The organism is Neobacillus sp. NPDC093182 (assembly GCF_044754045.1).
Map to the genome: position 1 here is coordinate 516,134 of NZ_JBIVOI010000001.1, position 53,059 is coordinate 569,192.

The 53,059-nt window shown below is 38.8% G+C and carries 58 protein-coding genes, 1 pseudogene and 1 other annotated feature (1 of these 60 only partly in view); of the genes and pseudogenes, 8 read left to right on the forward strand and 51 right to left on the reverse strand.

Features of this window, described 5'->3' with window-relative positions:
- From lepA to gpr, 4 genes are all read right to left on the reverse strand, one after another.
- On the reverse strand, nucleotides 1-1,766 hold the 5' portion of the coding sequence (lepA, locus tag ACIQAA_RS02775) for a translation elongation factor 4 (RefSeq protein WP_402614655.1). Its footprint begins 70 nt before the window's first position; the window shows 1,766 of its 1,836 coding nt (coding positions 1-1,766); the start codon lies at nucleotides 1,764-1,766; its stop codon lies beyond the left edge, outside the window.
- A gap of 141 nt (nucleotides 1,767-1,907) precedes the next feature.
- Nucleotides 1,908-2,234 carry a DUF3679 domain-containing protein gene (locus ACIQAA_RS02780; RefSeq protein WP_402614658.1) on the reverse strand — a complete coding sequence of 109 codons (327 nt, stop codon included), beginning with the start codon at nucleotides 2,232-2,234 and terminating at the stop codon, nucleotides 1,908-1,910.
- Between the two features lie 19 nt (nucleotides 2,235-2,253).
- On the reverse strand, nucleotides 2,254-3,444 hold the full coding sequence (gene spoIIP, locus ACIQAA_RS02785; RefSeq protein ID WP_402614661.1) for a stage II sporulation protein P: 1,191 nt from the start codon (nucleotides 3,442-3,444) through the stop codon (nucleotides 2,254-2,256).
- A 94-nt stretch (nucleotides 3,445-3,538) separates the two neighbouring features.
- Nucleotides 3,539-4,675, reverse strand: a complete 1,137-nt coding sequence (gene gpr, locus ACIQAA_RS02790; RefSeq protein ID WP_402614664.1) for a GPR endopeptidase — start codon at nucleotides 4,673-4,675, stop codon at nucleotides 3,539-3,541.
- Nucleotides 4,676-4,889: 214 nt separating this feature from the next.
- On the opposite strand from gpr, the gene rpsT reads away from it, so the two are divergent.
- On the forward strand, nucleotides 4,890-5,150 hold the full coding sequence (rpsT, locus tag ACIQAA_RS02795) for a 30S ribosomal protein S20 (protein WP_402614667.1): 261 nt from the start codon (nucleotides 4,890-4,892) through the stop codon (nucleotides 5,148-5,150).
- A gap of 48 nt (nucleotides 5,151-5,198) precedes the next feature.
- Here rpsT and holA read toward each other — a convergent pair whose 3' ends face one another.
- Nucleotides 5,199-6,215 carry a DNA polymerase III subunit delta gene (holA, locus tag ACIQAA_RS02800; RefSeq protein ID WP_402614670.1) on the reverse strand — a complete coding sequence of 339 codons (1,017 nt, stop codon included), beginning with the start codon at nucleotides 6,213-6,215 and terminating at the stop codon, nucleotides 5,199-5,201.
- Between the two features lie 309 nt (nucleotides 6,216-6,524).
- On the opposite strand from holA, the gene ACIQAA_RS02805 reads away from it, so the two are divergent.
- On the forward strand, nucleotides 6,525-6,659 hold the full coding sequence (locus ACIQAA_RS02805) for a YqzM family protein (protein ID WP_045517769.1): 135 nt from the start codon (nucleotides 6,525-6,527) through the stop codon (nucleotides 6,657-6,659).
- Between the two features lie 65 nt (nucleotides 6,660-6,724).
- Here ACIQAA_RS02805 and ACIQAA_RS02810 read toward each other — a convergent pair whose 3' ends face one another.
- The 3 genes and pseudogenes from ACIQAA_RS02810 to ACIQAA_RS02820 all read right to left on the reverse strand — a co-directional run bounded on the left by ACIQAA_RS02810 (nucleotide 6,725) and on the right by ACIQAA_RS02820 (nucleotide 10,294).
- Nucleotides 6,725-9,058 (reverse strand): DNA internalization-related competence protein ComEC/Rec2, encoded by a 2,334-nt coding sequence (locus ACIQAA_RS02810; protein ID WP_402614674.1) that lies wholly within the window; start codon nucleotides 9,056-9,058, stop codon nucleotides 6,725-6,727.
- 76 nt (nucleotides 9,059-9,134) lie between these two features.
- A pseudogene (locus ACIQAA_RS02815) lies at nucleotides 9,135-9,581 on the reverse strand (ComE operon protein 2); the annotation flags it as partial.
- Between the two features lie 80 nt (nucleotides 9,582-9,661).
- Nucleotides 9,662-10,294: a helix-hairpin-helix domain-containing protein gene (locus ACIQAA_RS02820; RefSeq protein WP_402614677.1), complete on the reverse strand. Its 633-nt coding sequence runs from the start codon at nucleotides 10,292-10,294 to the stop codon at nucleotides 9,662-9,664.
- 87 nt (nucleotides 10,295-10,381) lie between these two features.
- Here ACIQAA_RS02820 and comER point away from each other — a divergent pair, with 87 nt between their 5' ends.
- A complete protein-coding gene (gene comER / locus ACIQAA_RS02825; protein WP_402614679.1) occupies nucleotides 10,382-11,206 on the forward strand; it encodes a late competence protein ComER in 825 nt (274 codons plus the stop codon).
- Between the two features lie 335 nt (nucleotides 11,207-11,541).
- Here comER and ACIQAA_RS02830 read toward each other — a convergent pair whose 3' ends face one another.
- The 8 genes from ACIQAA_RS02830 to ACIQAA_RS02865 are packed head-to-tail and all read right to left on the reverse strand — an operon-like array spanning nucleotide 11,542 to nucleotide 16,577.
- Nucleotides 11,542-12,297 carry a class I SAM-dependent DNA methyltransferase gene (locus ACIQAA_RS02830; RefSeq protein ID WP_402614681.1) on the reverse strand — a complete coding sequence of 252 codons (756 nt, stop codon included), beginning with the start codon at nucleotides 12,295-12,297 and terminating at the stop codon, nucleotides 11,542-11,544.
- Nucleotides 12,294-12,650 carry a ribosome silencing factor gene (rsfS, locus tag ACIQAA_RS02835; RefSeq protein WP_063251362.1) on the reverse strand — a complete coding sequence of 119 codons (357 nt, stop codon included), beginning with the start codon at nucleotides 12,648-12,650 and terminating at the stop codon, nucleotides 12,294-12,296. The genes ACIQAA_RS02830 and rsfS overlap by 4 nt, the downstream gene beginning before the upstream one ends.
- Before the next feature lie 3 nt (nucleotides 12,651-12,653).
- Entirely contained in the window at nucleotides 12,654-13,220 is a 567-nt protein-coding gene (gene yqeK / locus ACIQAA_RS02840) for a bis(5'-nucleosyl)-tetraphosphatase (symmetrical) YqeK (protein WP_402614685.1), read from the reverse strand.
- Nucleotides 13,210-13,779 (reverse strand): nicotinate-nucleotide adenylyltransferase, encoded by a 570-nt coding sequence (locus tag ACIQAA_RS02845; RefSeq protein ID WP_402614688.1) that lies wholly within the window; start codon nucleotides 13,777-13,779, stop codon nucleotides 13,210-13,212. The genes yqeK and ACIQAA_RS02845 overlap by 11 nt, the downstream gene beginning before the upstream one ends.
- Before the next feature lie 18 nt (nucleotides 13,780-13,797).
- The gene (gene yhbY / locus ACIQAA_RS02850; protein WP_402614691.1) at nucleotides 13,798-14,088 is read right to left on the reverse strand and encodes a ribosome assembly RNA-binding protein YhbY; all 291 of its coding nucleotides are present in this window, start codon (nucleotides 14,086-14,088) and stop codon (nucleotides 13,798-13,800) included.
- A 1-nt stretch (nucleotide 14,089) separates the two neighbouring features.
- Entirely contained in the window at nucleotides 14,090-14,920 is an 831-nt protein-coding gene (aroE, locus tag ACIQAA_RS02855; protein ID WP_402614694.1) for a shikimate dehydrogenase, read from the reverse strand.
- 28 nt (nucleotides 14,921-14,948) lie between these two features.
- Nucleotides 14,949-16,031: a ribosome biogenesis GTPase YqeH gene (gene yqeH / locus ACIQAA_RS02860; protein WP_402615598.1), complete on the reverse strand. Its 1,083-nt coding sequence runs from the start codon at nucleotides 16,029-16,031 to the stop codon at nucleotides 14,949-14,951.
- Between the two features lie 30 nt (nucleotides 16,032-16,061).
- Entirely contained in the window at nucleotides 16,062-16,577 is a 516-nt protein-coding gene (locus ACIQAA_RS02865) for a YqeG family HAD IIIA-type phosphatase (protein ID WP_402614697.1), read from the reverse strand.
- A 423-nt stretch (nucleotides 16,578-17,000) separates the two neighbouring features.
- On the opposite strand from ACIQAA_RS02865, the gene ACIQAA_RS02870 reads away from it, so the two are divergent.
- Nucleotides 17,001-17,141, forward strand: a complete 141-nt coding sequence (locus tag ACIQAA_RS02870) for a sporulation histidine kinase inhibitor Sda (protein WP_251634632.1) — start codon at nucleotides 17,001-17,003, stop codon at nucleotides 17,139-17,141.
- 61 nt (nucleotides 17,142-17,202) lie between these two features.
- On the opposite strand, the gene ACIQAA_RS02875 is transcribed toward ACIQAA_RS02870, so the two are convergent.
- Entirely contained in the window at nucleotides 17,203-18,000 is a 798-nt protein-coding gene (locus ACIQAA_RS02875) for a phosphatidylserine decarboxylase (protein ID WP_402614700.1), read from the reverse strand.
- Nucleotides 18,001-18,129: 129 nt separating this feature from the next.
- Here ACIQAA_RS02875 and pssA point away from each other — a divergent pair, with 129 nt between their 5' ends.
- A complete protein-coding gene (pssA, locus tag ACIQAA_RS02880; protein WP_402614703.1) occupies nucleotides 18,130-18,669 on the forward strand; it encodes a CDP-diacylglycerol--serine O-phosphatidyltransferase in 540 nt (179 codons plus the stop codon).
- 78 nt (nucleotides 18,670-18,747) lie between these two features.
- Here pssA and ACIQAA_RS02885 read toward each other — a convergent pair whose 3' ends face one another.
- From ACIQAA_RS02885 to ACIQAA_RS02930, 10 genes are all read right to left on the reverse strand, one after another.
- Complete coding sequence (locus tag ACIQAA_RS02885) at nucleotides 18,748-20,547, reverse strand: M3 family oligoendopeptidase (protein WP_402614706.1); 1,800 nt, start codon at nucleotides 20,545-20,547, stop codon at nucleotides 18,748-18,750.
- Between the two features lie 391 nt (nucleotides 20,548-20,938).
- Complete coding sequence (gene sigK, locus ACIQAA_RS02890) at nucleotides 20,939-21,655, reverse strand: RNA polymerase sporulation sigma factor SigK (protein ID WP_090758825.1); 717 nt, start codon at nucleotides 21,653-21,655, stop codon at nucleotides 20,939-20,941.
- A 558-nt stretch (nucleotides 21,656-22,213) separates the two neighbouring features.
- Nucleotides 22,214-22,357 carry a YrzI family small protein gene (locus ACIQAA_RS02895; RefSeq protein ID WP_402614708.1) on the reverse strand — a complete coding sequence of 48 codons (144 nt, stop codon included), beginning with the start codon at nucleotides 22,355-22,357 and terminating at the stop codon, nucleotides 22,214-22,216.
- Between the two features lie 26 nt (nucleotides 22,358-22,383).
- Entirely contained in the window at nucleotides 22,384-22,524 is a 141-nt protein-coding gene (locus tag ACIQAA_RS02900; RefSeq protein WP_402614711.1) for a YrzI family small protein, read from the reverse strand.
- 30 nt (nucleotides 22,525-22,554) lie between these two features.
- Nucleotides 22,555-22,695, reverse strand: coding sequence for a YrzI family small protein (locus ACIQAA_RS02905; protein WP_402614714.1), 141 nt, complete (start codon nucleotides 22,693-22,695; stop codon nucleotides 22,555-22,557).
- Nucleotides 22,696-23,115: 420 nt separating this feature from the next.
- Nucleotides 23,116-23,364 carry a YrhC family protein gene (locus ACIQAA_RS02910; protein ID WP_402614717.1) on the reverse strand — a complete coding sequence of 83 codons (249 nt, stop codon included), beginning with the start codon at nucleotides 23,362-23,364 and terminating at the stop codon, nucleotides 23,116-23,118.
- A 128-nt stretch (nucleotides 23,365-23,492) separates the two neighbouring features.
- On the reverse strand, nucleotides 23,493-24,626 hold the full coding sequence (locus ACIQAA_RS02915) for a bifunctional cystathionine gamma-lyase/homocysteine desulfhydrase (protein WP_402614720.1): 1,134 nt from the start codon (nucleotides 24,624-24,626) through the stop codon (nucleotides 23,493-23,495).
- Complete coding sequence (locus tag ACIQAA_RS02920) at nucleotides 24,627-25,550, reverse strand: PLP-dependent cysteine synthase family protein (RefSeq protein WP_402614723.1); 924 nt, start codon at nucleotides 25,548-25,550, stop codon at nucleotides 24,627-24,629. It abuts the gene before it with no gap.
- A 26-nt stretch (nucleotides 25,551-25,576) separates the two neighbouring features.
- On the reverse strand, nucleotides 25,577-26,272 hold the full coding sequence (mtnN, locus tag ACIQAA_RS02925; RefSeq protein ID WP_402614726.1) for a 5'-methylthioadenosine/S-adenosylhomocysteine nucleosidase: 696 nt from the start codon (nucleotides 26,270-26,272) through the stop codon (nucleotides 25,577-25,579).
- 15 nt (nucleotides 26,273-26,287) lie between these two features.
- The gene (locus ACIQAA_RS02930) at nucleotides 26,288-26,926 is read right to left on the reverse strand and encodes a class I SAM-dependent methyltransferase (protein ID WP_402614729.1); all 639 of its coding nucleotides are present in this window, start codon (nucleotides 26,924-26,926) and stop codon (nucleotides 26,288-26,290) included.
- 149 nt (nucleotides 26,927-27,075) lie between these two features.
- On the opposite strand from ACIQAA_RS02930, the gene ACIQAA_RS02935 reads away from it, so the two are divergent.
- Nucleotides 27,076-27,279: a DUF2536 family protein gene (locus ACIQAA_RS02935; RefSeq protein ID WP_402615600.1), complete on the forward strand. Its 204-nt coding sequence runs from the start codon at nucleotides 27,076-27,078 to the stop codon at nucleotides 27,277-27,279.
- Between the two features lie 274 nt (nucleotides 27,280-27,553).
- On the opposite strand, the gene ACIQAA_RS02940 is transcribed toward ACIQAA_RS02935, so the two are convergent.
- The 21 genes from ACIQAA_RS02940 to cymR all read right to left on the reverse strand — a co-directional run bounded on the left by ACIQAA_RS02940 (nucleotide 27,554) and on the right by cymR (nucleotide 48,319).
- A complete protein-coding gene (locus tag ACIQAA_RS02940; protein WP_402614732.1) occupies nucleotides 27,554-28,222 on the reverse strand; it encodes a YrrS family protein in 669 nt (222 codons plus the stop codon).
- Between the two features lie 105 nt (nucleotides 28,223-28,327).
- Nucleotides 28,328-30,094: a peptidoglycan D,D-transpeptidase FtsI family protein gene (locus ACIQAA_RS02945; protein ID WP_402614736.1), complete on the reverse strand. Its 1,767-nt coding sequence runs from the start codon at nucleotides 30,092-30,094 to the stop codon at nucleotides 28,328-28,330.
- A gap of 66 nt (nucleotides 30,095-30,160) precedes the next feature.
- Nucleotides 30,161-30,637 (reverse strand): transcription elongation factor GreA, encoded by a 477-nt coding sequence (gene greA, locus ACIQAA_RS02950; RefSeq protein ID WP_402614739.1) that lies wholly within the window; start codon nucleotides 30,635-30,637, stop codon nucleotides 30,161-30,163.
- 161 nt (nucleotides 30,638-30,798) lie between these two features.
- Nucleotides 30,799-31,434 (reverse strand): uridine kinase, encoded by a 636-nt coding sequence (udk, locus tag ACIQAA_RS02955; RefSeq protein ID WP_402614742.1) that lies wholly within the window; start codon nucleotides 31,432-31,434, stop codon nucleotides 30,799-30,801.
- 1 nt (nucleotide 31,435) lies between these two features.
- Nucleotides 31,436-32,707 (reverse strand): peptidase U32 family protein, encoded by a 1,272-nt coding sequence (locus ACIQAA_RS02960; RefSeq protein WP_402614745.1) that lies wholly within the window; start codon nucleotides 32,705-32,707, stop codon nucleotides 31,436-31,438.
- Nucleotides 32,708-32,723: 16 nt separating this feature from the next.
- Entirely contained in the window at nucleotides 32,724-33,653 is a 930-nt protein-coding gene (locus tag ACIQAA_RS02965) for a peptidase U32 family protein (RefSeq protein WP_402614748.1), read from the reverse strand.
- Between the two features lie 6 nt (nucleotides 33,654-33,659).
- Nucleotides 33,660-34,301 (reverse strand): O-methyltransferase, encoded by a 642-nt coding sequence (locus tag ACIQAA_RS02970; RefSeq protein WP_402614751.1) that lies wholly within the window; start codon nucleotides 34,299-34,301, stop codon nucleotides 33,660-33,662.
- 172 nt (nucleotides 34,302-34,473) lie between these two features.
- Entirely contained in the window at nucleotides 34,474-35,607 is a 1,134-nt protein-coding gene (gene mltG, locus ACIQAA_RS02975) for an endolytic transglycosylase MltG (RefSeq protein WP_402614754.1), read from the reverse strand.
- Nucleotides 35,608-35,788: 181 nt separating this feature from the next.
- Nucleotides 35,789-36,079, reverse strand: a complete 291-nt coding sequence (locus tag ACIQAA_RS02980; protein ID WP_063251383.1) for a DUF1292 domain-containing protein — start codon at nucleotides 36,077-36,079, stop codon at nucleotides 35,789-35,791.
- 12 nt (nucleotides 36,080-36,091) lie between these two features.
- Nucleotides 36,092-36,508, reverse strand: a complete 417-nt coding sequence (gene ruvX, locus ACIQAA_RS02985) for a Holliday junction resolvase RuvX (RefSeq protein WP_402614757.1) — start codon at nucleotides 36,506-36,508, stop codon at nucleotides 36,092-36,094.
- A 3-nt stretch (nucleotides 36,509-36,511) separates the two neighbouring features.
- A complete protein-coding gene (locus ACIQAA_RS02990) occupies nucleotides 36,512-36,778 on the reverse strand; it encodes an IreB family regulatory phosphoprotein (RefSeq protein WP_063251385.1) in 267 nt (88 codons plus the stop codon).
- Nucleotides 36,779-36,991: 213 nt separating this feature from the next.
- On the reverse strand, nucleotides 36,992-39,625 hold the full coding sequence (gene alaS, locus ACIQAA_RS02995) for an alanine--tRNA ligase (protein ID WP_402614760.1): 2,634 nt from the start codon (nucleotides 39,623-39,625) through the stop codon (nucleotides 36,992-36,994).
- 182 nt (nucleotides 39,626-39,807) lie between these two features.
- Nucleotides 39,808-40,023: a binding site (T-box leader), on the reverse strand.
- A 62-nt stretch (nucleotides 40,024-40,085) separates the two neighbouring features.
- Nucleotides 40,086-41,165 (reverse strand): AI-2E family transporter, encoded by a 1,080-nt coding sequence (locus ACIQAA_RS03000; protein ID WP_402614763.1) that lies wholly within the window; start codon nucleotides 41,163-41,165, stop codon nucleotides 40,086-40,088.
- A 92-nt stretch (nucleotides 41,166-41,257) separates the two neighbouring features.
- Nucleotides 41,258-41,392, reverse strand: a complete 135-nt coding sequence (locus ACIQAA_RS03005; RefSeq protein WP_402614766.1) for a YrzQ family protein — start codon at nucleotides 41,390-41,392, stop codon at nucleotides 41,258-41,260.
- Between the two features lie 75 nt (nucleotides 41,393-41,467).
- On the reverse strand, nucleotides 41,468-41,659 hold the full coding sequence (locus ACIQAA_RS03010; RefSeq protein WP_192649969.1) for a hypothetical protein: 192 nt from the start codon (nucleotides 41,657-41,659) through the stop codon (nucleotides 41,468-41,470).
- Between the two features lie 12 nt (nucleotides 41,660-41,671).
- The gene (locus ACIQAA_RS03015; protein WP_402614769.1) at nucleotides 41,672-42,187 is read right to left on the reverse strand and encodes a PRC-barrel domain-containing protein; all 516 of its coding nucleotides are present in this window, start codon (nucleotides 42,185-42,187) and stop codon (nucleotides 41,672-41,674) included.
- Entirely contained in the window at nucleotides 42,180-44,591 is a 2,412-nt protein-coding gene (gene recD2, locus ACIQAA_RS03020) for an SF1B family DNA helicase RecD2 (protein WP_402614772.1), read from the reverse strand. The genes ACIQAA_RS03015 and recD2 overlap by 8 nt, the downstream gene beginning before the upstream one ends.
- A 35-nt stretch (nucleotides 44,592-44,626) precedes the next feature.
- Complete coding sequence (locus tag ACIQAA_RS03025) at nucleotides 44,627-45,280, reverse strand: tetratricopeptide repeat protein (protein WP_402614775.1); 654 nt, start codon at nucleotides 45,278-45,280, stop codon at nucleotides 44,627-44,629.
- A 274-nt stretch (nucleotides 45,281-45,554) separates the two neighbouring features.
- The gene (mnmA, locus tag ACIQAA_RS03030) at nucleotides 45,555-46,673 is read right to left on the reverse strand and encodes a tRNA 2-thiouridine(34) synthase MnmA (protein WP_402614778.1); all 1,119 of its coding nucleotides are present in this window, start codon (nucleotides 46,671-46,673) and stop codon (nucleotides 45,555-45,557) included.
- Nucleotides 46,674-46,711: 38 nt separating this feature from the next.
- Nucleotides 46,712-47,854 carry a cysteine desulfurase family protein gene (locus ACIQAA_RS03035; RefSeq protein WP_402614781.1) on the reverse strand — a complete coding sequence of 381 codons (1,143 nt, stop codon included), beginning with the start codon at nucleotides 47,852-47,854 and terminating at the stop codon, nucleotides 46,712-46,714.
- 45 nt (nucleotides 47,855-47,899) lie between these two features.
- Nucleotides 47,900-48,319 carry a cysteine metabolism transcriptional regulator CymR gene (gene cymR / locus ACIQAA_RS03040; protein ID WP_402614784.1) on the reverse strand — a complete coding sequence of 140 codons (420 nt, stop codon included), beginning with the start codon at nucleotides 48,317-48,319 and terminating at the stop codon, nucleotides 47,900-47,902.
- 150 nt (nucleotides 48,320-48,469) lie between these two features.
- Between cymR and ACIQAA_RS03045 the strand changes: the two genes are divergently transcribed.
- Nucleotides 48,470-49,741 carry a replication-associated recombination protein A gene (locus ACIQAA_RS03045; protein ID WP_402614787.1) on the forward strand — a complete coding sequence of 424 codons (1,272 nt, stop codon included), beginning with the start codon at nucleotides 48,470-48,472 and terminating at the stop codon, nucleotides 49,739-49,741.
- Between the two features lie 26 nt (nucleotides 49,742-49,767).
- On the opposite strand, the gene ACIQAA_RS03050 is transcribed toward ACIQAA_RS03045, so the two are convergent.
- The 3 genes from ACIQAA_RS03050 to ACIQAA_RS03060 form a co-directional block, all read right to left on the reverse strand.
- On the reverse strand, nucleotides 49,768-50,718 hold the full coding sequence (locus tag ACIQAA_RS03050) for an ABC transporter permease (RefSeq protein WP_402614790.1): 951 nt from the start codon (nucleotides 50,716-50,718) through the stop codon (nucleotides 49,768-49,770).
- Nucleotides 50,711-51,637, reverse strand: coding sequence for an ABC transporter ATP-binding protein (locus ACIQAA_RS03055; RefSeq protein ID WP_402614792.1), 927 nt, complete (start codon nucleotides 51,635-51,637; stop codon nucleotides 50,711-50,713). The genes ACIQAA_RS03050 and ACIQAA_RS03055 overlap by 8 nt, the downstream gene beginning before the upstream one ends.
- Before the next feature lie 100 nt (nucleotides 51,638-51,737).
- Nucleotides 51,738-52,505: a tRNA threonylcarbamoyladenosine dehydratase gene (locus tag ACIQAA_RS03060; protein WP_402614795.1), complete on the reverse strand. Its 768-nt coding sequence runs from the start codon at nucleotides 52,503-52,505 to the stop codon at nucleotides 51,738-51,740.
- Nucleotides 52,506-52,665: 160 nt separating this feature from the next.
- Between ACIQAA_RS03060 and ACIQAA_RS03065 the strand changes: the two genes are divergently transcribed.
- Nucleotides 52,666-53,059: hypothetical protein (locus ACIQAA_RS03065; RefSeq protein ID WP_402614798.1), on the forward strand; the 394-nt coding region annotated here is incomplete at its 3' end.

Here is a 53,059-nt window from a genome sequence, read left to right on the forward strand (position 1 = left end):
CCAACCTGTTTCATCCGTTTTTTACCTTCTTTTTGTTTCTCGAGCAGCTTTCGTTTACGGGAAATATCTCCCCCATAACATTTAGCCAATACGTTTTTACCCATTGATTTAATGGTTGAACGAGCAACAATTTTTTGACCAATAGCGGCTTGGACAGGAACTTCAAATTGCTGCCTTGGGATTAATTCCTTTAGCTTCTCAACAATGACTTTGCCGCGTTCGTAGGCAAAATCTTTATGAACGATAAAGCTTAAGGCATCCACCTTTTCAGCGTTTAACAATATATCCATTTTAACCAAGCTAGACGGTTTGTAACCAATTAATTCATAATCAAATGATGCATAGCCTCTCGTGCTAGATTTAAGTTGATCAAAGAAATCATAAACAATTTCTGCTAACGGAACTTCATAGATGATGCTTACACGGTTTTCACCTTGGTATTCCATATTAATAAAAATACCACGCTTTTGCTGACACAACTCCATAATCGCACCGACATACTCATTTGGAGCCATCATCGTTGCTTTTACGTAAGGCTCTTCAACATGGTCAATTTTCTGTGGATCCGGAAGATTTGAAGGGTTATCCACTTTTATTTGATTGCCATCTGTCATGTGTACATCATAGATAACGCTTGGAGCCGTTGTAATCAAATCAATCTTAAATTCACGCTCAATCCGTTCCTGAATAATCTCCATATGAAGAAGTCCTAAGAACCCACAGCGGAAACCAAAGCCTAGTGCTTGGGAAGTTTCAGGCTCGAATTGAAGTGCAGAATCATTTAACTGAAGCTTCTCCAGCGCTTCACGCAGATCATTAAATTTCGCCGTATCAATTGGGTACAAGCCACAATACACCATAGGGTTTAATTTCCGATAACCCGGAAGCGGTTCGGTCGCACCATTTTTGGCATTTGTAATCGTATCACCAACACGAGTATCGCCAACATTTTTGATAGAAGCTGTAAGGAATCCAACGTCCCCAACAGTTAGTTCATCTAGCAGCAATGATTTTGGTGTAAATACTCCTACTTCATTCACTTCAAATTCAGCACCAGTTGCCATCATTTTAATTTTATCGCCCACTTTTACGCTGCCTTCGACAACTCGAATATAAGCCACAACACCTCGATAGGCGTCGTAAAGGGAATCAAAAATTAATGCTTTCAATGGAGCATCCGGATCACCAGTCGGAGCTGGAACCGTTTTTACTACCTGTTCAAGAATGTCTTCAATCCCGATCCCCGCTTTAGCTGATGCTAAAACTGCTTCTGAGGCATCAAGACCAATAACCTCTTCTATTTCATTACGGACTCTTTCAGGCTCTGCACTTGGTAAGTCGATTTTATTAATAACAGGTAAAATTTCGAGGTTATTATCTAATGCAAGATAAACGTTAGCCAGGGTTTGCGCTTCAATCCCCTGTGCCGCATCAACAACTAAAACAGCACCTTCACAAGCAGCAAGGCTTCGAGAAACCTCATACGTAAAATCGACATGTCCAGGCGTATCAATCAGATGGAAGGTATACTCTTCTCCATCTTTCGCTTTGTATTTTAATTGCACGGCATTCAACTTAATGGTAATACCGCGTTCTCTTTCTAAGTCCATCGAATCTAAAAGCTGATCCTTCATTTCACGGGATGTTAATGCATTCGTTTTTTCTAAAATACGGTCAGCTAATGTTGATTTCCCATGGTCAATATGGGCAATAATCGAGAAATTTCTAATCTTTGATTGTCTTTTTAATTTATCTTCTCTGTTCATGTATTTCACTCCTACTATAACTCGCACAAGTACACTATTTTTGATTATATCAGTACGGGAAATAAGATTCAATGAAAACTAAAAGAGGATGGTTTTACCATAAAAAATAGCGGTACCCTTTATAGGAACCGCCGGCAATTATCATTGAGTAATAAGATTAATAAGTTTTTCCGAAGCTGTGGAAACACCTTCTGAAATCTTCTTTCCCATCGATGAAAAAAGATTAAAGGCACTTATTTTCTCAAGCTTCTTTTTCTTTTCATCAATGTCATGGCTCGAGATGTCATTTCCCAAGAATGTGGCCTTAACATGGTCACCATTGTCATTTAAGGCAACAGCATTTTGAAAATTGGGATCATCATAGCCCTTCATTTTATGAATACCGTCATTCGCTAATTGCATACCGGCTAACACGGAAATAAACATTAGTGCCACTATACAAAAAAATTTCAGCATGAACATTTTCATCGGACATGCTCCTTTACTTCTATTGTTTATCCGTCGATTGTTCTACATCATAATTTACTTTCTCTGCCTGCCAGAAATATTCACTAAAGACATCTGCAAGTGCTTCTGCGGAACGGTTTAACTCTTCAAATGTATTATCAACACCGCCAAATTCTATTAACAAAGCATTTTCAGAAAGATTTTGATTGTACACGCCATTTGATCCTGCGTCTTTTTTCATCAAGACTCCCCAACTAATACCTTTATATTTTTCTTGCAGCAGTTTATGGAGGTCCGTCGCTAATTTTAGATTTTTTTCGTAATTAGGGTTTTTTCCGCCGACGACAAAAACTAACTGTGCATAGGGTTGTCCATTTACAATTGGGGTGGTTTTGTCTTTACGTCGTGCATCCCGATGGATATCAATTAAATAATGTATATCACTATTTGTTGCCATTGCTTCCCGTACCAATTCACCAGATTTCGAATAGGCGCCAGCCATTTTTACAGACCCCATAACATCTGATTTATCAATGGATGTTCCAATACCTCTCGCCTCTAAGCCAGCTTTTAATTGATCCCCTATCTTGGTGACATTTAACTGGGAATGATAAGCAAGGTCAGGATCAGTTACTCCCTGTAAATAAGGTAAATAAGACTCACGATTATGCGTGAAGTAGAGATGTACCACCTTCTTATCACCTGTTGTAAGGGACGGTGAAGGCTTATCACCACTGCTGCCTCCTTCATCGATACCCTCTAAATTTTGCAGGGAAGCCTCTCGCTCCGCCTTCATTATTTCAATTGGCGGAGCAGACTCCATTGGCATATTGGTATAATTGGAACCTTCACCTGCCACTACGATTTTTCCATCAAACTGAAAAAATCCTGGAAGTTCTCTGCCTAAAAGGCTCCTTGGGTCATTTAAATTAATATTGCTCGAAAGCTTAAAAATTAAGTTGGTTAACTTAGGGCTGGCTGTTAAATTATCCTCTATGGACAAGAAATGATGATTCTCCCAAGCCATTAGTTGATAGAGCATTTTCCCATTTACTTCATTCGCTGCCGTATTAACAGAATTAGACATAGGCCTAAACTGAGGCTTTAACGATGTTAATAGCCCGCTGATAGAAAACACCAATAGCAAAAACAAAAGGATAAAAGAGGTTACTTTTATTAGATTCGTCCCTTGCACCGTTAAAAACAATCCGGAATTCCTAGTAGATTTCATGGTTCCACCTCTCAATTTGATTCTAGTAAATACTTATGACATTACTAGAATTGCTAGAACCATATTTCGCAATTGTGAGGTGGTCACTCAAATATTATCTGGTATAGTAACCGGCATTTCCTTGGTCAATATTACTGTGGAGCGAAGCATTTAAACCGCTGGCAATCAGATTGGCCATATCTTCAATAAACACATCTACTTCCTTTGGAGTGACCATCAAATTGTGTCCCAAAGGGGAAAGCACTTCATAAATCAACTTACGCTTTTCCTCTTCCTCCAATGTCCCGATCATTCCAAGGAAGGTCTGACGGTGCTTTTCTTCAGGAAGGTCCTCTTCAGTAAGCTTTTTTCGTTTTCCAAAAGTCATACCCGCAGGTGCAAGTGCTCGAGAAGGTCGATTTCCTTCCTTAAGTTCCTTTCCAAAATGCTTAAGGATAAAATCTATCGTGTCACTTGTAATGGAAACAGCATCGACAACGGTAGGAACCCCAATTGCAATTACCGGAACTCCTAATGTTTCCTTACTTAATTCTTTTCTTTTATTGCCAACACCAGATCCTGGGTGAATACCTGTATCTGAAACTTGAATGGTAGAATTAACCCTTTCAATGGACCTCGCTGCTAATGCATCAATCGCGATGACAAAATCAGGCTTAGTTTTCTCAACTACACCGAAGATGATATCGCTCGTTTCGATTCCCGTTAATCCCATAACTCCAGGAACTAACGAACTAACGGGACGATACCCTTCCTCTACATGTTCAGGCTGCAACTCGAACAAGTGCCTGGTGATCAATAGGTTTTCACAGACCATCGGACCAAGTGCATCAGGAGTAACATTCCAATTTCCCAGCCCCACCACGAGGCAGGAGGCATCCTTTTTGATACCGGTTCCTTCTAGGAAGTGAGAAAATTCTTTTGCAAAAATTTCCTCGACCTTTTGTTGTAAAGGAGTGTCCTGCTGTCTAATCCCCTGTACTTCCACCGTTAAATAGCGTCCTGCCTTTTTTCCGAGCTGTTGTGCTCCTGCGTCTGTGATTTCAACTAATGATACCTTTATATCGTCAATATCTTTTTCTTTAATAATGACTCCTTCAATTTGGGAGATGTTCTCTCCTTGTTGAACCGAGCCTTCCCTATCAGCAATAACCATTTCTCGTGCTTCAATTGCTAAATCCGTTCGAATTGAGTACTGACTTAAGTCAATATTGCTGTTCTTGTTCTCCTGCATTATGCCTCGCTCCTATCTTTAAGTTCTAATCTAGAAACTATTTCCTTATTTTTGCCCCTTTTCGGCTAAAACATTCAGGTTATTCTTATATGTAAATAAATCTAGTATTGCAATATAAGGTTTGGTTTGATAAAATATCTCTTGTTCTGAATAATTGTGAATGAAGGTAAAGTCGAGTTCATATAGTCTCGATTCTTTGTAGGAGGTGAAAGTAATGCCTAACATTAAATCTGCTATTAAGCGTGTAAAAACAAGCGAAGCTCGTAATGCTCAAAATACAACTGCTAAGTCTGCAATGCGTACGGCTGTTAAGAAAGTAGAAGCTGCTGTTACTCTTAGCGATGCTCCTGCAGCTAAAGAAGCATTCTCTACTGCTGCTAGCAAATTAGACAAGGCTGCTGCTAAAGGACTTATCCATAAAAATGCTGCTGCCCGTAAAAAATCTCGTCTTGCTAAAAAAGCTAACTCTCTATAATTAGAGTGCACAAAAAAACGATTCCTACTTGGAATCGTTTTTTTGTCTTCATCGTTTTATTTTAAACAATAACATCTCAATTAGTAATGACTTATTCATCCCGCCCGTTTTCATCTGGTGGTCTGCATTTGCAAGCATCGCCATAAGATTGGTCAATTCTTCATCCTTAAACTGATTGGCTTGTCCTGCCGCCAGCTTTACTCGAAAGGGATGAGTTTTCAAAAAGCCAGCAATTTGCTGCTGCCCGTAACCTCTGCGCGAGAGCTCTTTTACCTGATAGATTAACCGGAACTGCCCTGCCAGCAAGGCTAAAACTTTTATCGGTTCCTCATTTTGTTTTAATAAATCATAATAAATTCTAAGGGCATCCTCTGGTTTTCGTTGTACCACCTTCTCGATCAAGGTGAAAATATTTTGTTCAAGTGACCTTGAAACTAACTTTTCTACCATTGCCGCATCAATTCGTTTTTCCTCTGCAGCGTATAAAGCTAATTTATCGACCTCGCTGGTAATCATAAACATATTCGTACCAGCCAAAGTTAGTAACAACTCGAGCGCGTCAGGGTCAAAGACGATGCCATTTATCTTTGCTCTCTCTTTCACCCAATTTTTTAAATCATGTTCATTTAATTTTTTCGCCTCTACTGAAACGGCAGATCTCTTTAATTCTTTGGTCACTTTTTTTCGTTCATCCAGCTTCTCATAAGGCGCTGAGATAACCAAAACCGTATACGGTGCTGGATCTTTAAGATATGCTTCAAACCGAGCAAGATTATGGTCGATTTTTTCTTTTGTCTTTTCTGCAGTTAAAAATTTAGGATTATGTAGAAATATCACTTTCTTCTCACCTAAAAAAGGGAACGTCTCTGCGTCTTCTAGTGCCGCTTCAATAGGAGTTTCATCTAAATCATAAGCAGTAAAATTAAAGTCCTTCTCTTCTTCATCTAAAACCTGATTAAGCAGCAATTGTTTTGTTTCATTGATTAAAAACGCTTCTGTACCATATAATAAATAAATGGGAGCAATTTCCCGTTTTTTTATTTGTTTCCAAATATCTAATACCATTATCCAAGCTCCCCTTCGATTCTCGTTCCATTATCTATCGTAATGAAGCTTGGACAATTTGACAAGTGTTAAAAGGGAATTGACGCTTTTCTGACAAGCGCCAATTCCCGATCTATAATGAACGCCTGCAATCAAAGCCCTAGGATCATTTGATTGCTTGGCGGAGTTCCTTGTGTAAATTTAGTGTCACCTTTTTGGAATAAAGTATTTGTGTTAACTCTTGTCAATATAGGAAGCAGATATTGAAAGCATGCTGGATTTTTTAGATAAAAAAGCTTATACTATTATGTGAAATAGGAGGGGTATACTGTGAATGAATTTGAAAAGAATGTGCAAAGTAAACGCAATGACGCAATTGATTCTGGGGTAGGCTTTATCGTTTCTTTTGGTTTTTTTGCTACAATGTTTATTATTGCAACAGTAATTAAAATTATCGGATCCTAATCTGCGCTACATAATGAATGTTTGGAGACTGCATATCTTGCGGTCTCTTTTATTTTTCTGATGAGCTATTGCTTTATACTATGTAAGAAGGAAGAAAAGGTTCCACCCTCAAGGTAAAACCGATAGGTAATTGCTCCATGCAGGTCAGTCCTATATATAGTTGTTTTCGATAGGTGTTCTAACACTTCATTATGAGGATGACCATAACGGTTCCTTTCACCAACAGATATCCAGGAAATGGATGGTGTACTCCTTTTGATAAATATCTCACTGCTTGATGTTTTACTGCCATGGTGACCAGTCTTTAAGACATCAATATTCAAATTAGGGTATTTCTTTATAATCCTTTCTTCCCCCTGTTGATCGAGATCACCGCCAAAAAACCACTTAAGCCCTCCAATGTTTGCGATAATCGCGATGGATCCACTATTCCGCTCACCTTGATAATTTTTTTCAGGACCTAAAACATAAAATAGGCTTTTTTTATTTTTCCATTGGCTTCCTTCAGAAACCTTCACCACCTGAATTCCCTTTTTATTCGCCTCCTGGATAATGGTTAATTCCGATTTTGAAGGTTCAGCAACAGAGGGCAGTATGATCTGTTTTACTTTGATTTCCTTTAATATTGCAGAAGCCCCGCCAATATGATCACTATCACCATGTGTAAGTATCAGTTTATCTAATTTCTTTATTCCCTTGCCCTTCAGGTACGGGACCACGACATCTCTCCCAACTTCAAATGGTTTTGCAGCTTTTTTCCATTCTTCCTCTTCAAATTGAACGGTTCCGCCAGTATCAATTAAATAGGTTCCCTGACCAAATGGGTAGTGGATTAATATACTATCTCCCTGTCCAACATCAATCATGGTAACTTCCCCAAATGGATTTGCCCAATTCCAAACGTTCTGAAATGTAAATAAGACAAAGGTTAAAAGAATAACCTTTTGTTTGCGTTTTCGCTTCAACCCTCCTTCCCATAGCAGAAAAATAATAAGGATGATCAGAATATAAACTATAAAGTTTAGCCAATTTGGTCTTCCAGTTATCAGTTGAGCAAAAGATAAGTCTGCAAGCAGTTCAATTAGACTATTTGCTAAAGTAATGATTTTCATAAATAAATTTATAAGAATTGATGGTGTATCTCCAAAAATAATCTGTATAAAAAACAAAAGATATAAACCAGGAAGAAAAACAAACGAAAAGAGTGGAATATAAAGAAGATTAGCTGCAATGCTAATAAAGGAAATTTCAAAAAAGTGGTACAGTAATATCGGCAGCGCTGCAAGTTGAGCGATGATGGATGTGACAACCATCGCTGAAATCGTTTGTTGATACCGAGGTAAAATACTGGAGTAGGATAAAATAATGGCAAAGCTGACGGAAAATGACAGCTGAAAGCCGGCGTCTAAAACAATCAGCGGAGCAAAAAATACATATATCATTAACGTGAGACTAATGGCATCAATCGGCGACAGTTTTAACTGTTTCTTCCATCGTAAAATAAATAAAACAAGGAAGATCATTAACACCGCCCGTATAACGGAAGGAGAAGCTCCGGTTAAAATCGCATAAATCGGTAATATAACGAGAAGAAAATTCATCATGAACTGTCTAGTAAACCCGATTCTAATTCCTAAATAAAAAACCATTCCGATTAATAAGGAAACGTGAAGTCCAGAAATGGCTAGTAAATGAACAATGCCCGTCCTTTGATAATCCATTAATATCTCTGGATCAAACATACTTCTATCTCCAAAAATTAAAGCTGCTGAAAGGGCAGCCATTTCAGGTGGAAAATTTTTTTCGAGGTAGTGGATACCATTAAAACGTAATTCTTTAATCATGGTTAATGGAGTTGATTCAACGAAAGAACATTTACTTAAAGGGTGATTTTTTAGTTCGACGATCTTATAAACCTGTTTACTGGTTAAATAGTTACGGTAGTTAAAGGCATTTGGATTTTTAGCAATAGACGGAGCTTTTAATTGTCCTGTTACTTGACAGAGCCGGCCATAAAAGTTGGTGTTTTTTAGTTGTTTTTTCTCTTCCTCTGATTTGATTTGATAGCGTATTAAAAGCTTTTCTTTATACTTTGTATCTAGTGCTGTAACCTGAAGCAAATCACCATCAACTTTTGTGTTCTCTGTATATTGCAGATGAAAGGCAGTTAGACTGTCTGACAGTTTAGATTTATTATTTGCTTCGGTATGTTCACTGGTCAGAAAAAAAATAGTGAACAGACAGATGACGAATAATAGCTGGGAGCTGCTATACCTCTTATATTTGTAAAGGAGAAAAAAGTAAATGATGGTTAATAGAAGGAATAAAAGAAAAGAGAATAGTGAGGTTAATACACCTAATAATGAAGCAATCGCAAAATAAAAATATTTACCATTCATAATGTTCTCCATTTTTCAGGGAAGGATTTAACGCCGGGGAGACCGGCGCTATTCTTTATGCCTATTGATTTAGTTGGCGTAAATCAATAACTGATTCTTTTAATTCCACCTTTTCAGTCTTTACGTTTGCCTGCTGAAATAACTCCACTGCGTGAGGGTGGTTCTTATAATCCTCTGCATAATAGACTGTTTTAATCCCAGCTTGGATAATGGCTTTGCAGCACTGCAGGCATGGATAATGTGTTACATATATTTCTGAGTCAGCCGTGGGCACACCAAATTTCGCACATTGCAGGAGAGCATTCATTTCTGCATGAATCGTCCTTACGCAATGATTATCTATGACATAACAGCCTTTATCGATACAATGGTCTCCGCCAGCAATTGAACCGTTATAACCACCCGCAATAATTCGTTTATCTCTGACAATCGTCGCTCCCACTGTAAGTCTTGTACAGGTACTTCTTAATGCCAGCAAATGGCTTTGTGCCATAAAATATTGATCCCAAGAAATGCGCTCCACTTTCTCCAACTCCTCCAAATTTCGATTTATTTCTGCCTTAAGTTTAATATTGGAGACTTTAAAAGGTCAATAAGTTTTCCTTATTGAACCGTAATTAAATCTTTTAGTTTATCAAATGTTTTGTCACCGATTCCACTTATATTTTTCAAATCTTCAACACTTTTAAATGGACCATTTGTTTCCCTGTATTCCATAATCGCAGCGGCCTTTGAAGGACCAATCCCAGGCAGGTTTTGCAATTCATTTTCATCTGCTTTATTCAGATTAATTTTCCCTTGTTTAGTACCTCCAGTCTCAGAAGGATTGCTTGTCAGCCCCTGCGGGATACTCCCTTCCTCGCCCTTTGCAGGAATATATATCACCATCGCATCCTGAACATGCTCAGCAAAATTCACCTTACTTTCATCGGCGTTTTCCGTTACCCCCCCAGCACGCTGAACCACATCAATTACTCTTTCATCCTGACTGGATGAATATACACCGGGCATTTTCACCTGCCCCTTTACATCTACAATGAAGCTTTCAGGTTCCTGTTTTTGGTTTTGTGGCGGCTCGGCGGCCTCCTCTTCTTTATTTACCTCTGCTGGGACAATATCCTCCATATAAATTTCTGAAGATGATTTTCTTTCCTCCACAAAATAATAAATGATCCCAAATGCAATGATGACAGCGATAATAAGATAAATTTTATGCTCATACATCCAATCCTTCATAATGAATCCATCCTTTCATTTGGTATATTTCACTATCAATTTTCATATTGTTATTAGAGAATCTGCATGCGAAGGAGGGTCGGAATAATGAAAATAGGTGTCATTGGTACCGGGAATATGGGGACAGTTTTGATCGAGGCTTTGATCGATGGAAAAGCAGTTTCCCCTTCTTCAATGGTTATAACAAATAGAACAAAAACAAAAGCGATGCTGCTTAAAGATAAATATAAGGCTATAAGGGTTGGGGAAAATGCAGCTGCAGTCGCATCTCAATCCGATTTGGTGTTCATCTGTGTTAAACCCTTGGATGTTTATAAAATTCTTGATGAGATTAATCCCCATTTGAATAATAGGAAATGCATTATATCGATCACTAGCCCTATCGATACAAACCAGCTTGCTGCTAAAACAATTAGTTCAGTAATTAGGGTTATTCCGAGCATTACAAATCGTGCATTAGCGGGAGTTTCTCTTATAACGTTTGGTAATCAGTGCAGTGATATTTGGAAAACAAAAGTGCAGAGTCTATTTTCGAAGATTTCGGTACCAGTAACGATTGATGAGAAAATAACAAGAGTGGCATCTGATATTGTTAGCTGTGGTCCAGCATTTTTCAGTTACCTGCTGCAACGGTTTATACTCGCAGCAGTAAAAGAAACTGAAATTGATCAAGAAACGGCGACAGTGATGGCGAGTGAAATGATTGTAGGTCTTGGGGAGTTAATCAAACAAGGGCATTATACGCTACCTTCCTTACAAGAAAAAGTTTGTGTTAAGGGTGGTATCACAGGTGAGGGCATTAAAGTAATGGAGGAGGAGCTTGGAGAGGTCTTTGAACATGTTTTCCAAGCAACACATTCAAAATTTAATGAAGACCTAGAAAAGGTTAATTTGCAGTTCTATAAGCATTAATTCGCTAAGAAATAACAAAATCCTTTATTTTTTTCAAAAAAGCCATCTTTTTTTACAAAGATGGCTATATTGTCGAGAAAGTTTTTTCTAGGCATTTTTGGTCTATAAAATTTTTATCAGCTCTGCTAACGGGCCTGTTGATTTCCACTCCAGGTGCTTCGCGGACCTTAGGGCGTGCCGGTGAGCCTCCTCGGCGCTATAGCGCCCTGCGGGGTCTCACCAACCCCGTACTCCCGCAGGAGTCTTCGCACCTTCCGCTCCAATCAACAGGGTGCCAAATACACCTAAATAATTGCACACACTCTTTTTCCGTTTGTCGCAACCCTGCCATCTTTTTATAAAGATGGCTTTTTTGCTGCAATAAAAAATATTCTTTCTGATTGTTCCTGCGGTTCTAGATTCTCGAAATCGGCAGTGATTTCCAGTAGTTCAAAACCTGCTTGTTTTAACCACTCAGAATACTGTTGAACAGGGTATGTTCTTTGATAATGAAGTTCATCAAAGCGATCATACTTGCCAGTTTGTTCATCTAAAACAAAAAAACTTAATTCATGCTCTACACTATTGGGTGAATCACCAGCAAAACTGTTCCAAATATAGGATAAGTGTTCCTCGGCTAACGTAAAGCTTTGGTTGATAAAAACGTGAGAAATTTTATAAAGAGAATGGACATCAAAAAAGAATAGGCCGCCATCCTTTAGGTGATTGTAAGCACTTGTAAACGTATGTATGACATCATTATCAGACTGCAAGTAATTTAATGAATCACAAAAAATACCGATAATATCAAATTCATCGTGTCCTTCTAGACTTGCCATATCTTGTTCAAAAAAAGGAATTTGCAAACCTTCCTCCTGTGCTTTTGCCTGTGCAACCGCGAGCATATCAGCAGATAAGTCTACACCTGTAACCGAAAAGCCCTCCTTTGCGAAACGAACGGAGAGCTCTCCCGTACCACAGGCAAGATCAAGCAGACTTTTACCACCTGCTTGATATTGATCCAATTTTTCTTTTACAAATCTCACCCATTCATCATATGGAGCATCTTGCATGAGCTCATCATATAAATAGGCAAACTGCTCATAACTCATGTTGTCAGCTCACTGCGAATATCCTCTAATGGTGCATCGCCCCATAAGCGTTCTAATTTATAGTAACTTCTTTCATCACGATGGAATACATGGGCAACCACATCTCCAAGGTCAATTAAGATCCACGTAGCTTCATCAAAGCCTTCCATTCTCCGCACATTATATCCGTTTTCTTCTGCTTTTTCTTTAATTTCTCTTGCAATCGCCTGAACTTGTTTGTCCGAGTTTCCGTGACAAATAATAAAATAATCGGCGATTAGCGAGATTCCCTGCATATTCAGTGCTAAAATGTCTTCAGCTCTTTTATCATCTGCAGCTTTTACAGCAATTTTTAATAACTCTTGATTAGACATTAATCAATCCTCCTGTCTCATTACGAGATCATTATATGTTTGAAAGCTATCCGGATAAACCGGTTGATTCTTTTTCATTAAGAATAGTATGGTATTTTTGACCGCTTGTATTAATGCGGTATCCAAATTTTCTTTGGCTAAAGCTCTAACTTCATCTACTCCGGGAAAATGTCGGCCTGGTTCAATATAATCTGCTAAATATATTACTTTTTCTAACAGAGTCATTCCTGGCCTTCCGGATGTATGATAACGGATTGCGTCCAATACTTCCTTATCCTTTATTCCTGCCTCTATTTCCACTAAATAAGCTCCAGCGGGTGCATGCCATAACTCCGCATGAAAGTGAAGTAAATCTTGAGGAAAATTTTGATTCAGGATAATTTGCCTCATTTCATCCTTAGCACGAAATTTAGCATAGTCATGAAAGATTGCAGCTATTTCTGCTTTTTTTTCATCAGCACCATATTGCCTTGCTAACGTAATGGCAGTTTCCATGACACCTAAAGTATGCTGATATCTATGGTCAGTCAACTGTTCTTTTACAATTTTTAATGCTTGTTCACGTTCCATATAAATGATTCTCCCTAATAAAATCGATGACGGGGTCGGGTAATAAATAACGAACTGTCATCCCTTGCTGTACTCTCTCTCTTATCATGCTTGATGAAACATCGAATGCAGGCACATCTACGTAAATGATAGGATAATCCGTTTTAATACTATACTCCGGTCTTTCAACACCAACAAATTTTACGAGCTTAATCAATTCATCTACTTTATGCCATTTAGGCAGGTATTCAATCATATCTGCACCAATGATAAAGAAAAATTGATGGTTTGGATATCGTTCATTCAATATCTTCATGGTATCGACAGTGAACGATGGACCTGATCTCTCCAACTCATTTTTTTCGATTCTAAATGATGGATTCCCTTTGATAGAAAGCTCAAGCATTTGCAGCCGGTCTATATTCTCAACGGATTCCGATTTCTTTTTATGAGGGGGCTCTTGGTTTGGCATAAACCAAATTTCATCAAGATTAAGTTTGGAGAGTACCTCATTAGCAATTAACAAATGTCCGTAATGAGGCGGGTCAAATGTCCCTCCCAATATCCCAACCTTCGTCATGATGAACCCTCTCCTTTACTATGGAAGTGAAATTTGTTTCTTTTCTGCCGATTCTTTGTAAAGTACGATCGTATTTCCTATAATTTGAACAATTTCAGCACCTGTTCCTTTAGCAAGTTGCTCTGCAACCACATCTTTATCTTCTTCACAATTTTGCAGCACACTTATTTTAAAAAGTTCTCTTGCCTCTAACGCATCGGCCACTTGCTTGATCATATTTTCATTTACTCCGCCTTTCCCTACTTGAAAAATCGGATCTAAATGATGGGCTTTCGACCTCAAAAATCTTTTCTGTTTACCTGTTAACATTTCACGCCTCCAACTGTCTTAATACATTCTCTCTCATTCTTTTTACATCAGGAAAAATTCCAGTCCATTTCTCAAATGCCAAAGCACCTTGATAAACGAACATTTCAACACCATTTTGAACGGCTGCACCCTTCTGCCTTGCTTCCTTCATGAATTGGGTTTCCAGCGGGTTGTAAACTATATCACATACTAAGGCTTCGGTATTTAAATTCCTTAGGCTAATCGGTGTTTCTAAAATTTTTGGGTACATGCCTATCATGGTTGTTTGAATAACTACGTCATATTCATTCAGATGAACCTCGGCCTCATCTAAAGATAAGGCTTTAGAGTTCGATTCAAACGGGCATGCCTCTATTAACTCTTTCGCTTTTATGACAGTTCGATTGGTAATATCAATTGCAAGAGGATTCATTTTCGCCATCGTAAAATAAATGGCCCTTGCAGCCCCTCCTGCCCCTATAACTAAGACTTTCTTGTCAGAAAAGGATGAGATATAAGGTTCTAAACCTTTTATAAATCCATATCCATCCGTATTATAGCCAATTAATTTCCCATTATCATTTACCACAGTATTAACCGCACCAATACTCAATGCTAAATCATCAACCCCATCTAGAAAAGGTATAATGGCGCTTTTATGCGGGATGGTTACATTAAAGCCTGTTATTCCAATTGCCTTCAACCCTCTAATAGCTGTTTCTAATTCCACTGGACTTACTTTAAAGGGATGATAATGGGCGTCGATTTCATAATAGGATAAAACATCATTAAGCATTATTGGTGACATTGAGTGACCAATTGGATCTCCCAAAACCGCAAAAAGTTTCTTCACCTGATTCCCCTCATTTCCCCGTTAAAAATTAAATTAAGGATTTTCGTGTCAAGGTTTGGACACCCTTTGGCACATATGCTGCCACTTTTACTCCCGGCTCGTTAATAGTGACCCAGCCAAGTCCAGAAAACACAACATCTGTTTTTGCATCCTTAATCGTAAATTCTTGTCTTACTAGCTCAGGAAATGAATCCAATTCATCCTTTCGAGGTGGAGCCAGCATTTCCCCAACATGGTTTCGATATAATTCATCGGCATTTTCTGTTTTGGTGCGATGAATATTAATTTCATTTGAAACATGACAGACAAATGAATTCCTGTCGCCACTTATAAAATCAAACCGAGCTAATCCCCCGAAAAACAAGGTCTGTCCTTCATTTAATTGAAACACCTTAGGTTTAATCTCTTTTTTAGGAGTAATAATTTTTAAATCCTTCTTATCAACATAGTGGGCCATCTGATGATGATTGATAATTCCAGGTGAATCAATCAGTGCTTTGCCATCCTCAAGCGGGATTTTAATGATGTCTAAAGTGGTACCAGGAAAGTGTGATGTAGTGATAATATCTCCTTCACCCGTAACCTCTTTAATGATTCTATTTATAAATGTAGATTTCCCTACATTTGTACATCCTACCACATAGACATCTTTTCCATTTCGCATTTCATCTATGGCGGCTGCCGTTTCTTTGATGAACTTGCCTTTCTCTGCACTGACTAAATAAACCTCCTCAGGTCTTAGCCCCAGCTCTTTTGATTCTTGTTTCATCCAATTAATCAATTTGTTATGTTTCACTGATTTAGGCAATAGGTCCACCTTATTACCGACTAGGACGATTTTGTTATTGCCAACAAATCGGTGTAATCCTGGAAGCCAGCTGCCATTAAAGTCAAAAATATCAACAATCATCACAATTAATGCATCCGTTTGACCAATGCCATTCAAAATTTTCAAGAAATCATCGTCGGTTAGACTGACATCCTGGACCTCATTGTAATGTTTAAGACGAAAACAGCGCTGACAAATAATACTATCCTTTTCGAGTGCTGATGATGGTGCAAATCCTAATTCCGCGGGGTTTTCGGTTTGGACTTTAACACCGCAGCCCATACATAAATATTGCTCTTGTTCACTCACACTTTAATCCTCCCATTGAATCATGCCTTTTTTCCTGAACCAATTCATAATTCTACGCTCCGCAAAGCGGTTAAATTTAGTAATAAATCCATCTGTTTGTGCTACAGGAACCACTAGAATCGTATGAAATCCGCTTCGGTTACCACCTAAGACATCCGTTAATAACTGATCACCGATGACAACTGTTTCCTCTTTCTTGATTCCCATTTGTGAAAGAGCCCTATTAAACGCACGCACCATTGGCTTACGTGCTTGAAATATAAATGGAATTTGTAATGGATCCGCGAATTCCTTCACCCGGATTTCATTATTATTAGAAACAATTGTAACGAGTATATGATGTTTTTTTATTTGTTCAAACCATTTAATGAGCTCAGGTGTGGCATTCGGCCGATCCCATTCCACAAGGGTATTATCCAAATCCGTAATAATGCCCTTAATCCCTCTTTGTTTCAGGTCTTCGGGTTTAATATCTAAAATGCTTTTTACATGCTCATCAGGTAAAAAATTCTTTAACACTAAGTTTACACCTCATTAATTCATCTGTTTATCTGTACCATCATAACCAATTTTACCCGTAGTATCAAAATAAAACTATTATAGATGTTTCGTTATATTATTTGTCAAAGTTCGACATTATTACAAAGATACGCTTCCTTTTTGCTGTAAATACGAATAATAAAAAATATTTTTCGACAAAATCACAGAATTCCCACACCTGTGGATAAAGTTATTAACATTATACCCATTGTTTCAGCCACTTTTTTATACTTTATAAACAAATTAATCACAAGTTATCCACTATAAATTGTGAATAATTGGAAAGGTTGTCCTATCGAATATTATTTGGTAGATTTAGGGTACACCAATTGAACCTACCATTTTATGCTTCATTTATACATTTTAGTACCATTTATTTTTATTATGGAGGTGTATTCTGGCTTGCGTAAACTGTCAGATGAATTATTAATCGAATCCTACTATAAAGCAAGAGAATTAAATCTGAGCCCTGAGTTTATACATCTAATTGAAACAGAAATTCATCGTCGATCCCTATTTAACAAATTGAAAATTTCTTCTTAACATGATTACCTATACGCCCCTAGAGGGCCTTTTCTTTTGTCTAAAAAATGAACGGCACTCATCAAGCACCGCCATTTGCCTTTCCCATAATTCCAATTACTTCACCAACCCGAATGTCCTTTGGTGTATGAATGGAAGAATCCAGGTGAAAAACTCCTTTTTCAAACAACAATACGACAGTGGAACCGAAACTAAAGTATGCCATTTCCTCACCTTTTTGAAGATTCATTCCTTTATGAGTTTTTTCAATGGAGTTTACAAACATGGCTCCTACTTTTACGATTGCAATATGCCCGCTTACAGCATTGACTTCTGTAATCATTCGATAGTTTTTCGCTAACGTTCGGACCCCATATTTTAAACCCATTTTATTGACAGGATAGGATTTTGAGCCAAGCGTCCACTGTTTTACGATTGTACCTTCTACAGGACTATGAATCCGATGGTAATGACTTGGGCTTAAATAGAGCACCATATATGTACCATTTAAATACTTGGTTACTGCCTGATGGTTTCCTAACATTTCTTGGATGGAATATGACTTACCCTTGACCAGCATCTCACTTGTTTCTTTAATAGACCCAATATCCTCAATTACTGCATCAACTGGACTTACTACCGAATTTTCATTTTTATCTACCCGTCTAGCTTCTCTTTTTAGAGTTCTGATAAATAAATCGTGCAGTGTGTCATATTCATGCAGGGCTTTTTCCATTTCATCCTGATTTAGTTTATAAATTTTTGCGAATGAAGGAACAACAAATCGGCTTATCCGCGAGCGTGAAAATCGCCGTAATATGACTGATGTCCATTTCCCATTCGTTAGCTCTATCAGTAAACGATATACATGCTTTAACATTACTTGACCCCCAAAAAGTGTAAAAATACTCTTTACGAAACTGCTTAAAAAGCTTAATATTAAATAAATAGAGTTAGGAAAATAAATAAAGTTCTCTTCCTGCTTGTTGAAAAGGAGTGGTGGAGCTAAATGTTTTTATTAGACGTTTTTGATTCTACAATTAAGAAACTAAAGTCTCAAACAGCGAATGTTATTACATTAACAAATTTATCTTTTGGTGGTTTTGCGATCATTTTTGCGATGGAAGGAAATTTACGACTAAGTTTGCTTCTTATCTTTATCGCTGCTTTAGCTGACAGGTTTGATGGTATGGCGGCAAGAAAATTTAATATCGAGTCAGAGTTAGGCAAGCAATTAGATTCCATGAGTGATATTATATCATTTGGAGTCGCGCCAGCACTATTACTATATCAAGGAATTTTAAATGAATTTGGCGGACCCGGATCGTTCTTCACCGTCTTCTATATCGGCTGTGGTGCTTTTAGATTGGCTCGCTTCAATATTACTGAAAGCAACGGGTATTTTACCGGTTTACCGATTACCGCTGCAGGTTGCTTAGCAACATTAAGCTTTTTAGCTATCCCTTATGTTCCAGCTCAAACCTTTTTATTCATTATCATCATTCTATCGTTCCTTATGGTTAGCCCATTTAAACTTAGGAAAATGTAAAATAGAAAAGCTCCAGCGCCTTGTTCAGGCGCTGGAGCTAGACAAGCAAAGCCCAGCAGAAACTGCTGGGCTCAATTTTTATTTATTTGCTGTTAATTGAAGGAATTCCTCTATATCATCAATACAGATTTTGACTGCCTTTTCCCAAAATTCTTTTTGGACTAAATCAACTTGTAAATGCTTAGCCGCCAAATCCTCAACCGTCATCGAAGCTGTATCTCTTAATAAAGATATATACTTTTCTTCGTATCCTGTACCTTCCTCAAGCGCCTGCGCATAGATTCCTAGTGAGAACAAATAGCCAAATGTATATGGGAAGTTATAAAACGGTACGCCTGTGATAAAGAAATGCAGCTTGGATGCCCAGAATAATGGGTGATATTCGTCTAAAGCTTCACAATAAGCTTCCTTTTGGGCATCTTCCATTAATTTGTTTAACGTTTCAACAGACACTGGACCACGCTTTCTTTCTTCATAAAAACGAGTCTCAAATAAAAAGCGGGCATGGATGTTCATTAGGAGTGCAACCGTTCTTTGAATTTTATCATCTAGCAAAGCGAGCTTTTCTTCCTCGTCCTTGGCATTTTTTACAGCTGCATCCGCAACAATCATTTCTGCAAAGGTAGATGCCGTTTCAGCTACATTCATGGCATACCCGCGGTTAAGATAATGTACACCCTTCATCGCATAGGAATGGAAACCATGACCTAGCTCATGAGCAAGTGTAGAAACATTGGAAGGAGTACCTGAATAAGTCATGAAAATCCGTGATTCCTCACTTTCAGGGAACCCCGTACAGAAACCGCCAGGTGCTTTCCCTGGACGATCCTCTGCTTCAATCCAATGATTTTCAAATGCCTTTTTAGCAAAAGCAGCCATTTTTTCACCGAAAAGAGCGAAGTTTTGCTCGATAAATTCCGCACCCTCTTGGTAAGAAACCTTGGACTCGGTTTTTCCATATGGAGCATCTAAATCAAACCAGCTTAACTTTTCGAGACCTAAAAGGATAGCTTTACGGTTTAAATATTCCACAAGCGGCTGTTTATTTTCAGAAATTACCGCCCACATGGTCTCTAATGTTTCTTTTTTCATTCGGTTAATACTCAATGGTTCTTTTAATACGTCTTCCCAGCCTCGTTTTTGATAAACATTTAACCGGAACCCTGATAAATGATTTAATGTTTTTGATAAATAATCTGCTTGTTCATTCCAAGACTTTTCCCAGCTTTTAAACACTTCTTTGCGTACTTCCCTATTTGAACTGGAAAATCTATTGGCTGCCTGCCCAACTGAGAGTTGTTTTACCTCACCATTTTCCTCAACTGGAACCTTTACTTTACTAACAATGAGATCATACAATTGCCCCCAGCTATGATAACCATCAACACCCAGTGCACTGATTAATGCCTCTTCCTCAATTGAAAGCTTTTCTTTTGCCCGCTCGCGTCTTTCTGTCAGCGAAAACGTCAACTCAGTTAGGTAGTCATCCTCTAGCACATGTTCCCATGCCTCATCATTGATGGATGATAAAAGATTATCAAATGCACTAAGAGCAGATTGAAAAGTGGCACTAAGCCCTGTTACAGTTGCTTCAAGAGCATACGCCTTTTTATCTTCAGTATTTTGAGCTTGCAGGCAGCCTACAAATGCCGCGGCCTGGCGAAGCTTTTTACCTGCTGTTTCAAAATCTGATAACAGCTCCTTTAAATAAACTTTATCTTCTGCTGTATTGAGTGGTGTCCAGTTATGTACTTTTGTTTTAAAGTGTTCAATCAATTCGTTTGTTACCTTTAAGTGGTCTGCCAGCTCAGCTGAATCGCTTCCACCTTTAAAAAATACTTCCAGATTCCAAACATCTGAATATGTAGCAGCGGTCATTATGTTCCCCCCTTATTTATGTACCACTATATTATAAATATATATTCTGAAAAACTCTATTATTTGCGATAACATAAAAAATAGCTTGCGCAAGGCTCGCACAAGCTTTTAAATCCTCTTAACAGTAAGTTGAGTAGTACCACCAGCCACCGAAGATGAGCACCAATATCAGTAAAACGATAAAGAGTGCGTACCATCCTCCTCCACCAGTTGTATAGGATACAGGATAAACTGGATAAGGGGCTGGACAGCAGCAAGAATTGTGATAACCATATGACACATGAATACCCCCTTTTCCTTTTATAATAGGTTATGTCCCGGTTTTGTGACATGTATAGGCACCAGCCGTTTAAACACGAAAAAAGAGCCGGAAAAATCTCCAGCTCTCATTTTAGTTCTTTTTCTTACGCTCTTTTTCAGCACGATAAAATTCATGAAACATCTTCATTAATGCTCTTTTTTCAATCCTCGAAACATAGCTTCTAGATATGCCCAATTCTTTCGCAATTTCTCGCTGTGTCTTTTCCTTTTGAAGGTCAAGACCGAATCGGCCAACGATTACTTCCTTCTCTCTGTCATCAAGGACATCGATATATTTACGAATTTTTTCGAGTTCCATGTTTAACTGGATGGTATCGATCACATCTTCTGATTCGGATTTTAACACATCAATAAGTGAAATTTCATTACCTTCTTTATCCTGTCCAATCGGGTCATGCAAGGAGACATCCTTTTTTGTCTTCTTTAGCGCTCGCAGATGCATGAGGATCTCGTTTTCAATACAACGTGCTGCATAGGTAGCAAGCTTTGTTCCTTTACCTTCTGAATAGCTCTCAATTGCTTTAATTAATCCAATCGTTCCGATGGAAATTAAATCCTCTGAATCTTCCCCTGTATTTTCAAACTTTTTGACAATATGAGCTACTAGCCGTAAATTATGTTCAATCAACATATTACGAGCATGCGCGTCCCCTTCCGCCATTAACCGTAAATATTTCCTCTCATCTGCAGCAGATAGGGGCTGCGGAAAAGCATTGTTTTTTACATAAGAGACAAGAAATAAAAATTCCTTAATGAGATAACCAAGTGCTGTGAAAATGCCTGCCATGCACATACACCCCCGTGCTTTTTTGGGCTTTGCCTATAACTAATTCCTATGTTAGAAACAGTCCGATTGTGTCTGTCCAAGACATTTTATTTGTAAATAAAGCCTTTTATCATACACATAAAAAAAGCATTGACCTCTTTAAAAGATCAATGCCTGCTCGTTATTCTACACTTAGTTCTGCTGATATTACACAGCTAATCGCCCCAGTTATGACCAAAGCCATTACGACCATGAACATATTCCCCACCCCTTTAGATAGACCCTTTTATCTACTTCGAATTTATCATATTTTCACAGTATCTAACTTAAGGGGATGTGAACATTCTGTTAACAAAACATTTAGTGCTATGTCATATATCAATAATTATGATGTCATTTTTGAATTTTCTTTTTTGTTTTTAAGAAAAGGAATAATAAAAAGTTGTGTACAGGCATTTTCAGCGGCCTCCTTAAATAGGCTGACTAGGTGGTATCTTTCATACTCCATAAGCTTGCTCCACGGTTTTGTATTAAATATATCATTGTAAAAACCACCTTTCTTTTTATTATTATTACGTCTTAGTACATAATGCGATGAACGGATATTTGACGGTCTTTCGTTGTTTCATATATTTTCTTGATTTGTTCTTGGTGTGCTGCTTCTTCGATACTCATCTCATGTTTTTTGATGGTAATCGATAAGAATAAAATATTTAAGGTCATGACTATCACCTCCCATAAAGGGTATATTACATTAAATGATACGCTGTTACTTGGCGGTCTTTGTGCTGTTCATACAGTTTTTCAACTGTTTCATTTCGAATTGCTTCTTCGAGACTTTCTTTATGTTTCTTAACTGTAATGGAAAAAAACAAAATATTAAGAGTCATTTAAATACACTTCCTTTTTTGAGGGTTAATTTATAGTAAATGATAAACTGACAGTTGACGTTCTTTGTTTTGCTCATAAAGTTTTTCAATCATTTCATTTCGTGCTGCTTCTTGTAGACTTTCTTTCCGTTTTTTGAACGTAACTGAGATAAAAAATATATTGAGGGTCATCACTATCACCTCTCTTCCTTTTATAACCAAATTTGTTAATAATATCCATTAAATAAGCGCAAAAAAGCCGCAAGAAATTACTCCCTTGCGGCCTATTTTTAGGCACAAAAATACCGCAGGGCGTCATCCTCCCAGCGGCATGGATATGTTAGGTAACTAAAAAAATTAGTTAAGCAATCCATTCCTGTCGGTCGAATGCAAATTATTTACATATGCAGTTGTCATCCAAATTACATTGCCAGTGGCAGCAGCCTTTAACTTCATCATCATTTTCTTCGACCTCCTTCGGAATTTTTTACTAACTACGGTAATTATATCCATCAACATATCCTTTGTAAACCACTTTTTTGAATTTTTTTTAAAAATAGTTAATTGCCCGGTTTAGAGTCAAAAAAAAAATAAACGTCCATTAAGGAACGTTTATCTCTGGTTACCATCTTCCATATCCATTAGTTTTATCTGACACTGTTTCGATTGAATAAAAAGTAAAATCGAAACCGCTAAAAAGGACATCGAAGCGATCATCATTATATTTACATCCATCTCACTCTTTGAGCCGGAAGGAATAATTACACCTAAAAAGAAAAATACACCGACAGCGAGTAATACGACAGCAAATTGTCTAAAATCAACCATTTTTTCATAAATCTTCTTTGTTTGTTTATCCACTGTTGGTCACCTGCTTTTCTTAAAATCTACTAAGCTACTTTAACATAAAAATGTGCCTATTTGTTGATGTAAATTTTAGAAAAACAGAACAAAAAATAATCCGGCATATTTTATGCCGGAGAGATTTATTATTCTAACGCTTGTTTTAAATCGTCAATTAAGTCTTCAACATCTTCAAGACCTACTGAAATTCTCACTAATCCATCGCTAATCCCTAATTCTGCACGGCGTTCTGCAGGAATGGAAGCATGTGTCATTCTTGCTGGTACAGAAATCAGACTTTCAACAGCACCTAGACTTTCCGCCAAAGTAAAATAATGAATTTTACTCAAAAGTTTATCTGCATTTTCTGCACTTCCTACATCAAATGAAACCATTCCTCCGAAACCTCTCACCTGTTTTTTGGCAATGGCATAATTTGGATGTGTTTCCAACCCAGGATAAAATACTTTCTTGACTTTAGAGTGTCCTTGTAGAAAATCTACTATAGCAGCCGTATTCTTCTCCGTTTCCTCCATGCGAATACCTAATGTCTTAATCCCCCGAATTAGAAGCCATGAATCTTGTGGTCCCAGTACGCCTCCAGTTGAGTTCTGAACAAAATGAAGGTCTTCTGCAAGCTTCTTACTATTTACTACGGCTAGACCTGCTACGACATCACTGTGCCCGCCTAAATACTTTGTAGCACTATGAAGAACAATATCAGCACCAAGCTCAATTGGATTTTGCCAATAAGGTGTTGAGAACGTATTATCAACAATTGTTAATAGACCATGTTCTTTTGCAAGTTTCGCCACTTGTTCAATATCCGTAATTTTTAATAGTGGATTTGTTGGTGTCTCCAAATGAATCGCCTTGGTATTTGGTTTTATTGCACTTACAATTGCGTCTAGATTACTTGTATCAACGAAAGTGGAATCAATTCCTAAACGGTTTAATACCTTTGTCATTACCCGAAACGAGCCGCCATACACATCATCTGTTAGAATCACATGATCTCCACTGTTAAAGAGCATCATAACGGCAGTCATGGCAGCCATTCCTGACCCAAAAGCAAAACCTGCTTGACCACCCTCAAGATCCTTAATCAGCTCTTCAAGAGCAAATCGAGTAGGATTACCTGTTCTTGAATACTCGTAACCTTTATGTCCTCCGACTCCCTCTTGTTTATAGGTGCTTACTTGGTATATGGGGAAAGAGACTGCACCGGTTGCTGGGTCGGTACTAATACCGCCATGAATTAGTTTTGTTTTTCTTTTCACCTAAATCCCCCCTTCAAAAATCCTCTTACTTAAATAGCGTTCACTTCCATCCGGAAAAACAACGACAATATTCGTCCCAGCTTTGGCACCTTCTGCTTCCAGCATGGCAGCCTTAAAGGCAGCTCCGGATGAACTGCCAACTAATAGACCTTCTTTTACTGCCAGTTCTTTCACCAACCGAAATGCGTCCTCGTCAGAAATTGTATGAATAGCATCAAAATAGTCCGGATCCATATAGCCAGGAAGAAATTCCATACCAATTCCCTCGGTTTTATGGGGACCTGATACTCCGCCATTTAATATTGAGCCTTCTGGTTCTACAATAACTGCCTTTATCGCTTTATTTTGGTCTTTTAAATAACGTGCCGTGCCCATAAAGGTTCCGCCTGTTCCTGCTCCTGCAACAAATGTACCTATTTTCCCATCCATTTGTTCCCACAGCTCAGGTCCTAATGTTTTATAATACGTTTCAGGATTTGCTGGATTGCCGAATTGCTGCGGACAATAAGACCCAGGGATTTCTTTAAGCAGTTCCTCTGCTTTCGCGATTGCTCCCTTCATCCCTTTTTCAGTTGGCGTATGAACAATTTTTGCTCCTAGGGCTTTCATTAATTCTTGTTTTTCAATACTGAACTTCTCGGGTACACATAAAATAACCTGTACCCCTTTATTTATTGCGGCCAGCGCTAATCCGATCCCTGTATTCCCGGCTGTCGGTTCAATAACCGTTCCTCCTTCTTGAAGCTTTCCACTTTCAAAAGCCTCCCTCAAAAGCTCTACTCCGAGACGATCCTTCACACTGCCGCCAGGATTCATGAATTCCAGCTTAGCAAAAATGCGCACCCCTTTTGGGAGTGCAAACTGAGTAATTTCCACCACAGGTGTATCACCAATCAATTCATGTACATTTTTGTAAACTTTCACTACAACGCCACCACTTTCTCAGCTGACTATCTTAAAGATGCCACAATTTTCATGACCAACGTAGCTGAATGGGTCGCCGCTTGGTCAATAAATTGATCAAAAGAAATTTCAGATTCCTTTCCAGCAATATCAGATAATGAACGAATAATCACGAAAGGAACTCCAAAACGATGTGCTACTTGTGCAATTGCAGCAGCTTCCATTTCAACTGCTTGTAATTCATCAAACTTTGATTGTACAAACTTAACACGTTCTGGGTCTTCCATGAATGAATCACCAGTAACAATTAACCCTTTAACAATTTGGAATTTATCCAGTTCTTTTGCTGCGTTTTCAGCAGCTTTAACTAATTTCTCATCTGCCAAAAAAGCTGCCGGAAGCTGTGGTACCTGCCCATATTCATATCCAAAGGCTGTGACATCCACATCATGATGACGAACCTCTGTTGAGATTACTGCATCACCCACATTTAAATCAGGATTGAAGCCCCCAGCAGAACCGGTATTGATGATGCAATCAGGCTTATATTTTTCAAGCAAAATGGTTGTCGACATTGCGGCATTTACTTTTCCAATTCCAGAGCGCAGCAAAATCACTTCTGCACCATTCATTTGTCCAAATGTAAACTCGCATCCCGCTATTGTTTCTTGTGTTTGCCCCTTAATATTATCTCTTAATAATTTTACTTCTTCTTCCATAGCTCCAATGATGGCAATTTTCATGTTTAAACCTCTCTCTTATTGTTTTTCTCCTTCCATTAACCAGACAAAATCATTACAGCGCTTAAAACTAACAGTAAAACCGCTTTTTTCTAAAATTCTTGTTAAAATTGGAATCGTTGTATAGTATTCTGTTTCCAAATCTTTTGCCAGGTTATGAAGGCCTTCTTCCCTTGCTTTTACGATTGCATTCTTATAATCTTCCACTGATTCAAACATCGTATCCGCAAACACTATTCTACCACCTTTTGAAAGCAGCTTACCATATTGGGCTATTGCTTCATCCTTTTCCTCATCGGTTAGATGATGGAAAGCATATGTGGAGACAATTGTATCAATATCTCTTATTTCAGGAAAATGAAGAAAATCACCATCGAGTATTTTTGCTTTTGTGCCGAGCTTTGCATTTGCTATTCCCCTCATTGGTATAGAAGGCTCAATACCAGTAACCTTTAAACCCGAATCAAGCAATTTTTTTGTCAAGTTCCCCGTCCCAACACCAAATTCGACCACAAACCCAGTTGAACGTTTAGTCACACCTTCTAATATTTGCTCATACCCTGCAAAAACCTCTTTATATTCTAGATTATGTCCTCCAACACTTTTATCATATGAATCTGCCCATTGTTCAAAAACATCTAAAAATTCCAGTCCCAAGTAATCAACCCCAAAAATTCTAATAATTCCTATTTGTATACTATGAATTAAACACAAAATTGCTATCATATTTTCCAATCTCATTGAAATATTCATTGCTTACAAGGTTAGGAATTACTAAAATATACAGAGAAGGGATGATACGCATGTTGAATTTTAAACTTGATTTTATTGAGGATAAAGTAGAATTTTTTGACGCAACAGATCTTAAAGTTTTGGAAAAGAAAATCGAGGCAAAAATTGAGGAAAACAAAGCAATTCTATTGGGCGTACATTCAGTCTCACATCAGATGTATGCTAACGAAAAGGGTCAGACATATTTTACAGCAGTCGTTCACTTTAAACGCAAATAGAAAAGCGGAAGCGCCTTGACCAGGGGCGACAGGCATAAGACGAGCCGGCGTGAAGGTTGTTTTTTAACCTTCATGACGGATTGTCGGAAATGTGGAGGCGACTGCCCTGGGACGAAGGCATAAGACGAACCCTGCAAGAAGGCGCTCTTTGCCTTCTTCAGGGGACGGCTTATGACTCGAGTCCCAAGGAGCCGAAACTAGACAAACTTATGACCCCGAGCTCCTAGGCGCTGGAGCTAGACAAAAAATAGGATGGGAGGCCCCATCCTATTTTTTATTGTTCAATAGCAGAAAGCTCTTCTACCTTAACTGGCTTCCATCCTTCGCCATCAACCCATTGAAGGTAGACATTGTATTTCTGCGTCTTATCTTTAGACGCAACAGTACTAAACGTCCCATTACCTGATGTTTTATCGCGGCCTAACCAATAGACAGTCATATTGCTTTCTTCTAAACCAGTGGCATAAGAAATCGCCTTTAGCATCTCCTGCCAATCCACTGACGAGCTATCATACACAGGTGCATGTTCACCCGTTTGTACTGTACCTACAGGCTTCCATGCAGGATTCTCGATGGTTCTAAGTACGTTAGAAGAACCATCTCCCTCAGTGATAACAGCCTGTGAATCATCCTCTTGTTCAGGTGCAGAGGCTTCTTCACTTTCTTCATCAGCACTTTCCTCTGACTTACTATCTTTCTCGGTTTCTTCTACTGGTGTTTTATCTTCAGTATTTTTATCCTCTTTTTCTGAGGCTTCGTTTGCTGCTGTTTTGGTTTGTTCCTCTTTAGGAGCCGCTTTATCGTCACCTGATAAGAAAATAGTGTAGGCTACAAAGAAAATGAGAGCTAGCACAATAACAATTAGACTATTCAAAATCAGGTTTGTTTTTTTTCTTTTAGCCCGATAAGTAGAACGTGAGCCGGATTCGAAATCGTTACTCATTAAAAAATCCCTCCAAATAGAAAAGCGGAAGCGCCGCTAAACAATTAATATGGCTGTGAACATTCTAACATGAATTGAAAATAACTTGAAGGATTTTCCCTAAAGTTAATCTTTTTGTCCTTCTTTGTCATGTTCATGTAACATTTTAACCATATCGGCAAAGAGTAAATTGACGCCTCCCTCTGTATCAAGGACATCCAAATTTACGGCAACAAGCGCATATTTAGGGTTTTGATAAGGGAAATAACCTGCGAACCATTTATTATGCAGTTGTTTATCAGCTTGGTATTTTCCCGTCTCCGCTGTACCAGATTTTCCAGCGACTTCATATGGGAGGTCTTTAAACCACTTCCCAGTCCCGTTCGGATTAACAACGACCTCTCTTAACAATTTCTGGAGCTTCATTACTGTGTAGGGTGATATAATGTCACCAGATAACTCTTGTTTGTCAAAGTTAACCATGGTCGTACCATTTTTATATTCAATTTTTGAAGCAGTTCGGACCATTTCTTTTCTACCGCCTCTTGCAATCGTGGCCATCATATTGGCCACTGCTAAAGGGGTGGCACGAACCTCATGCTGACCTATTCCTGACAAGGCAGCAAAGTTAGCGTCTTTTTTAGCCTCTTCCGTTAAAAATACTCTTCCTTTATCCTCATCAACCAGTTGTTTAAAATTATTGGTATGATAAACTTCACCCTTCCAGCCAACAGTACCTGTTAACGACAATTTAGAAGCATAGTCTTCCAACAGCTCTTTATCTTTCTTTTGAAGTTCTCTCGCCAGTTCACCGAAAGTTCTGTTACAGCTTCTCGCAAAACTATCTGTGAAAGAGAGCATACCATAATTATATTTTACTTCAGGCTCCCCATTAATTTTTATACTGCAATTAAATAACCTAGTCGGGTCATCCAGGCTTTGATCAATGGCCGCGGCTGCAACCACTGTTTTAAAAATAGAGCCCATTATTTCCTGCTTCAACATTCGATTTGTAATCCCCGATCCATTATAAGGGTCGTTTGGATTAATGACTGGCCGGGAAACAGACGCTAGGACACTATTGCTTTCGATATCTAGCAGCACTAAACCGCCCTTGTTAATTCCATGCTTGTCCACTAGCTCCTCAGACTTTTGTTGTATACTTTTATCGATGGTTGTTCTAACATTTACGGGATAAAAAGGATTCGCCGGATCAACATATTTTACATTAATCCCAAATAACGGCGCTCCATCCCCATCTACATGATAAACAAGTTTCGATTTTCCTTCAGGAAGCAAAAATTCATCAAAACTTTCTTCAAGACCTGAAACACCAATCAAGGTTTTCTCAGAGAGCTCCTTATTTGGGTAACGCTTTTTTAATTCTTTTACATTTTCTCCTGTTAAACCAATTAATTGCTCTGCAGGAATGTCACTACGTTCAAATTTCTTTTCAATCGCAAATACACCTGGAATCTCTAGTTTGTTGATTCTTTCCATTTGAGAAGAAGTTAATTCCAATGGCTGTGGTTCACCATAAGCAAACGGTTTTTTCGCGTCTTCTAAAGCCTTATTTAAGCTTTCTTCTGGTATTCCAGATATGGTTGATACAGCTTCAACATCCCAAGTCATATTTTTCAAAAAAGGAAAAAGAACTAGAACGGGTACTTTTTTATGGGTAAGTAAATCTCCATTTCGATCAAGAAAATTACCTCGACCATTATCGATCACTAATTCTTGTGTTCGTTGTTGGACGCTTTCTTCTAATAAATTCACATTGTGCTTTGAAAAGGTTTCTGTTTGGACTAGCTGGATTTGGATTAACCGAGCTATAAGAACCAGCAGCCCTGCAATGCACAAGATGAGTAAACCTTTAATCCGTTTACGTATCATAAAAAAACACCTCGTCAAAAGTTTTGACGAGGTGTCCCCATTTCAAACATATTCGTAAAAATTTGATTACTTGATAGAAGTAATTCTGACGCTCATTTCACCGCCTGGTGTTTGGACAGATACTTGATCGCCTACTTTTTTACCAATTAAGCTTCTTGCAATTGGAGAATCGTTAGAAATTTTCCCTTCAAACGGATCAGCCTCCGCACTACCAACGATTGTATAAGTTTCCTCGTCACCATCAGGAAGTTCTACAAATGTAACAGATCTTCCTAAAGTAACAGAATCACTAGCCATGTCGGCTTCTTCGATAATTTTAGCGTTGCGGATCATATTTTCTAACGTTGTAATACGACCTTCCACAAATGCTTGTTCTTCCTTCGCGGAATCATACTCAGAGTTCTCAGATAAATCCCCGAAACTTCTAGCAATTTTAATCCTTTCAACAACTTCCTTACGTTTAACAGATTTTAAATGTTCAAGCTCCTGAATCAGTTTGTCTTTACCTGCCTGTGTCATTGGAAATACTTTTTCTATTGCCAAAACTTCTCACTCCTTCTAGTCTTCACAATCCCCCATAGATTGTGCTTATTAATGATATGTAGGTATCACACAAATACATAGGAGCGCGTCCTCTTAAAAGGGCGCGCAACTTGTATTCATCCAATATGGATTCATTTTTAACTAATCTTTACGCTATTGTTTCATAAAAATGACTTTTGTTCAAGAATTGTTTGAATTTTTGTGACCATTAAATCAATCGCCACATGATTTTGCCCGCCTTCAGGGATAATTACATCTGCATATCTCTTAGTCGGCTCAATAAATTGGTTGTGCATCGGACGGACAACATTCGTATATTGTTCGATAACAGAGTCCAAGGTACGTCCACGCTCTTTAATATCACGTGACATCCTTCTGATAATACGAATATCTGCGTCTGTATCAACAAAAAGTTTGATGTCCATCAAATTTCGCAACCGCTCATCTTCAAGAACTAGTATACCTTCTAAAATAATAACATCTTTAGGTTCAACTGCAATAACTTCTTTTGACCGAGTATGAATTGAATAATCATACACTGGTTTTTCAATCGGCTCGTATCGTAACAGTTTTTCAATATGTTCGATGAGCAAATCATTGTCAAATGCCAGTGGGTGATCATAATTCGTCTTTAAGCGTTCCTCAAATGGCAAATCACTTTGGTCTTTATAATAATAATCTTGTTGAATCATCGTAATAGAGTGACCCTTAAAGCTTTCATATATAGCCTTGGTAACACTGGTTTTTCCAGAGCCGGAACCTCCGGCAACTCCAATAACAACCGGTTTGCGCATCAACCTAGTTCTCCTTTCGCATCATGTTGTTAGGGTAAACCGGTTTGTCCAATTTGAATTGTACAATCTGAAGTGGATGTCTAGCAGCATCCAGTTCGTTACCTTTTTCATCCCAGATTTTATCAATCACATGTGTAAAGTTTTGAATTTCCGGACCGAAGAACTCGACTTCCTGACCCGGTTTAAAGTGGTTTCGTTGCTGAAGGGTAACCATTTGGGTTTCTTCGTTGTAATCCAACACAAGACCAACAAATTCAAACTTTGTCTTGTTGCTATGATTACCAAACATTTGCTCTTTATACCCCGGAACTCCTTCAAAAAATGCCGGTGCCGTTTCACGGTTCGCACATTTGTCCAGCTCTTCTAACCACTCACGTTTAATAACGAAGTGATCAGGGTCTGCACAATAAGCGTCAATTACTTTTCGATATACACTTACAACGGTTGCGATATAGTGAATTGACTTCATACGGCCTTCAATTTTCAAGCTATCAATTCCAAGCTCGATCATTTGAGGAATGGCTTGGATAAGATTAAGATCTTTTGGACTCATTGCAAATGGGGCGTCATTTTCAACATAAAGAGGCACTTCTGTTGTACTGCCCTCTAGCTGATATAAATCATAATCCCAGCGGCACGACTGACAGCATCCGCCTCGGTTAGAATCTCTTGCAGTCATGTGATTACTTAATGTACAACGTCCAGAATAAGCGATACACATGGCACCATGAATAAAGATCTCAATTTCTACATCGACCTTTTCTTTCATTTCTCTAATTTCTTCTGCACTTGCCTCACGTGCTAAAACGACACGTTCCGCACCACTTTCTTTCCAAAACTGAGCTGTTTTCCAGTTTGTTATGGATTGCTGCGTACTAATGTGTATCTCGATTTCAGGAGCCAGCCTTCGGCAAGTTTCAATAATTAAAGGATCGGCAACGATAATTCCAGCAATACCGGTTTCTTTTAACCCAAGGATATAGTCTTCTAATCCATCAATATTTTCGTTGTGAGCAAAGATATTGGTTGTCACGTAGATTCTTGCCCCATATTTTTTGGCGAATTCGACGCCCTCTTTCATTTCTTCAAACGTAAAGTTATCAGCGTTTGAACGTAAACCATATTCCTGTCCGCCAATAAATACGGCATCTGCCCCATATTGAACCGCAATTTTTAATTTTTCAAGATTTCCTGCCGGCGCAAGGAGTTCTGGCTTTTTCACAATCACGCGTTTTCCGTCAATGATTTCAGAAATTTTATTTGTAACTGTATTCACGATTGAACTCCTCCTTTTAGTAAACTGTTTCCTTAAAAAAGAATCCTGTATCTAATTTGCGGTTAGCTGGCTGAATTTCTTCAATAGCTTCTAACAGCTCATCTTTTTTGTCCTCGTATAAATCTGGGTCCTCAAAGAACAAGTCTATTGCTTCACGATATGCCTTTGTAACTGCAATAAGATATTCTGAAGACTTTAAGATTCCATCGATTTTAAATGAATCCACACCCGCTTCAAGCATTTCCTGAAGTTCGTCGATTATACAAATATCATTTGGGCTCATAATATGGGTTCCATTCTCGTCTTCAAAGATTGGATATTTATTTTCTCTTTCTTTATCGTGAAGGAACATATTCTTGTCCATTTTACGATTTTCAATTTCCATTACTTTTCCTTGGTACTCATAATAGTTACCTAGCAGAGAACGTTTTGATTGGAACATACAGCTCATCCCATGAACCTGTACTTCGATTTCAACCTCAGCATTTTCTTTGATTTCGACTATTGCATCCATATTAATCTCTCGGGCAAGAACAGCTCTTTTCGCACCCTTTTTACCCCAATAGTTACATGAGAACCAATTTGTCCCAAGCGTTTCCGTACTCCAATGAAGTTTTATATTTGGTGCCACTTCACGAGCGGTCATTAAAACCGCAGGGTCACCAAAAATAATCGCATCTGCATTTGCTTCAGCAGCAAATTTAATATAATCACTTAATTCATCAATCTTCTCATTATGAAAAATAGCATTTACCGCAACATAGACTTTTTTGCCTTGTCCATGTGCTAGATCTATAGCTTGTTTTACTTGTTCCCGGTTAAACTCACCTGCTAAGCGCAATCCGTATCTCTGTTCACCGACCACAAATGCATCAGCACCCGCTTCAGCTAATGGTAAAATATCATCAACAGATAATGGGGTTACTAATAATTCCGTTTTTTTCAACTTAATTCACCTCTTCTTTTTACTAATTGCGATTCCATCTCCAACAGGAAGAATGGCAGTGTGATAATCAGGGTGGTTCATCAGCCATTGGTTGAAACCATCAATTTTTTTAACGAGATTACGAATCCGTTTTGATTCGATTTCTGCTTCTGTTACAAGACCTTTAAATAAAACATTATCCGTTATGATGACTCCATCATCACTTAGGTATTTCGAATATATTTCAAAGAATTTTTTATATTGACCTTTTGCAGCGTCTACAAAAATGGTATCGTATGGCGCTTGTCCCTTTACAAGTTCCTCCACTTCAAGGGCGTCACCTTTAATCAATAAAATCTGTCCGCCATGCTTCGAACGACTCATATATTCTTCAGCCGCCTGAATTCTTTCTAAATCTCTTTCTATCGTAACAATGGACGCACTTGGCAGTGCCTCAGCCATACGTAGTGCCGAATATCCAATTGCGGTACCTACCTCAAGAATCTTTTTCGAATCCTGGACTCTTAAAAGCTGGAGCAATGCTTCGATTCCCACGAGCTCCATAATCGGTACTTTATTTTCTTTAGCGTAGTTTTCCATTTCGATAAACAATGGTTCACGCCCTGGAATTAGTTCCTCAATATAAGAATGCAGTTTATCATTCAACAAACTGCCATCACCTGCCTCTATCCTTTAAAAAGCATTGTTTGCCACAATTTTGCTCTTTAGACATGAAAAAATAGCGTTCAATAGAAACGCTATTATCTGCTCATAAAACACTTGAACTATTTTATCATAAACAAGGAGGAAAGAAAACTATTCCCCCTCGTTATTTGGTTAATTATTGGTTGGTAATATGCTCCGCTTTTGCTGCGTTGTGTTCATCTAGAGTATTAGTAAAAATCACATCCCCTTCTGCTGTAGCCAGGAAATATAAATGTTTTGTATCTGCTGGATTCACTGCTGCATCAAGAGAATCTTTACCTGCATTTGCAATGGGGCCTGGAGGAAGCCCTTTATGTTTATAAGTATTATAAGGTGAATCTACTTCTAAGTCCTCGTATAATACTCTCTCTTTGTGTTTTCCTTGTGCATAAAGTACAGTTGGATCTGTTTGTAAAGGCATTCCTTGCTCGATTCGATTATAGAATACACTTGAGATTTTTTTGCGGTCAGCCTTTTTTGTTGCTTCTTCCTCAATCAATGAGGACATGGTTAGCAGCTGGTGAGCAGTGATCTCCTCCTCACTAGAATCTGCAAGATATGGTGTTAACACTTTTCGAGTCTGATCTAGCATTGTTACAACCATCTCTTCTATTGTTGGATTCTGTTTGTAGAAAGGATAGGTTGCTGGGAACAAATAACCCTCTAGAGGATATTTTATATTTGGATTCAAGATATCTGTTGTTAGTAAATCCGGATATTTCGCCATCAATGTTTGGATGAATGGTCTATCATTTAATTGATTAAAAACTTCATCTTCCGGTTTATTTACAGCCTTCGCCATAATTTGGGCGATTTCTCTTAATTGTTTACCTTCTGGAATCGTTAACTGGAACGCTGCCTGCTGGAGTACTTTACCTGTTTTTAAGCGATTAATAATTTCTGGAATCTCCATTGAGGGACTCAGTTCATACTCTCCAGCCATAAAACCTGCTTCATTTTTAAATTTCACATAGTATTTAAAGACTTTAGCATTTTTAATGATTCCACTTGCTTCCAATTTTTCAGATATTCCCGTTACGGATGAGCCAATCGGAATTTCAACCTTTTTTTGAACTTTACTATCCTTATCAACTGGTTCAAGTGCTGACTTGATGTAGAGGTAGCCCCCGCCGCCAATAAAAATAAGTATTAAAAGGGTTACAATCGTAATGGTTAAAACGATTCTGCGCACAATTCTTGCCTCGCTTTGGTGTTCAAGCATTTTTTTACGAATTATCTCTTTTTTCGAGTGTGTCTCTTCTGATGACATTTTATTGCCCCTCCCATATGCCCGTTAAACATGTATCTTTCAAACTCTTTTTTTACGTTTTTTAAAATAGCATATCAAATATTATTTCAGCATATATAGCGAAAAATGTCAATTTTTCTGCGAAAGCGTATTCATAAAACGACAAAAAAGCGACCCTTCGTCAGGATCGCTTTTCATCATATTATTCTTCGTCTTCTTGTTCGTCATAGAATGTATTTAGCATTTCTTCAACCATATCCCATTCTTCTTCGGTTTCGATAGGAATTAATTCCCCTTCGCCGTCTTCATCATTAGGATTGAAGGCATACGCATGAATCTCAGGGCCCTCTTCATCGTCTTCTACGCCGCCTACTTGTTGAAACAAAACATACGACTTTCCAAAATCCTCTGATTCAAATGTAAAAAGCACTTCACATAATTGTTCATTACCTTTTTCATCTACAATTGTAATTTGATTTTCTCCGTGTTCCATAACTTCACCTCATTAATTTTTGCTATCCAAATAGCCTTGTAGTATCATCGAAGCTGCCATTTTATCAATGACCTTTTTTCGCTTTTTACGGCTGACATCCGCTTCAAGCAGTACTCGCTCTGCTGCCATTGTCGTTAAACGCTCGTCCCATAAAATGGTTGAAACTGAAAACTGGTTTTCAATTTCCTCTGCGTATCGCTTACTGGCTTCAGCTCGAGGTCCAATCGTGCCATTCATATTCTTTGGCAAACCGATGACAACTAGACTAATTCCATACTCTTTTATTAATTGACCAATTTCGTCAAAACCAAACTTATTTTTTTCTTCATCAATTTTTAGGGTTTTGAGGCCCTGTGCAGTCCAGCCAAGTTCGTCACTTATGGCAATACCGACTGTCTTAGAGCCCACATCTAATCCCATAATTCGCATTTCTTAACCCTCACGTCGTTGTTTTAAATAGGATTTAACCAATTCCTCAATTATCTCATCCCGCTCGAGTTTACGAATGATATTCCTTGCGTCACGATGACGGGGAATATAAGCAGGGTCTCCGGAAAGTAAATATCCGACGATTTGATTAATTGGATTATATCCTTTTTCTTGCAGGGCTTCATGAACTTGAAAAAGAACATCATTTACGTCATGTTCAAAAGGCTCTTCAGGAAAATTAAATCTCATCGTTTTATCAAATGAGCTCATCATATGCACCTCGCATTTTTAGTAGAGGAGATAACTGCCTTGACTAGTTAGTTTAGTGTTTAGCTGCAGTGCCTAGGGGATCGGGGTCATTAGCCAATCCGACAAGAAGGTTAAAGAACAACCTTCTCGCCGGCTTGTCTTATGCCTGTCGCCCCTGGGCAAGGCACTTCCGCTTGTCTAGTTACCACCATTTTACACTACTTTGTCTCATTATCAAATTGATTTTACCCATTCGTCAACGAATTGCAGGGCAGAGTCGAGTTTTTCAGGATCTTTACCACCAGCCTGAGCCATATCCGGACGGCCTCCGCCTCCTCCGCCGCATCTTGCTGCCACTTCTTTGATTAATTTACCAGCATGGTATCCCTTGTCAATTAAATCTTTGGTTACTGCAGCGATTAAATTTACTTTCCCTTCATTTACACTACCTAGCAGGATTACAGCTGAACCAACTTTTTGTTTCAAATCATCGGCCATATTTCGTAAGTTATTCATATCAGAAGCTTGAACTTTTGCAGCTAATACGGTGACACCGTCAATTTGCTTTGCTTTTGATACAAGGTTCCCAGCCTCAATGTTTCCTAACTTAGCTGCAAGTGATTCATTTTCCCGCTGCAGTTGTTTGATTTCAGCCATTAAGACTTCTATCCGGTTTACAACCTCTTTTGGATTGGTTTTTAACTTGTCAGCTGCATCTTTTAATAACCCGACTTGGTCATTCATCAATTGATAAGCCGATTCACCCGTTACAGCTTCGATTCTCCTTGTCCCGGCACCGATTCCGCCTTCAGAAACAATTTTAAACAACCCAATTACAGATGTGTTTGGTACGTGACATCCGCCACATAGCTCTAAGCTATAATCCCCTACTTTAACGACACGAACAATATCGCCATATTTTTCACCGAAAAGCGCCATTGCACCCATTGATTTTGCCTCAGCAATTGGCTTTAAGCTAATATTCACTTCGATATTCTTCCAGATTTTTTCGTTAACGATCCTTTCAATTTCCTCTAATTCCTCTGGCTGTACTTGTCCAAAATGTGAAAAATCAAAACGCAGACGATCTGGTTCTACTAGTGAACCTGCCTGGTTTACATGCGTTCCTAATACATCTTTTAATGCCTGGTGAAGCAAGTGAGTAGCAGTATGATTTTTTATTATCTGAACTCGATTATCCTGATTAACAGTGGCTGTCACTTTTGCATTCGTCTTTAATATTCCTGACTCCACAACTGCTTTATGAAGGTTTTGACCATTTGGAGCCTTTTGTACATCTTTTACGCTAACGGTAACACCTTCTGCTTGAATGATTCCGCGGTCTGCAATTTGTCCGCCGCTCTCCGCATAAAAAGGCGTAACATCAAGAATAAGCTGTACCTCGTCTCCGCTGAATGCTTCGTCAATGATTTCACCATTTTTAACGATTGCCACAACTGTCGAACTCGTTTCAAGCTGGTCATAACCGACAAATTGACTTTCCACAACTATGTCACCTAGGACACCGCCTTGAACCTGCATACTGCCAACATCCTGACGCGCAGAACGAGCACGCTCACGCTGTAATTCCATTTCCGTTTCAAAACCAGCGTGATCAACCTTCATGCCCTCTTCCTCTGCATATTCTTCTGTTAGCTCAACAGGGAAACCATAGGTATCATAAAGACGGAAAACATCACTTCCGGAAATCGTATCGCTTCCTCTTTCCTTCTCTTTCTTAATAACATTACCTAGTATGGATAAACCTTCGTGTAATGTTTCGTGGAAACGTTCTTCTTCATTCTTTATTACTTTTTGAATAAATTCCGTCTTGTCTTTGACCTCTGGATAAAAATCATGCATGATTTCTCCTACCACAGGAACTAGTTCATACATAAATGGACGATTGATAGTAATTTGTTTAGCATAACGAACCGCACGGCGCAGTAATCGGCGTAAAACATACCCGCGTCCTTCATTAGAAGGCAGTGCACCATCACCAACAGCAAATGCCACCGTACGAATATGGTCTGCAATTACCTTAAATGCTGTATCCTTTTCTTTTTCCACACCATATTTCACACCCGAAATTTCTTCTGTAGCTCTGATAATCGGGATAAACAAATCTGTATCAAAGTTAGTTGGTACGTTTTGAACGACAGAAGCCATTCTTTCTAGTCCCATACCTGTATCAATGTTCTTCTTTGGCAGTGGTGTATAGGTATTATCCGGGTTATGATTAAACTGTGAAAATACAAGATTCCAAACTTCTAGATAACGCTCGTTTTCACCGCCTGGATATAATTCTGGATCGGTCGGGTCATCACCATACTCTGGACCGCGGTCGTAGAAGATTTCCGTATTCGGACCACTTGGACCTTCACCGATATCCCAGAAGTTCCCTTCAAGACGAATGATTCGCTCCTCTGGTATCCCAATTTTCTTGTTCCAAAGCTCAAATGCTTCATGGTCCTCAGGATGAATCGTAACGGACAGTAATTCAGGGTCCCAGCCAATCCATTTCTTATCCGTTAAAAATTCCCATGCCCACTCGATCGCTTCTTCTTTAAAATACTCACCAATAGAAAAGTTTCCGAGCATTTCGAAAAAAGTATGATGACGTGCTGTTTTTCCAACATTTTCAATATCGTTGGTGCGGATTGATTTTTGAGCATTCGTAATTCTTGGATTATCAGGAATTACACGTCCATCGAAGTATTTTTTTAATGTGGCAACACCACTATTAATCCACAATAATGATGGATCATCGTGAGGAACAAGCGACGCACTTGGTTCAACAGCATGCCCTTTCTCCTGAAAAAAATCTAAATACATTTTACGAATTTCTGAACCAGTCAAGTATTTCATATTATTTACGCCTCCCTTTAGTTTAAAAGCATAAGCGCCTTGGTCAGCCCCGACAAGCAAATGTTCTTCGGCAAGAAAAGTCGGATTTTTGACTTTTCTTGCTGAAGGTTATTTGACCACGAGGGGCTAGGCGCTGACGCTAGATATGAGTTAAAAAAGAACACAAAAAAGCCCTCATCCCTGACAGGGACGAGAGCTAACTCGCGGTACCACCCTGATTATGAACACAAAAAACACGTGTTCACCTCTCAAATAATGCCTTAACGCGACAATGACGGCAGTGGTTAGCTGCACTCCGGACTAGCTTCTGTTATCCTTCATCTAGAGCTTCTCGCAGCCAAGGAAGCTCCTCTCTTAAAGATGGACTACAACATACTAGGGTCCTTCAACATGTTAATCCAAAATATTCTATAACCGGATTATAGCCACACAAAAAACGTTTGTCAATCTTATACCTGTATTATGGTGCAGGCTGTTTCACTTTTCCACGAACAAAATGATTTTTAGCGTGCAGGATGCTGACTTTAAGGACAACAAGAACGGGAACTGCTACGATCATTCCAATGATTCCCCCTATTTCGCCTCCTGCCGTTAAAGCAACCATAATCATTAACGGGTGCATATGCAGGCTTTTTCCAACAATATAGGGAGAAAGGATATTTCCTTCTAAAAATTGCAATACAAAAACAATCGCGATTGTAATAATCACTAACTTACCCGAGCTTGTGGCTGCAATGAATACGGCTGGAACAGCACCTATAATTGGACCAAAATAGGGGATGACATTTGTGACTCCAATAATCATTCCTAAAAGCAAGGGATATTTTAAATGGAAAATCCAAAACAAAATTGCTGATAGACTGCCGATAATGAGACAGACGAGTAGCTGGCCTCTAATGTAGCTTCCAAGCGATTCATCGATATCTTTGAGAAATCGAGTTCCCTTTCTCCGCCATTGTTTAGGTGTGATATACCAAACGGCTCTTTTAATAATTGTGAAATCCTTTAACATATAAAAAGCAATAAAAGGAATGATCATCAACGCAACCGCAAAATTCAAAATGTTTAATAAGGAATCAACGATAACGGTCAGGAGAGCATCCAATTTCTTTTCAAAACCAACGATACCCTCATTAATTTGCTCTTGAAGACCATCTGGCCACTCACGCGTATGCGATTGGAGATCCTTTATCCAGCTTCGGTATTGCTCTGCTAAAATAGGAGCACTCTCTGCGAGGTCCCGTACTTGAGAAATAAAGGCGGGAATTCCTTTGTATATCGCTAAGCCAATACCGCCAAAAAAAAGAAAATAGATTAAAAAAATTGCTAATCCCCGGTGTAACCCTTTTTCATGAAGCTTTTCAACGATAGGATGGAGCAAATAAGTGATAAATCCACCTATGAAGAAAGGAAGGATAATAACAAAAACAACTCTGACGATAGGCAGCCAAAAAAAACGAATTTTTAAAAACACATAAATAGCGATGAGTAAAAGAAGCAAAAAACCGATTCGATAAAACCATTTCAAGCGAATATCCATCGTCACTGCCTCCTTAATAGCTTTAGTCTTAGAGACAAATACAGGATTTATACATAAGCAAAATCCCCCTCATAAATGAGGGGGATAAATTTTTAGAATAAAGCTCTCTTTACTTTTCTTTGAATTCGTTTCATTTGACGTCCTGACATCATGTTATTTCTCTGTGCAAAATTATATGCTGCCGCTCCAACGCCAAGTGCCACGACAGAAGTCATCACTTTATTCATACGTCTCACCTCTTCTATAATTTGACAGTCATTGGTACTTTTACTGCCAGCTTCCGCTCCAAAGGGCTTTTGCTATTATATGGTGTATCGACGCTCTTCTTCTTCAAACAAGTCATCTAAAGAACTGAGTGTACCATCTTCTTCGACTTGATGGGTATTGATGATGCCTTTGGCAAGAGACAATTCAATAAAACAATTCCAGCAATAATATTGGTTTATTCCGATTTTGCCGATATCCTTGCTCTGACAATTGGGACACTTGAACATGAAAAGAACACCTCACGTATGATTAACGTCTACGATGATGGCATCCTTTCCGATCGCAGGGGGCTTCTCGGATTGTATTATCTGTTTCCCTTCCGTTATATCCGAAAAGAAACCATCCGTAATTTCGTACCCTACGATTGTGCCCAATTCTTCATGAAAATATACATCCTCTAACAATCCTAGAGACTCTCCGCTTTTTGATAAAAGCATTTTTCCATTTAGAGAGTGTTGATGGTAAAGGGTATATTCAGGATTTGTTTTGAGTCTCTCCAGAGTATTATCCTCTTCAATCATGACCCCATCCCCGCCAAATGATAATACATCCTGAATGTCCAGTAAATAGGTTTGTTTGAAGAAAACGCCTTTCTTAACCATAAGGCCCTTAACTACCCCATCATTTGTGATACATAAGTCTGTAACCTCGCCAATTTTCGAACCAGTTTTCGATTCAAACACCGGCTGTCCTTTTAATAAAGCAAATGTTCGCAGAGTGTCCCACCTCCTGTGAACATTTATAGTTTCAGTCATTTACCATAAAATCATAAGGTGTAACGTTTTCCATGCCAATCATTGGGTTGACCTGCATTAATAGTTCCTCTGCAGATAATGTTGTTACTTCAACAATTAGTTCTTCATCACGTTCTTTGACTGCTATCATTTCTTGGAGTTTTTGAGATAATGTGGTTTGTCTGCTTTGTTCATCCGCTCTTTCGACACCCATCCTAAGTGCTTCCTCTTCTCCACACAAGATTAGCGATTGCTTACTCCTTGTAATGGCCGTATAAATGAGGTTCCTTCTCAGCATTCGAAAATAGCTTCTTGTAATGGGGAGGATGACGATTGGGAATTCACTTCCTTGCGATTTATGTACGGAGCAGCAATAGGCATGAGTAATTTGATTCAAATCCTGTCTCGTATATTCGACTTCATTTCCTTCGAAGGAAATGTATACCATATCCTGTTTTTCCGTATTTTCCTTTGCATAAATGATCGAAATGATTTCTCCAATATCCCCGTTAAAAACATTGCTTTCCGGTTGGTTTACAAGCTGGAGCACTTTATCCCCAATTCGATATTTCACATCACCAAATAACAGTTCCTTTCGAGTACCGGCTGGATTTGGATTAAATATTTCTTGTAATAATACATTCAACCGATCAATACCCGCTGGACCTCTGTACATCGGTGCTAACACTTGAATATCCTTAGCGGAATAACCTTTACTTTTCGCATTCAGCGCAACCTTTTCAATCACCTGAGGAATCTGAGCAGTTGAACATCTGATAAATGAACGATCAGGCTGTTTCATGGTCACATTAGCTGGCAAATAACCTTTTTTTATATCATGGGCCAGTTCAATAATCGAAGAACCTTCGGCCTGGCGATAAATATCCGTTAATCTTACCGTCGGGACAACCTCAGATCTTAATAAATCTTTTAACACCTGACCTGGCCCAACAGACGGCAGCTGATCTTCATCGCCGACAAGAATGACTTGAATATTCTCTGGCAGTGCTTTAAACAATTGATTGGCTAACCAAATATCAAGCATCGATGTCTCATCGACAATAAGAATTTTTCCTTCTAGAGGACTACTGTCATCATGATCAAATACTTCTGTTCCATTAAAGCCAAGTAAGCGATGTATCGTAACAGCCGGCAGTCCGGTTGATTCACTCATCCTTTTTGCTGCTCTCCCTGTTGGGGCAGCAAGCAAAAAAGGAAAGGGTTCTCCCTTTGCATGATAATCCTTAGGCTCCAATGAACAGCCATGCAATTCCGCATAAAGCTCAACAATCCCTTTTATTACCGTTGTTTTACCGGTTCCAGGCCCCCCTGTAAGAATTAGCATTGGGGACATTAATGCAGTTTGGATCGCTTCCCTTTGGGTTGGGGCATATTGTACGTTTAGTCTTTCCTCAAGATTTCCTAACGCCAGTAAAAATTCAGATTCAGGAAATTGATCCTTATATTCATTTTGTTCAAGTATTTTTTTAATACTTGTTACTAAGCCTTTTTCAGCAAAATACAAAGAAGGCAAATAGACGCGCTTTTCCTCACCAACTAGTTTTCCCTCTTCTTCAAGTTTCAAAATCTCTGTAGAAATATCGGTGAATTCAATTTGATCACGTTTATTTTCTTCTAACAGGTTTTTAACCTGTATCAGTAAATCCTCTACATGCACATATACATGTCCTGTCTGCATGCTATCGTTCTCCAGTGAATAGAGACAGGCTGCTTTTATTCTGTCTGGATGATTGCCTGAGATTCCAAGTTGATAGCCAAGCTCGTCAGCCCGGCCAAAACCAATCCCCTCAATATCCTCTACGAGTTTATAGGGATTCTTTTGAATAATATCCAGGGTTTCATCCTTATAGGTTTGATACATTCTCATTGAAAGCTGCGGTCCAAAACCATATTGATTTAAAGCGACCATGACCTGCTCGAGACCCTGGTGCTCCATTAACGTATCATAGAGCATTTTTGCTTTATCAGGAGGAAGCTTAGGGACAGAATCAAGTAAGGAGGGCTGATTTAGAATTTTTGAAATCGCATTTTCTCCCAATGTTTCAACAATGTTCTCAGCCGTTTTCTTCCCAATCCCTTTAAACATTTCGCTCGATAAATAAGCTGCTACACCTTGCTTTGTTTGAGGAATGTCTTTACGAAAATGCTTCGTTTGGAATTGCATGCCAAACTTCGGGTGGTCCTTAAACTCACCAAAGAAAATATAGGTTTCATGCTCATGAATCTTTGGAAAATAGCCGGTGATCACAGCTTCCTTGTCTTCATACTCATGATTCGTTTCTTCGACACGAATTCTTAATACCGTGTAAAGATTTTGCTCATTATGAAAAATCGTAACGAGGTGTTTTCCTTTTACGAACTTTCCCTGCTCAGCAAATAAATCAAGCGAGCTTTGCTTGTCCACGGGTGCTTCCTCCTTTCAATTTTTTGTAATGGGGTTTATTTCGTAGATTCAATCAATTTTTTTGCATGTCCTGCTAACAAATGATCTGGTTGAATCTCGAGTGCTTTATTAAACATCGCTAATGCTTTATCTGCTTTTTCTTGAAAGGCATAAGAAACACCTAAATTATAAAGGGCGTCTGTATGCTCCTGATCCAATTCGATACATTTTTCGAATTGGACAATCGCCTCATCTATTAATTCCAATTGAGCAAGACATAATCCATATTGAAAACGTGCTTCCGCGTCATCCTCATTGAGTTCGACACTTCTTTGTAAATATGGAAGTGCAAATTTACCTTGATCAAGCTGTACAAGGGTCAGACCTAGCATGAAATAATTATCACTTGTGTGAAGTCCTTTTTTCATTGCCGTTTCAAACATCTTTTTAGCCTGGTCAAATTCGTCGTTACTAAAATATATTGTACCAGCACTATAGTAAGCAGCTGCAGTATTTTCATCTAATTGAATAGCCTTTTCGTAAAATTTCAATGCTTTTTCATCATCGCCAACAGCTGAAAGCACGTTGCCAAAATTTATGTATGCTATCGGATCTTGTGGGTTTTCTTCGATGACCTCATTAAAGATCTTCGCAGCCTCTTCCCACTTGCCTTCTTGCATGTATTGAACACCTAGTTGGTTTTTATCCATGTTATCACTCCGTTCTACTTGAGAGTATATCATATTAGAAAAATTTTCGTGAATTTTGGTCGTGGATCCGCCCTACTATTTGGCGTGTTTTTGGTAATATTTGTCTAAATGTACAAAAGGTATTAAAAAGTGTACAAAACCCTTTGAAATTTGTACAAAACACACCAAAAAATGTACAAAACCCATCAAAAATTGTACAAAACCTAGCGAACAGTCAAAATAATATCATAAATTGAGAAAAAATCCCCGATTCCAGATGGAATCAGGGATTTTTTTAGCCAACATATGTTAAACGTTGTCCATCTTTGTAAACTTTATCGATAGTACCGCCGCCAAGACATTCGTCACCATTGTAAAATACAACTGCCTGGCCAGGGGTAACGGCACGGATCGGTTCATCAAAGATTACTTTTACTTTATTGTCGTCCATAAGCTGTACCGTTACTTTATTGTCATCCTGGCGATAACGGAATTTAGCTGTACATGTAAACTCAGAAGGCTTCTCCCGATTGGATACCCAGCTTACGTTATCAGCAATAATCGAGTCAGAATACAGTTTTTCATTATGGAAGCCTTGTCCGACGTAAAGGACATTTCTTTTTAAATCCTTGCCAATTGCAAACCATGGCTCACCTGAACCGCCAATTCCTAACCCATGACGCTGCCCAATGGTATGGTACATCAAACCTTCATGCTTACCCTTAACTTCTCCATCCATTGTTTCCATGTTTCCCGGCTGAGCTGGAAGGTATTGTCCAAGGAACTCTTTAAAGTTACGTTCACCGATAAAACAGATCCCGGTGCTGTCTTTTTTCGTTGCAGTTGCCAAGTTTGCTTCTTTGGCAATTTCACGCACTCTTGATTTTTCTAGATTACCAATTGGAAACATAACCTTACTCAACTGTTCTTGATTCAATTGATTTAAGAAATAAGTCTGGTCCTTATTTTCATCCTTACCGCGGAGCATTTTGTACTCGCCGTCCCGGTATTCCACTTGAGCATAATGACCGGTTGCTAAGTAATCTGCACCTAAGTTCACTGCATGCTCAAGAAAAGCTTTAAACTTAATTTCTTTATTACACATAACATCAGGGTTTGGCGTTCTACCCGCCTTATACTCTTCTAAGAAATAGGTGAAAACCTTGTCCCAATATTGTTTTTCAAAATTAACCGCATAATAAGGAATACCAATTTGATTACAAACACGTATTACATCGTTGTAATCCTCTGTTGCGGTACAAAATCCGGTATCGTCCGTATCATCCCAGTTTTTCATAAAGATTCCAATGACATCATAGCCTTGCTGTTTCAACAACAATGCGGCGACAGAGGAGTCGACGCCGCCTGACATCCCGACTACGACTCGGATATCTTTTGGTTCTCTCTTTTCCATTTATTCTCACCTCTCTTTACTTTTAAAACTGTCGTCATTTATTTTTTCAGACGAGAAACAATTCTAGCCGTTTCTTCAGCTGTCTTGATAATTTGGTCTCCTGTTGTGTTAAAACCAAAGCTGAAACGGATGGAATTGATCAACACATCTGAGTCTTTACCAAACATGGCAACCAGGACATGTGAAGGTTCAATCGAACCTGCAGTGCATGCAGAACCACTTGAAACAGCTATACCAGCTAAATCAAAATTCACCAGCATTGCTTCCACGTTCGTTCCTGGGAAGCTTAAGTTTAATACATGAGGCATTGAATGTTCAAGTAATCCGTTTATGGAAAAATCAATTTGGTGTTCGGTCAGCTTTTCAATAAATGTTTTCTTAAATCCTTGATACATTTCCCGTTTTGCTAATCGTTCTTCAGAGGCGATTTTCACAGCCTCTTGAAAACCGACAATAGCTGCCACATTTTCCGTACCGGCTCGTCTTTTTCGTTCCTGCTCGCCGCCATATGCTCGAGGCACCAATTTAACCTTGTCACGGACATAGAGGAATCCAGTCCCTTTTGGTCCGTTTATCTTATGTGCGGAAACAGATAATAAATCTACATTCAGTTCTTCCACATTGATTTCTTCGATTCCATAGGCTTGAACCGCATCTGTGTGAAACAATGCCTGATGAGATTGAAGAAGCTTGCCAATTTCCTTTATTGGCTGAATGGTTCCCACTTCATTATTTCCAAACATAACCGATACAAGGATGGTATCTTCCCTTAAGGCTGCTCGAAGGTGATCAAGTGAAATTACCCCTGTTTCATCCACTGGCAGGTAGGTTACGTCAAAGCCCATTTTTTCTAGTTTCTGACAGGCATGTAATACGGCATGGTGTTCTATCTGAGTGGTAATAATGTGCTTCCCTAAATGTTGACTACTTTCAGCGACACCAAATAATGCCATATTATCTGCTTCTGTACCACCGCTTGTAAAAATAATCTCATTTTCCTTAGCGCCAATACTCCTAGCCAACGTTTCTCGTGCCAAGTCAATATGGTGCCGTGCTTCCCGTCCAAAAGAATGAATGCTAGAGGGATTACCATAATTGTTATTCATTACTTCCATCATTTTTTCAATCACCCTTGGGTGCATGGGAGTTGTAGCAGCATGGTCAAGATAGATTCTTTCCATCGTTCCACCTTCAATCAAAATAAATTCTCTATTCTACTGTTAACATTAAATGTAAAACATATAACCATCTGTTTCTGTATCGTTACTATGACTAGCCAGATCTTCTAACGTTGTATTGTCGAGAACGGATTTTATCGCATCACGAATTCGAATCCAAAGCTCGCGCTGTGCAGGCTCCTCATCCTCAATTCCTTCCACAAGTGTAATCGGTCCCTCAAGTACGCGAATGACATCACCAGCGGTAATTTTGGTTGGAGTATCAGCTAGGATATAACCACCATAGGCACCGCGGATACTTTTCACTAAGCCAGCGTTTCTTAAAGGAGCGATGAGCTGTTCAAGATAATGTTCAGATAAGTTGTTTGCTTGGGCAATCGTTTTTAACGATGTTGGCCCTTCCCCTTGATTTTTAGCAAGTTCAATCATGATCGTTAATCCGTATCGGCCTTTTGTTGAAATTCTCATTTTTTACACCTCTATTATTTTAATTCATTATTAAATACAAAGTAATTTGATAGGCATTAGCAATTATATCATATTGTACTTTAATATGCTTTTCGCTGAGAAAATGGTAGAGTTAAATGGAACTCATTTATTTAGTTGGAGAGATGAAGTATGCAGCAAAAGCCGCTGGCATTTCGAATGCGCCCTAGAACAATTGAAGAGATCGTCGGACAGCAGCACCTGGTGGCAGATGATAAAATCATTGCCCGCATGGTAAAAGCAAAACAACTGACATCAATGATTTTATATGGACCGCCAGGCATAGGTAAAACCTCGATTGCAAGTGCCATCGCCGGCAGCACCAAATATGCCTTCCGTACACTGAACGCGGTCACTAACAATAAAAAAGACATGGAAATCGTTGCAGCGGAAGCAAAAATGTCCGGCAAAGTAATTCTGCTCTTGGATGAAGTCCATCGGCTTGATAAAGGAAAACAGGATTTCCTATTACCTTTTTTAGAAAATGGCATGATTACCCTAATTGGTGCCACAACAAGTAACCCCTATCATGCGATTAACCCTGCCATCCGCAGCCGCTGTCAAATTTTCGAGCTCAAACCACTAACACCTGATGAAATCAAACTTGCATTAATCCGTGCCATCGGAGACGAAGAGCGTGGTTTCGGAAAGCTGAAGATTGATATTACCGAAGAGGCATTGACTCATTTTGCGAACGGCTCGAATGGAGATGTCCGGAGCTCGTTAAATGCACTAGAACTTGCCGTCCTTTCGACCGACAAGGATGCAGAGGAAGTCATCCATATTGAGATTAAAACGGCCGAAGAATGCATGCAAAAGAAGAGTTATGGCTCGGATAAAGATGGTGATGGTCATTATGATGTGCTTTCTGCGTTTCAAAAATCAATTCGCGGAAGTGATGTGAATGCGGCCCTGCATTATCTTGGAAGATTAATTGAAGCAGGTGATCTTCAGAGTATTAGCAGAAGGTTACTCGTAATTGCCTACGAAGATGTTGGTCTGGCTAGTCCACAGGCAGGGGCACGTACATTAGCTGCGATTGAAACTTCGGAAAGAATTGGATTTCCTGAAGCTAGAATTCCCTTGGCAAATGCCGTAATCGAGTTATGTTTATCGCCGAAATCCAACTCCGCAGTAATAGCAATCAGCGAAGCTATTTCCGATATCCAAAGAGGAAATATTGGTGAAGTACCGGACCATTTACGTGACGCACACTATAAAGGGGCACAAGAGCTGGGACGAGGAATTGGATACTTATATCCACATGATTATGAATCCGGCTGGGTACCACAGCAATATCTGCCTAACAAATTAAAGAACAAGCAATATTATCAACCTAAGAAAACAGGTAAATTTGAACAGGCACTGGCGAGTGTGTATGAAAAATTAACTAGAAAAAAATAACCTCTGGGGCTCCCCAGTGGTTATTTTTAAGCTGCAACATCTCTCTTTTTAAAGACATAGAATGCCAGGAATTGAAAAATCACAAAGTAGATAATAAGCATGATGATAGAGAATGTCATCGTCATTCCCTCTAGGAGAGGCGTTCCCTCGATATACTGCATCAAATTTGTATTCGCAAATAAAATGTATTTTGCCCAATCAAACTTCATTGACAATAGTGCCGTGAATTGACCACCTGTGAACATCAAAAACAAAGATAACCCAATCGCCAAAGAGCTGTTTCGGAAGACAGATGAAATCATGAAAGCCATCGTTGTCAGCATAATCATTTCAATCGAACCTAAACCATAGTGAATAATTAAGTGAACAACGATATGCTGTTCGGTTACTTTGCCATTAAAATAATTCAAATAAGGAAGTGCTTGTTCCGGGAATCCAAAAAGGATGGCGCCAAGCAGGGCTGAAAAACCAAATAAGATTCCTATCATCATCAAAGCAAACAATAGTACAGTTAAATACTTTGATAATAGAATCTTACTTCGATTGATAGGACGAATTAATAATAGTTTAATCGTGCCCCAATTAAATTCACTTGCTACGATTCCTGCAGAAATCACAATCGTAAACAACCCTGCTAATAAAATAAGCTCTGAATTGTCTTTTACGAATGACCAGACATTATACTTTTCCCGAAAAGGAATATCATACTCAATCCTATATTCATTGATAGCAATTTGCTTTTTATAGTACTCTTGCTCCATTTTAATAGGGCTTGACTCTAATTGCTTTTTCAATGCCTCATTTTCCTGTTGTAATACCGGCTTCCATTCTTCCGTCACATTGGGTTCCTCTTCGACGAGGTTATATTTCATAAAGATTCCTGTGACCGAGATAATTACTAATAGAATACCAATCATGACATAGGTTCCAGGTCTTCTAAAAATCTTCATTAATTCATTACGAATTAGATTAATCATGGTCGGTAGCCCCCTTATCTGCGGTCACTTCAAGGAAGCGGTCTTCTAATGTTTTGGATACTTCTTTAATACCAAACACTTGAATTTCCTCTTCAACGAACTTTTTTACCATTGCTGGTACATTTTCTTTTGGCAGCTCCAGCGTTATACCGTTTCGTGAAGGAGTAACAGGGATAGTTGGAAAGTTTGATTTTACAAGAGTTACTGCCTTTTCACTTGGAATAACCTCAAACTCAAAACTTGCACTGTTGCCGTGCACAAACTCTTGTACCAATTGGACATCGATAAGCTGCCCATTTTGAATAATCCCAATCCGGTCACACATCATTTCCATTTCAGAAAGGATATGGCTTGAAACAATGACTGCCATATTTTTTTCCCTTGCTAGAAGACGGATATAATCACGAATCTCTCTTATCCCTGCAGGATCCAGTCCGTTTGTCGGTTCATCCAAGATCAATACTTTGGGATCGTGTAAAAGGCACTGTGCCAATCCCAGTCTTTGCCGCATACCAAGTGAGTACGTTTTTACTTTATCATGAATTCTGTCTGATAATCCGACAAGCTTAACTGTCTCATCGATTTTTTCCTTGGTAATTCCTTTTACCATTCGTGCATAATGAATGAGATTTTGATAGCCGCTAAGGAATTTATACATTTCAGGATTTTCTACAATGGCCCCGACATGTCTGACTGCATCTTCAAAATTCGTTTTTATACTTTTACCACCTATCAAGATATCTCCTGATGTAATGTCAATCAGACCAACAATCATTCGAATAGTGGTTGTTTTACCTGCTCCATTTGGTCCAAGAAATCCAAAAACTTCACCTTTATTGACCTCAAAGCTGATATGATCTATAATCGTTCTTCCTTTTATCACTTTGCTAACATCTTTTATAGCTACGATTGAATCCAAAAAACTTCCCCCTCTCTCCATCAAGTTTACCGTATTATAGATAAATTTCCCATTTTTATCAAAAAAATAAACCCCGGCCACTAGGGTTCGGGGCTTTGTATTATTTTTCGTCAGCTACACGTGTAATTTTAATATCTGCCAGCAACTGTCTTACTACATAGCTTGCCATGATTAATCCACATGCAGATGGGACGAAGGCATTTGAGGATGGCGGCATTTGTGCTTTACGAATTGGCGCATTCGCGTTTCCAACCTCTTTCTTGACATCTTCACGGATTACAATCGGACTTTCATCGGAAAAGACCACTGGAATGCCCTTATGGATTCGGTCTTTACGAAGCTTTGTGCGGATTACTTTAGCGATTGGATCTGTATGCGTTTTTGAAATATCGGCAATTTGGAAGCGGGTTGGGTCCATTTTGTTGGCTGCCCCCATGCTTGAGATAATCGGTATATTTCTTTTTAGACATTCCTTCATGAGATGAATTTTACAAATAATCGTATCAGAAGCGTCAACGACAAAGTCCAAACCATGGCTAAAGAATTCTTCATACGTCTCTTCTGTATAAAACATTTTTAAAGCAATAACTTCACATTCGGGATTTATGTCTTTAATCCGTTCTTTCATAAGTTCAGCCTTTGGTTGTCCAACTGTTGACAGGAGTGCGATCAGCTGACGGTTTACATTCGTGATATCAACTGTATCTTTATCAACTAGTATCAGACGGCCTACTCCAGAGCGTGCAAGTGCCTCAGCAGCAAAAGAGCCGACACCGCCAATTCCTAACACAGCGACGGTACTGTTTTTCATAATATCTAGGCCTTCTTTGCCAATGGCAAGTTCATTACGAGAAAATTGATGCAGCATGTGAATCCTCCAAAAATTAAAATTCGACTTATCTATATCTTTTACCCTAGAAAAATATAACATACTCCCCTATAAATTCAAGTATTTCTATAGGGATAAGAACATCTAAGGAGGATGATTTTTCCCCTATTTAATCTATTCCGTATTTACCGGCACAATCATGCCGGGATTGTTCCCCTATTTCATCAACTCACCATTTATCGGCACTATCATGCCAGTATTGTTCCCCTATTTCATCAACTCACCATTTATCGGCACTATCATGCCGGGATTGTTCCCCTATTTCATCAACTCACCATTTATCGGCACAATCATGCCAGTATTGTTCCCCTATTTCATCGACTCACCATTTATGGGCACAATCATGCCGGGATTGTTCCCCAATTTCATCGACTCACCATTTATGGGCACAATCATGCCGGGATTGTTCCCCTATTTCATCAACTCACCATTTATCGGCACTATCATGCCAGGATTGTTCCCCTATTTCATCGACTCACCATTTATGGGCACAATCATGCCGGGATTGTTCCCCTATTTCATCAACTCACCAT

Coding starts and splice junctions, on each gene's coding strand:
- ACIQAA_RS03015 (WP_402614769.1), bottom strand. CDS start 42,187: ATGACTGAAACTATAAATGTTCACAGGAGGTGGGACACTCTGCGAACA.
- yqeH (WP_402615598.1), bottom strand. CDS start 16,031: ATGGGCTGCGGTGTTAAAGTCCAAACCGAAAACCCCGCGGAATTAGGA.
- ACIQAA_RS03045 (WP_402614787.1), top strand. CDS start 48,470: ATGCAGCAAAAGCCGCTGGCATTTCGAATGCGCCCTAGAACAATTGAA.
- cymR (WP_402614784.1), bottom strand. CDS start 48,319: ATGAGAATTTCAACAAAAGGCCGATACGGATTAACGATCATGATTGAA.
- mltG (WP_402614754.1), bottom strand. CDS start 35,607: ATGTCATCAGAAGAGACACACTCGAAAAAAGAGATAATTCGTAAAAAA.
- ACIQAA_RS02940 (WP_402614732.1), bottom strand. CDS start 28,222: ATGAGTAACGATTTCGAATCCGGCTCACGTTCTACTTATCGGGCTAAA.
- alaS (WP_402614760.1), bottom strand. CDS start 39,625: ATGAAATACTTGACTGGTTCAGAAATTCGTAAAATGTATTTAGATTTT.
- rsfS (WP_063251362.1), bottom strand. CDS start 12,650: ATGTCTAATCAAGAGTTATTAAAAATTGCTGTAAAAGCTGCAGATGAT.
- comER (WP_402614679.1), top strand. CDS start 10,382: ATGAAAATAGGTGTCATTGGTACCGGGAATATGGGGACAGTTTTGATC.
- spoIIP (WP_402614661.1), bottom strand. CDS start 3,444: ATGAAATCTACTAGGAATTCCGGATTGTTTTTAACGGTGCAAGGGACG.
- ACIQAA_RS02820 (WP_402614677.1), bottom strand. CDS start 10,294: ATGAAGGATTGGATGTATGAGCATAAAATTTATCTTATTATCGCTGTC.
- yqeK (WP_402614685.1), bottom strand. CDS start 13,220: ATGGAACGTGAACAAGCATTAAAAATTGTAAAAGAACAGTTGACTGAC.
- ACIQAA_RS02895 (WP_402614708.1), bottom strand. CDS start 22,357: ATGACCTTAAATATTTTATTCTTATCGATTACCATCAAAAAACATGAG.
- ACIQAA_RS02900 (WP_402614711.1), bottom strand. CDS start 22,524: ATGACTCTTAATATTTTGTTTTTTTCCATTACAGTTAAGAAACATAAA.
- ruvX (WP_402614757.1), bottom strand. CDS start 36,508: ATGCGAATTATGGGATTAGATGTGGGCTCTAAGACAGTCGGTATTGCC.
- rpsT (WP_402614667.1), top strand. CDS start 4,890: ATGCCTAACATTAAATCTGCTATTAAGCGTGTAAAAACAAGCGAAGCT.
- ACIQAA_RS03010 (WP_192649969.1), bottom strand. CDS start 41,659: ATGTTCAAGTGTCCCAATTGTCAGAGCAAGGATATCGGCAAAATCGGA.
- ACIQAA_RS03060 (WP_402614795.1), bottom strand. CDS start 52,505: ATGCTGCATCAATTTTCTCGTAATGAACTTGCCATTGGCAAAGAAGGC.
- ACIQAA_RS02810 (WP_402614674.1), bottom strand. CDS start 9,058: ATGAATGGTAAATATTTTTATTTTGCGATTGCTTCATTATTAGGTGTA.
- ACIQAA_RS03005 (WP_402614766.1), bottom strand. CDS start 41,392: ATGAATAAAGTGATGACTTCTGTCGTGGCACTTGGCGTTGGAGCGGCA.
- ACIQAA_RS02945 (WP_402614736.1), bottom strand. CDS start 30,094: ATGATACGTAAACGGATTAAAGGTTTACTCATCTTGTGCATTGCAGGG.
- ACIQAA_RS03035 (WP_402614781.1), bottom strand. CDS start 47,854: ATGGAAAGAATCTATCTTGACCATGCTGCTACAACTCCCATGCACCCA.
- holA (WP_402614670.1), bottom strand. CDS start 6,215: ATGGTATTAGATATTTGGAAACAAATAAAAAAACGGGAAATTGCTCCC.
- ACIQAA_RS02845 (WP_402614688.1), bottom strand. CDS start 13,779: ATGACGAAGGTTGGGATATTGGGAGGGACATTTGACCCGCCTCATTAC.
- mtnN (WP_402614726.1), bottom strand. CDS start 26,272: ATGAAAATTGCCATCATTGGAGCTATGGAAGAAGAAGTAAAATTATTA.
- ACIQAA_RS02990 (WP_063251385.1), bottom strand. CDS start 36,778: ATGAGCTCATTTGATAAAACGATGAGATTTAATTTTCCTGAAGAGCCT.
- ACIQAA_RS03050 (WP_402614790.1), bottom strand. CDS start 50,718: ATGATTAATCTAATTCGTAATGAATTAATGAAGATTTTTAGAAGACCT.
- ACIQAA_RS02980 (WP_063251383.1), bottom strand. CDS start 36,079: ATGGAACACGGAGAAAATCAAATTACAATTGTAGATGAAAAAGGTAAT.
- ACIQAA_RS02885 (WP_402614706.1), bottom strand. CDS start 20,547: ATGACCGCTGCTACATATTCAGATGTTTGGAATCTGGAAGTATTTTTT.
- ACIQAA_RS02780 (WP_402614658.1), bottom strand. CDS start 2,234: ATGAAAATGTTCATGCTGAAATTTTTTTGTATAGTGGCACTAATGTTT.
- ACIQAA_RS03000 (WP_402614763.1), bottom strand. CDS start 41,165: ATGGATATTCGCTTGAAATGGTTTTATCGAATCGGTTTTTTGCTTCTT.
- pssA (WP_402614703.1), top strand. CDS start 18,130: ATGTTTTTATTAGACGTTTTTGATTCTACAATTAAGAAACTAAAGTCT.
- gpr (WP_402614664.1), bottom strand. CDS start 4,675: ATGCAGGAGAACAAGAACAGCAATATTGACTTAAGTCAGTACTCAATT.
- ACIQAA_RS02875 (WP_402614700.1), bottom strand. CDS start 18,000: ATGTTAAAGCATGTATATCGTTTACTGATAGAGCTAACGAATGGGAAA.
- mnmA (WP_402614778.1), bottom strand. CDS start 46,673: ATGGAAAAGAGAGAACCAAAAGATATCCGAGTCGTAGTCGGGATGTCA.
- ACIQAA_RS02830 (WP_402614681.1), bottom strand. CDS start 12,297: ATGAGTTATGAGCAGTTTGCCTATTTATATGATGAGCTCATGCAAGAT.
- yhbY (WP_402614691.1), bottom strand. CDS start 14,088: ATGTTAACAGGTAAACAGAAAAGATTTTTGAGGTCGAAAGCCCATCAT.
- sigK (WP_090758825.1), bottom strand. CDS start 21,655: ATGGCAGGCATTTTCACAGCACTTGGTTATCTCATTAAGGAATTTTTA.
- ACIQAA_RS03025 (WP_402614775.1), bottom strand. CDS start 45,280: ATGGATAAAAACCAACTAGGTGTTCAATACATGCAAGAAGGCAAGTGG.
- ACIQAA_RS02905 (WP_402614714.1), bottom strand. CDS start 22,695: ATGACCCTCAATATATTTTTTATCTCAGTTACGTTCAAAAAACGGAAA.